This window comes from Pragia fontium DSM 5563 = ATCC 49100, assembly GCF_900112475.1.
Taxonomy (GTDB): Bacteria; Pseudomonadota; Gammaproteobacteria; order Enterobacterales; family Enterobacteriaceae; genus Pragia; species Pragia fontium.
In genome coordinates, this window is sequence record NZ_FOLW01000001.1 from 692,057 (window position 1) to 749,727 (window position 57,671).

A 57,671-nucleotide genomic window follows, 5' to 3' on the forward strand; every position below is an offset into this window, starting at 1 on the left:
AGAAGAACAAATTGTCGCCCGCGATGAACATTCATGGTTGGTTGATGGTGCAACGCCAATTGATGATGTTATGCGTTCTCTGTCGATTGATGAATTTCCACAGTCAGAAAACTATGAAACCATCGGCGGCTTTATGATGTTCATGCTGCGTAAAATTCCAAAGCGCACTGACTCGGTAAAATTTGCTGGCTACAAATTTGAAGTGGTAGATATTGATAGCTACAAAATAGACCAACTTCTGGTGACTCAATTGCATAATAGCTCAGTCATCGCTGCTGAAGAGCTGGCCAAAGAAATAGCTAAAGAGAAGAAAGAGGAAAAAGAGGGCAAGTCAGAGCAGTAATCCCACCTCGCCAAACCTAACGCTAAGCAACAAAATGGCCATCTTATTAGATGGCCACAGGTTCAATACTTCAATGATTAATTATTCACTTTTAAGCAAATTGTGCGCGTAACTCCTGAACTTCGCGGTTTACTTCTGACATTACATTAAAGTGAATCTTATCGCCTACCTTTGGAAGCAGAATTTTCCCCATGTCAAACTCGAAAGCACCAATACCTTTGATGTAAAGTCTGCCACGAAAGAGCGTCTTCACGTATAGCGCAATCCTTTGTGGATTGTAGCTAGGGAAGATTTTCATTTCACGTCCTCCATTCTTATTTCAGACTAACGCCACGATAGCCCGGCCACTCAAAAAGCGTCTTAGTGGCGCTAGCTATTACATACAGTTAACACTATTTTTGGGCTGTACACATAGCCTCTTTAATCTTATTTACATAACTTAATGAAATATTAGGAAAGCTATGTCTGCCACTAACTATAGGTTACAACCTTAAATTATTCGAATAAAAAACCTGTAAATTTTATCATGACAATATTTGTTGCTAATTTAGCTCATTTTATTCCTTGGGTTTGCCGAAACGTAGAATCCTGGATTAATAAACGATGGCGCAGGTGCATAACTAAGCGGAATATCCTGCCAATTATTCACCTGTAGCCCAGCAGCTAAAACAATTGCGTGTCCTGCTCCGGTGTCCCAAATACAGGTTGGCCCAAAACGCGGATAAATCTGGGCACGGCCTTCAGCAATCAAACAGAATTTAAGTGATGAACCTACCGCGGTCGTTTCATAATCGCCGAGGGAGGCTAAAAACTGTTCCAGTTGATGATCGCGATGTGACCGGCTACACACTACTTTTGGCGGGTAGCCGCCATGAGGAGCAATCGCCTGACGTTTCCCTGCAAACTGTTTCCAGACGCTACGACCTTCTGCCGCATAAAGCACATCCAATACCGGGGCATAAATCCCCCCCATGACCGGAATCCCCTGCTCAACCAAGGCAATATTGACCGTAAATTCACCATTACGATTCAGGAACTCTTTAGTACCATCCAGCGGATCAACCAACCAGTAACGCTGCCAATGACGCCTGATCTCCCATTCCTGAGGGGATTCTTCGGACAATATCGGAATATCCGGGGTGAGTGCAGATAGCCCTGAGACAATAATCTGATGGGCGGCCAAATCAGCCGCCGTTACCGGTGAGCTATCAGACTTGATATTAGCTTCTACCGGTTTATCTCCCTGATAAACCGCCATAATCGCCTCACCGGCCTGAAGAGATAGCTGGCAGATTGCCTCTAACGTTTCTGATACCTGCACCATAATTCACACCTGTTTCTGAGATAAAACACGAATAATTTAGATTAGCGGCTTTTACCATAATAACCAACCAATCAATAAACTAGCCTCCCTTTAAACGACCTTACGCCAAAGAATACCAGCAAAAATAGATTGAATTTATTAAACATGTATTTAAAATACATTTTATTAAATCAATTAAATAAGGTGCTTTATGGACTACTCAGCTCAATCTCTTGGCGCACTGGCTATTGCTATTCCCGGCGCTACTCGGTTATTCCGTCAATACGATCTCGATTTCTGTTGTGGTGGTAAACAAACCCTGACCCGAGCCGCCACCAGAAAGATGCTCAACATTGATGTATTAAATGAGCAACTGACACAACTTGCCGCCAAGCCTACTGATGACAAGAATTGGCTCACTGCCTCTTACTCAGAGATGATTCCCCATATTTTACAACGCTACCACCAACGCCATCGCGAACAGTTACCTGAACTGATTTTACTGGCGCAAAAAGTTGAACGGGTACATGGCAATAAACCCAGCTGTCCGCACGGACTGGCTGACAGATTAGATATCGTTTATCAGGATCTGGTTCAGCATATGATGAAAGAAGAACAAATTCTGTTCCCAATGATTCAGCAAGGAATGGGGGCTCAGGCTAGCGGTCCGGTCAGCGTCATGGAAAGAGAACATAATCAGGCCGGTGATGATGTAGAAATCATTAAGCAGCTCACCAATAACCTGACAGCACCTGAAGAGGCCTGTAACACCTGGCGAGCCCTTTATTCTTCCATTGATGAATTTATTACTGACCTGATGGACCACATCCATCTGGAAAATAATATTCTGTTCCCACGGGCTCTGCGCGGGGAATAAGACAAATGGCGTAAAAAAGCCGGGCTGTATTACCCGGCTGTTTTATTGATGAATCGCCTCATCAGAGAGCGGCAATCATTACAGAATGTCTAACAGCTCGACTTCAAAGACCAGCGTGCTAAATGGTGGGATAGAAGCACCCGCACCACGCTCGCCGTAAGCCAAGTTATGAGGAATGGTTAATTTCCATTTTGAACCTACTGGCATTAACGTCAACGCTTCAATCCAGCCAGGAATCACACCACTTACCGGGAATTCAGCCGGTTCGCCACGTTTAACTGAGCTATCAAATACCGTGCCGTCAATCAGACTACCGGTATAGTGAACACGTACGCGATCCTGACGAGCCGGGATAGAACCTTCTCCCTGAGTCAAGACTTCAAATTGTAATCCAGACTCGGTACTGTTCACTTCGCTACGTTTAGCATTCTCTTCCAAGTAGCGTACACCTTCCTCGGCCATTTTCTCCTGCTTTTCACGACGAACGTTATCAGCGCGTTCATGAATTTCACGCAGCGCACGGTGAACAACGTCAACCGGCACAGATGGATGATTACCATTCAGAGCATCAGTTAAACCGGCTAATAGCGCCTCAGGTACCAGGCCTTCCAGACCAGACTCTTGTAATTGCTGCCCAACCTGTAAGCCTATGCCATAGCTGGCCTGTGATTCTATGCTGTCAAAAGATGGCTGTGTCATCGTTTTTCCTTAGAAAATAAACTTGGAAAGATAAATTAAGGCCAAAGCATAGCACAGGTAATTCAACGGGAAAAAGGTCAACTGCAAAAAGCTGATGACCAGCTATATCGCAGAATCCATATATAGCACAGCTTCCTGCTCAATTTTTCGTTTAGTCAGGCACCAAATAACAATCCCTATCAGGCTTAATATTGCTCCAGCAATGCAGACGCCCAACCATTGCCCATATTGATACGCCACCGCAGAAATTAGTGAGCCCAGCGCACCACCAATAAAGTAACTGGTCATATAACCTGCGGTCAGACGGCTTCGAGCCTCCGGCATCATACGATAAATCATTGACTGATTAGTGACGTGTACACCTTGCACCGTCAGATCGAGCAACACGATGCCAATGACTAATGCCCAAATAGAGTACTGACCAAAAGCAATCGGCAACCATGAAACAAACAACAGCACTAACCCCAGCGTCGTTACCAAGCTGGATTTCCCTTTGTCTGTCAACTGACCCGCCCCACTGGCGGCTAAAGCACCGGCGGCACCAACTAAACCAAATAGACCAATTACCGCTTCAGAATAGTTATAGGGTGGGGAAGCCAGCAGAAAAGCCATGGATGTCCACAGCATACTAAAATTGGCAAATGACAGAGCGCCAAGAAAAGCGCGAGTACGTAAGGTGGTGTTACGGGAAAACAGCACGATAATAGAAATCAGCAATTGCGGGTAATTAAGGCCATTACTTTGTTTATAGCGCGGCAAAACTATCCACAGCACCAGCGCCATCACCACCATCAAGCCAGCCGCTACCCAATAAACGGTACGCCAGCCGCCCAAAGAAGCCAATAGTCCAGCCGCGGTTCTTGCCAACAAAATACCCAGCAGCAGGCCACTCATAATCATGCCGACGACTTTTCCACGTTTCGCGGGCTCAGCTAGAGTTGCTGCCAGAGGTAACAGAATCTGTGCCACCACAGAGAACAGTCCGGTGAGAGCAGTGCCAATAATCACGCCGATTACGGTAGAAGACATAGCGGTTATCAGCATACCGAGGGCGGAAAGTAACGTCATCAACACAATAAGCCGACGCCGTTCAAACAGATCGCCAAGGGGAACAATAAACATTAATCCGGCGGCATAGCCCAATTGGGCTGCGGTTACGATAAACCCGGCTTGACTGACGGATAACGAGAACGCTTTTGCTATCGTTTCCAATAAAGGCTGCGCGTAATAGTTACTGGCAACGGCTAAACCGGTAGCGATTGACATCACGACAATCAGCGCTGGCGTTAATACTTTATTCTCTGTACTTTGATTCATTATGGAGATTCTTAAAATGATGATACCGCGATTATCAGGTAGTTTTATCCATAGGCCTAATTTATAATTTTCATTTTATTCATCTCATAAAGAGATAGATATGAATTTAAAGCAGCTCACTTATGTTCTGGCGGTCGCTGAAGAGCAAAGCTTCACCCGCGCCGCCCAACGCTGTCATATTGTCCAGTCAGCTTTAAGTCATCAAATCGCTAAGTTGGAAGAGGAACTGGGCTGCGAATTATTTAACCGCACCTCTCGACAGGTCAAACTCACACCTGCCGGTCAGGCGATTATCGCTCCCACTCGAAAAGTACTGGATTCACTACAGCATCTGATTGATGAAGTGGCTGCCAGCAATAATCAAATTTCTGGCAAGTTAACTATCGGCACCATATCTACGCTTAATGCTATCGATCTGGCGGCTCTTCTGTATCAATTTCACCAACGCTACCCTCAGGTCAATATCCGACTATACGTTGGTATGAGTGAAAATTTGATGACGGATATTCAACAGCAGAAAACCGATATTGCCTTTACCGGCATTTGGCCCGGTGAAAAACGCATACTTTCATTGCCCCACCAGCAAATAGCAGATGAACCACTGGTTGCTCTACTGTCACCTAGCCATGCACTGGCAAAAATGAAACAGGTTACTCTACAGACGCTGGCCGGAGAATCTCTGGTTGACTACTGCGCTGGCTGTGGCGCACGTCAACAAACTGACCGTGCCTTTCAGGCCGCCGGGATTAAACGTCATGTCAGCTTCGAAATAGATCATATTGAGTGGCTGGAAAATCTGGTTCGTCAGGGATTGGCTATCGGTATCGTACCCATATCAACCGCTCAGCGCCTTCATTCACTGATATCTATTCCCATCAAGGAAGAGCCAAGGCGAAAAGTGCATTGCGTTTGGGGACCATCACCATCAAAAGCCGCCGAATGCTTTTTACAATTGATGCAAGAGGCCATTGCCGAGCAAAACACGGCTGCCAGCGATGACACCCCATCCAATGCGATGAATGAATAGAACAGGATATATTTATATTGTTTACATAACCTATGTTATTCGGTCTATTATGGGTAAAATTGTACTATCGCAAATCAGATGACAGATTGCTCAAATTAATCAGTGCAAACCTGACCGAGTTATAGATGGGGTACAGCAATGCAGGCAAACAAAGGCAGAGAGCGGCTGAATACCGGTAATAATCCGCTTAACACCGTATTATTAAAGATATGGCATCTGCCCGATAGCTTTAACTGGATGGAGCCATTACCTTATGCTCATCGACGAGGCGTGCTAATGGCAGCGCTGCTGATTCTCTGTGCTTTTCTTTGGCCAAATGAAAAAAATGGTGACATAGAAATCGGTCATAGCTCCACGCCCGTTGATTTATCAACCCCCAGTACCGCCCAGACCAGCTCTCCTCCTCAGGATAATGCAGAAATGGAGCGGGCCAATCGTATTTTGAATCAGCAACCAGAAACACCCGCCCCCATTGAGGAACCTGCTCCGCAAATAGCACAAACTCAAGCTACACCTCAGATAGCCCCCCAACCAGAACCATCGCCAATTGAGCAACCTGCTGCTCCCCAAGCCGATAATGAGCAATGGCAAGAGTTCACCATTCAAAAAGGCCATACGCTAACGCAGTTATTCAGAGATAATCATTTTATTGTAAGTGATGCATTTTTGCTGGCTCAGGTCGAAGGCTCAGGAAAACCGGTTAACGCATTAAGAATTGGGCAAAAAATCAGGGTGAAGCTCACCAGTGATAAACAGGTGACCGCATTAGAAGTGGAACTTTCGGCAAATAAATCGGCGCTATTTACTCGCCAGAGTAATGGACGCTTTCGTCGAGACCATTAAACTTTTCCAGTAAGAAATCACGCAATACTACGCCTTGGTTATGTTCAATGTTCTTACTACCAAACATTAGCGTAATATTTTTCCCCTGGCGCAATAATGCCAGTAACGGTAACCATGCGTTTCCCGCGTTCAATTCCGCATAGTAATCGCGGCGAAAATCATCCCAGCGAGTGGTATCAGCGTGAAATCGCTTACGCAAATCATTACTTGGCGCAACGTCTTTCAACCAAGTGACGTCGACTAACTTGGCTTTACTTATTCCTCGAGGCCAAAGTCGATCCGTTAGAAAGCTGTTTTCAGCCACTGGCGTGGTCATATCATAAACTCTGACTAATTGAATATTCGCCATAGCGACTCCGGTTAAGCAGTGAACATCATATTGTTTAACAATATATCCTATCCAAACCGATCCCCCGCTAATCCAGACAAGAAATCGATGAAGTCCAACCGACAAATAGCAAAACGCCGGCATAAGCCGGCGTTTTAAACATGGTAAGAAAACTAATAATTAGTCTTCAGCAACCACGATAACGTTCAGTTTAGCAAATACTTCGCTGTGAACCTGGAAGCTCACTTCGTACTCACCAACAGCGCGTAAAACGCCTTCTGGCAGACGAACTTCGCTCTTAGCCACTTCAACGCCTGCTGCAGTAACTGCATCAGAGATGTCGCGAGTACCGATAGAACCAAACAATTTACCTTCATCGCCTGCTTTAGAAGCGATAGTCACGTTGCCCAGACCAGTGATCTTAGCAGCACGAGCTTCAGCAGCAGCCAGAGTCTCAGCCAATTTAGCTTCTAACTCTGCACGACGAGCTTCGAAAAACTCAACGTTTTTCTTGGTTGCTGGAACCGCTTTACCTTGCGGTACCAAATAGTTACGAGCATAGCCCGATTTAACATTAACCTGATCACCTAAGCTGCCCAGGTTAGCTACTTTATCAAGTAGAATAACTTGCATTACCGTATCCTCTTTAAGTTCGTGGATCGTTGCCGATTACTGATGACGATCAGTATACGGTAACAAAGACAGGTAACGTGCGCGCTTAATAGCACGAGCCAGCTGACGCTGGTATTTAGCACGAGTACCGGTAATACGGCTCGGGACAATTTTCCCGCTCTCGGTGATATAGTTTTTCAGCGTTGCGATATCTTTATAGTCGATCTCTTGAACGCCTTCCGCTGTGAAACGGCAGAACTTGCGACGACGGAAATAACGTGCCATATGGCTAGTCTCCAGAATCTATCAATTCAATCTGCTCGGCATGTAACACTAATTTATTCAGCCCATTGCGGCCTTGATGGCTGCTAATAAAACCGGTTACTTTCAGGCTACTGCCGACCGTTATACTGTGAGTTAACGCTTGAGACTGCTGTCCACTAACAATCACGGGCATTCTGCACCATGCTTGTCGGTTAAAACCGGCTTCCTGCTGTTGTGAGCGGTGCTCTAGCACAAACTGACAATGCGGGACCCCAGATGGACTTACTTTTCGAATGGGGGTCTTGATAATGATACCAGACAATACCAAACGGTTTGCAGTCAACACAGACAATTACTCTTCAGAATCCTCAGCATCATCTGATTCATCCATTAGTTCTTCAGCAAAATCTTCGCGACGCTCGCGACGTTCATCTTTCGCTTTAACCATTGGAGAAGCTTCAGTGACGGCATGCTTAGTACGCATTACCATGCTACGGATAACGGCATCGTTGAAACGGAAGTTAGTTTCCAGTTCATCGATCGCTTCCTGCGGTGCTTCAACGTTCAGAAGAACGTAGTGAGCTTTATGCAGTTTGTTAATTGGGTAAGCCAGTTGACGACGACCCCAATCTTCTAAACGGTGAATTTCACCACCTGCAGCTTTGATCGCACCGGTGTAACGTTCGATCATGCCTGGAACTTGTTCGCTTTGGTCTGGATGGACCATAAAAACGATTTCGTAATGACGCATCAATTGCTCCTTACGGATTATTCAGCCTCCTGTCAGGGTCAGCCGTGGCCCATGGAAGCAAGGAACGTGTTAAGTGTACGGCTGAAAAAAATGACGCTGAATTGTACGTTTATGGCGTAGGAACTTCAAGGAGATTCAGTCTTTGTTTATCAATCAACGGAATCTCTTTGAATTAATGAGGGATTCAACTTGGTCAATAGCTTCTATTTCAAGCTCCGAGCCTAAATACCGGCAAGGAAGGTGTAACCAACGACGCCTTTATTCACTATTCAGTGATATTCGCCTCAGAAAATGCAATCAGCGATGGTTGAACAATCCGCTGGTAATCCTCAACGTTTAACAAAATAGAGCGTTCCAACGAACCGGCATTAAATACCATCTCTTCCTCTTGCTGGAACACCATCGGGTCAACCACTAATTGAAGATCAGCATGAAAGCTAAAGGGAGGAATCGCGCCAAAAATGCACTGGGTTAATTCCATCACCTCTTTCGGACTAGCCAATGAAGCCCGAGTGCCACCGACCTGTTGCGCCAACACCGACAAGTTGGCTTTACGGTGGGCAGGTAATACTGCCAACACATGTTGTTTAATACCGTTGCCTTTTACGTGGCAAACCAGCGCCTTGGCGCCCTGTTCGATATTGGTTCCTCTGGCCTTCGCCGCGTCTTCCGATCGTCCGGCGCTCGCATGTTCCATCACTCGGAATCGAGCATTCCCCTGTTCCAGCACGGAAACAAGTTGATTAAAAATAATTGATGACACAGTGTTCTCTCTTAATCGTAATCTAGTTAGCCATAGTCCGGCTATCATAATGAAGGGTATCCCTGATAAATCAAGGGATACCACCGCAATACTTAACCAACAACTCTTTCTATAAAAGTCGGTATGACAGGGTTATTTCGCGATTGAACAACCAAATGAAGCACTTATTTCTGAATCACCGTGGGCGTATTGACCTTTATCCGACGCAACGTATAGTCGTAAGAGAATTAATAGAATGATAAACACTCATCTTCTGCATATTGGTGATGCCCATGAAATAGCCAATATGATAACCCATTATTCTTTATATTAAGCGGGAACCCATGCAAAGCTTTCTTCTTCCCTTATGGCATCAGATTGTGCTCTCTGCACCTCTGTTTATTTTAGCCATCTTAGGGTATGGCTTAATCCGCTGGGCTAAATGGAATAAAAATGTCGCTGATGGTTTAACCAAATTTGTGTTCTCGGTCGCTCTCCCCGCCATGCTATTTCGCATGATGTGTAATTTCTCAAAACAGCCACCAGTCGATGCCCGCCTGTTAATCGCCTTTTTTGGCAGTTGCCTGATTGTATTCGTGATTGGCCGGATTTTGGCAGCAAAAGTATTAAAGCTTGATGGCACCTCCGGTTCGGTATTTGCCTTGGGCGGCATATTCTCGAATAACGTGATGCTGGGGATCCCGGTTGCCACGGTGGCCCTCGGTGAAGCCTCTCTACCTTCCGTGGCACTGGTTTTGGTGTTTAATGGCCTGATACTCTGGACTCTGGTCACCATCTCCGTGGAGTGGTCAAGAAACGGCTCTCTGTCAATTAAAGGCTTTACCCATACCGCACTAAACGTACTAAAAAACCCACTGATTATCGGCATTGTCTCAGGTACCTTATTTAGCCTGACCGGTTATGATTTACCCGGCTTTATCGATCAGCCCGTCAGTATGCTGGGGCAAATAGCCGCACCAATGTCATTAATTGCTCTGGGAATGGGGCTAGCTGAATACCGGATTCGCGACGACTGGCAGATAAGTTCGATGATCTGTACCTTAAAACTGATCGTACAGCCGCTCATTGTCTGGTTATTAGCCATCATTCTTGGACTGCCGCCGATGGAGACACAGGTGGTGGTACTACTGGGTTCGATGGCCGTTGGCGTTAACGTTTATCTTATGTCGCGCCAGTTTAACGTGATTGTGGGCCCTGCGGCGTCGAGTCTGGTGATTTCTACCGTACTCTCGGCTATCACCACCCCGCTGATTCTCACCCTGATTGGCGTGCGTGTTTAAAGGTCTAAATGGATTTTGTCCTACACTGAAATAGCAAACTACCGACTCACCGATAAACTATCAGGAGAAGCCCTTTATGTACCAGTTATATATTGCCAATAAAAATTACTCTTCATGGTCGCTTCGCCCCTGGATTTTACTCAGCCAGCTAGGTTTGCCTTTTGAGGAAATTATCGTTCCTTTTACCGACACCAACTGGGACAGCTTTCGCAGTTTCTCACCATCGGGAAAAGTACCTTGTCTGACCGACGGAGAGATTACCGTCTGGGATTCCCTCGCGATTGCCGAGTATCTGGCTGAAGATCACCCGGAAATTTGGCCTGAGTCACGAGAAGCCCGCACCTGGGCACGCTGCGCCAGTGCGGAGATGCATTCCGGTTTTAACGCTTTGCGCAATACCTGCCCAATGAACGTGGGGATACGCGTACGACCACATCAACATTCTGAGGCCCTGCTCAAAGACTTGGCTCGTTTGAGTGAATTGTGGGAGCAGGGTCTGAACCTGTTTGGCGGTCATTTCCTGGCGGGGAAAAAATTTACTGCGGTTGATGCATTCTTCGCGCCAGTAGCATTTCGTATTCAAAGTTACGATCTCCCGGTTTCCCCAGCGGCTAAGGCTTATACGGAAAGATTACTAAACCTGCAATCGATGATGGAATGGGAAGAGGAAGCCCTGAAAGAAGTTTGGCGTGAGGAAGAGCACGAACGAGAAACGCAGGAGGTCGGTATCATCCTTCAGGATCTGCGAGCTTAAAGACTAATAAATATCGGGCGGTTACGTTAACCGCCCGATGTATGCCAAAACAACGCAACCTTACTCGCCGCGCTGTCTGACGATCTCAAATAAACATACCCCGGTTGCTACCGACACGTTTAACGATGACACGCTTCCCGCCATCGGAATGCTAATCAGTTCATCACAGTGTTCACGGGTCAGGCGACGCATGCCTTCACCTTCAGCTCCCATCACTAAAGCTACCGGTCCGGTACACTTGGTTTGATACAGCGTATGATCTGCTTCACCGGCGGTTCCGACAATCCAAATATTCTGCTCTTGCAGATAACGCAGAGTGCGAGCCAGATTGGTAACGCGAATTAATGGGATGGTCTCCGCCGCCCCACTGGCGACCTTCTTCGCGGTAGCATTCAACTGAGCGGAACGGTCACGCGGAACAATCACCGCATGAACTCCGGCAGCATCAGCACTGCGCAAACAAGCCCCCAAGTTATGAGGGTCGGTCACGCCATCCAGCACCAGCAGGAAGGGTTTATCCAAACCCTCCAGCAAATCTGGCAAATCGTTTTCCTGATACTGTCGCCCTTCTTTCACTCTGGCGATAATGCCCTGATGCACCGCACCTTCAGCTTTATTATCCAACCATTGACGGTTAGCCACCTGAACAGAGATACCATGCTGTTCAATTTCCTGCACCAGCGGCAGTAAACGACGATCTTCACGACCTTTAAGAATAAATACTTCAATAAAGCGCTGTGGATCGCGCTCCAGTAATGACTTAACGGCGTGAATACCGTAAATAATTTCGCTCATAACATTAGTTCTTCTAAAATCTATTATAAAAAATCAGGGCGACACGCTAGGCCGCCCTGTCATCACATTTCGAGCGTATTAAAGCTCAGCGGCTTTTTTCGCCTTTTTGCTTTTTAATGCCGACGTTATCTTTTTGGTTTTGGCCGAAGGCTTTTTCGCCTTCGGTTTAGCCGCTTTAGCTGCCGGTTTACTGCTTCCTTTCTCTTCAGGCTTTGGCTTGCTTCTTCTCGGCTTTTTCACCTGCACCTTAGCATCGGCAGCATACCCATCGGCTTTCAATCTATCGCCTTTTTTGCCCCGATCTTTAGCGGTTTTACCTTCACCACGCGGACGGCGTTCACTGGACACCAACGCAAAGTCAATTTTACGTTCATCCAGATGAACCGCTTCAACCCGAATTTCAACTTTATCACCCAAACGGAAAGTCTGACCAGAGGACTCCCCGGTTAGCCGCTGCCCGACGTTATCAAAGCGATAGTAGTCGTTTTCCAGTGTGGAAACATGCACCAGACCATCAATATACAAATCATCTAAACGCACAAAGAAACCAAAGCCGGTGACGCTGGAAATGGTGCCGGTAAAGGCTTCTCCAACGTGATCCTGCATAAAGTCACACTTCAGCCAATCCGCAACGTCGCGAGTAGCTTCATCAGCCCGACGCTCAGTCATTGAACAGTGCTCACCCAGCTGTAACATTTCTTCGGTTGAATAGTGCCAGCCGCCGCTAGATGTTGAACCACCTTTTTTACCCGCCAGCAAAAACTTGATTGCCCGATGCAGAGAAAGGTCAGGATAGCGACGAATCGGTGAAGTAAAGTGAGCATAGGCATCTAATGCCAAACCAAAGTGACCGTGGTTTTCCGGGTCATATACCGCCTGCTTCATTGAGCGTAGCAGCATGGTTTGCAACATTTCACGATCCGGGCGATCCGCTACCGCATCCATCAACTTAGCGTAATCTTTCGGTGCCGGTTCTAATCCCCCCCCCAAGCTTAATCCCAGTTCAGCAAGAACACTGCGCAACGAGGCCAGGTTATCGCCTTTCGGACGATCGTGGATACGGAACAACGCAGGCTCTTCCGCTTTTTCCACAAATCGAGCCGCCGAAATATTCGCCAGAATCATACATTCTTCAATGATCTTATGAGCATCATTACGTACCAGCGATTCAATACGCTCAATGCGGCGCTCGGCATTAAAGATAAACTTCGGCTCATCGGTCTCAAAAGAGATGCCGCCACGTTGCTCACGAGATTTATCCAACGCGCCATATAAGGCGTGTAGCTCTTCAAGCATCGGCACCAATGGCTGATAGTGCTCGCGTAGCTCTGCATCCCCGTCCAGAATATGCGCAACTTTGGTGTAAGTCAGACGAGCATGGGAATTCATAACCGCTTCGTAGAATTCAAAAGACGTTAGTTTGCCGGTTTTAGACACCGTCATTTCGCAAACCATACACAAGCGATCGACCTGAGGATTCAACGAACACAGACCGTTGGATAACACCTCCGGTAGCATTGGAATAACCTGAGAAGGGAAATAAACCGAGTTACCCCGACTACGCGCTTCGGCATCCAGAGACGTTCCCGGACGGACATAGTAGCTAACGTCAGCAATGGCTACCCATAAACGCCAGCCGCCTCCGCTCTTCTTCTCACAACAAACTGCATCGTCAAAGTCGCGAGCATCTTCACCATCAATGGTGACCAAAGGTAAATCTCGCAGGTCTACACGACCCTTTTTCGCTTTTTCCGGCACTTCTTCTTTCAGACCGTTGACTTCATTCAGTACGGCATCAGGCCAAACATAAGGGATTTCATGAGTACGCAAGGCGATATCCACCGCCATTGACGTTCCCATATTATCGCCCAACACTTCGATGATTTTACCGATAGCCTTAGTACGACGGGTAGGACGCTGAGTTAACTCAACCACCACCACATACCCCATACGGGCACCCATAATACTTTCTGGTGGAATCAAAATATCAAAGTTCAGACGACTATCGTCCGGCACCACAAAGCCAATACCGGCATCGGTAAAGTAACGGCCAACAATATGGCTATTTTTAGGCACTAAAACTCGGACGATACGCGCCTCACGGCGACCTTTACGATCTTCTTCCATCGGTTGGGCTAAGACCACATCGCCATGAATCGCTAACTTCATCTGCTCAGGAGAAAGATATAAATCATCTTTTTTACCTTCAACCCGCAGGAATCCATAACCATCACGGTGCCCAATCACCGTACCTTTAACCATATCCAGGCGTTCAGGTAGGGCATAGCATTGACGGCGGGTAAACACCAACTGACCGTCACGCTCCATCGCTCTCAAACGGCGACGTAGCGCCTCTTGTTGTTCTTCGCTTTCCAGTTCCAGCGCGGTTACCAGCTCATCACGGCTAGCAGGAGTTTGTCGTTTAGACAATAAATCCAAAATATATTCACGGCTGGGAATGGGGTCCCCGTATTTTTCAGCCTCACGGGCCAAGAAAGGATCTTTTGACATTAGTTATCCTTATTTTTATTTGTCGATATCGCAGGATGCGCCATAAATAGCAGTTCCTGGAGATCACTGTTATCAACGATCATATCGGCAAGAGTGTAATTATCTAATTCTTTTAAAAAAACGTTAATTGCGCTATCCAGCACTAATTTTAGTCGACAAGCGGGAGTAATGTGACAAAATTCAGAATTACAGTTCACTAAAGCCAGCGGTTCAATAGCTCGAACAACATCACCAATTTTAATGTCTACCGCAGGCTTACCTAAGCGAATACCACCATTCTTACCGCGAACAGCATCCACAAAACCAATCCGGCTGAGTTGATTAATTATTTTCACCATATGATTACGGGAAACGCCATAAACGTTGGTGACTTCAGAGATGCTAGTCAGCTCACCCTTAGGCAGTGAGGCCATATAGATTAAAGCCCGTAGACCATAATCGGTAAAACTGGTTAATTGCACAAATACCCCTTTGCTAAAATCCTATTCAGAGCCGCGTTAACTTGACAATAATTACATTTTTGAAAATAAAATCCATTATTAACAATAAATTATAACGTTACGGCCGTTCGAGCTCACGCACCCCACCACATATTCTGCGGTCAGAATAACAAACCTACCCACTGCACGCTCGAAAATTATCCGGATAGCGACCTTTTTAGCGAAATAACTGAATAAAACTGATGTGTTAATTATAAACGATTGGCGCCAAAAGCTAATAATTTTCAGAGCGCTAAAACAGAAAAACGCTCAACAAAATCGAGGAAGGTCAATGACAAACACCAGCGGTCAGAAATAGGAACAACATTGATATTCTGGGAAGCTGAATGGGGATTTAGGGGAAGTGTGCTTTCAGCACAACATTCCCCTCTAACACTTTACAATACCAAATTAACGATAAGGTGCAGTTAATGGCACTTCAGCATCTGGCTCATGCGTTATTCTGTTACGTAAATCCCGGCGAATAATTTCTATCGACCAGAACCAAACGATATGGCCAAAAATTTCAGAAATATATTCATCAAGAGGTAACATTGTTAGCGGAGGTGTTAATCCAAGCAGTGGGAAGCTGATTCCGTGAACAACAACCGTGGCAATAATACCGGCCATAACGCCTTGCCATAATTTAACTTTTGGAAAGCGCTCAGCCACAACACAGTAACCAATAGCAAAAACCACAGAAAATATGACATGAGTCACCATCACTGGGTTAATAATATGTTCTGAGAATGTATATACTGTCGCAGTTGGATCTATACCTAAATAATCACGTAAAAATAGATAAGGGGGATTAAATTCTGCGCGACCATCCAAAATAGTACGTGGTGGTAATGGTACTTCCGCCCCCCATTTTACAAAGCCGGATACAACACCAGAAATAATGCCAATCAAAAACGCCAATCCATATCGACGACGGGATGGTTCCGTTTGAACGAACAATCCTTTAAATATCATTTTATTACCTTAAAGAATAGTTACATTATAAAATGTAATATCCAATGATAAAGATTAAAATTGCAAAATAACTCAATAAAAACTGAGCAACTATTGCACCCCCCATAATACATATTAAAAATTCAGAACTGATAAATCTGTAATTATGGGTAACGTATTAATAAATTATAATCTGGTTAAGTGTCAAATAATAAATCTAGCATCCTAATTAAATCTACATTGCTAATTCAATCTCAATATTAGTCAAAAACGTTAATAAAACAAACTCTGTATACATTGCTAAATATATTGCCAACTTGTTAATAGAGATAAAAATCAAACTCAGATAACGTAATAACCAATAAAGAGGAATAATCCTGAGGAGTAAAAGAAGGGTAAAAAAACAAACATAACACTAAAAAAATACCAGTCAGACTAAACTGACTGGTATTCGATTATCTAACGTCTTTTATAACGATAAATAACAATCGTTATTATGCGTCAAACGGATCGCGTAAAATCATTGTTTCAGAACGATCTGGACCAGTAGAAACGATATCTACAGGAACGTCGGTTAACTCTTCAACACGTTTGATATAGTCGCGCGCTGCCTGAGGTAGCTTACTGAACTCTTTCACGCCAAAAGTACTTTCAGACCAGCCCGGTAAACTCTCATAAATCGGCTCAATACCTTCCCAGGCATCAGCATCCAGTGGTGTAGTCTCAACCACTGTGCCGTCCGGCATACGATAACCAACGCAAATCTTCACTTCTTTCAAGCCATCCAATACATCCAGCTTGGTCAGACAAAAGCCTGACAGCGAGTTCAGCTGTACTGCACGACGCACGGCAATCGCATCTAACCAGCCAGTACGGCGGCGACGACCGGTTGTTGCCCCGAATTCATTGCCTTTCTGACAAAGAAACTCACCAACATCATCAAACAATTCGGTCGGGAACGGACCTGCACCTACACGAGTTGAATAAGCTTTAACAATACCTAAAACATAATCAACATAGCGCGGACCTAAACCCGAACCCGTTGCAACACCACCTGCGGTGGTATTTGAAGACGTCACATAAGGGAAAGAACCGTGGTCGATATCCAGCAGCGTACCTTGTGCGCCTTCGAACATCATTAACTCGCCTTTTTTACGGGCGTTGTCCAACAGCTCAGATACATCCACCACCATAGCGGTCAATATATCAGCAACCGCCATGACATCATCCAGAACGGTTTGATAATCTACCGCGTCAACTTTGTAGTAATTGACTAACTGGAAGTTATGGTACTCCATCACTTCTTTCAGTTTTGTTGCGAAGGTCTCTTTATTAAAGAGATCGCTAACGCGTAAAGCACGACGTGCGACTTTATCTTCATAAGCCGGTCCAATACCACGACCAGTTGTACCAATCGCTTTAGAGCCACGCGCTTTCTCACGGGCTGCATCAAGCGCCACATGATAAGGTAGGATCAGCGGGCAAGCACCTGACAGGAGCAGACGCTCACGCACAGGAATGCCGCGCTCTTCCAAGCCACGCATCTCTTTCATCAAAGCTTCTGGAGATAACACCACACCGTTACCAATTACGCTGGTAACGTTTTCGCGAAGAATACCTGAAGGAATCAAATGAAGAACGGTTTTCTCACCGTTAATGACCAGAGTATGGCCTGCATTGTGTCCGCCCTGATAGCGTACAACATATTTAGCCCGTTCAGTCAGCAGGTCGACGACCTTACCTTTACCTTCGTCACCCCATTGAGTGCCCAGTACGACGACGTTTTTGCCCATCTCACTATTCACCAAGTCAGTTAAAAAAGAATTCTACCATTACATTTTTTTACTTTCAGTACTTTTTAACACAGTTTTCTCAAATCAGACCAGTGCCTCCTTTTTTATTGCTTAAAAAAGTTAGGTTTTCTTGTTTTTGCTCAAGGAATTGTTCAGCCTACTGCTACGATTTATCAATATTTTTGATGTCAATAAATACGGGCATCCTAAGATGCCCGTATTGACTTCATCTTATTGTTCTCAGTTTAGAAGCGATATTTTACCCCTAACACAACTGAGGTATCACTATAGCTATCATCACCTAGCTGATGCCCAACGTTAGCCCAGAGATTCAGTCTGTCATTCAAACGACCTTCAGCCCCTAGCTTCACCTCATACAGATTACGACTACCTGACTGTTGCACCGAAGTACCGTCCATAACGACACTGGTAAGCTCACTGTTGTGTAGCCAGTTCACCTCCGCGTAAGTGGTAAACAGTTTTCGGTTTCGATCTTGGTCGCTAAAGCCATCACGTGAAACTTTCAGTCCAAGGCGGGTTTGGATATTATCATCGCCATTAACCCGTACGCGAATACCATTGGCTTCCGTATGATCGTCCGCTTTCAAACCACTCCAGATTATCTGAGCCTGAGGCGTGATAAATACATCCCCACTAACCCCTTGATAAGCGGGATAACGATAGCCGGTTTCTACCGAGGCGCTAAAGCCATCGATATCATAACGTTCTGTCGATAACTGCTCACCATTCACTTTACCATTCAGCCAGTTGTACTGAGCCCAGCTATCAAGGTATGCCCCATTAAGGGTTTGAGCATCCTGATACCACGTAGCATAAAGACCGGTGCTGTATCCATCGATCTCACCTTTAGACGAATAACCACTGCGTGCATCCGTATGGTTGCTGGCTCTACCATAGCCCAGCATAACGCCCACGCCCAAACGATCGGTCTCTGCTAGTCGAGTAGCAAATATTTCACCACCGCCCTGTACCACATAACGATTGCTGGTAGTCTTCAATTGACCAGAAGCATCATGGAACTGAGTATGTGCCCCAACCTGGCGTAGCCACATACTCGAGTTTTCAGCTCGACCTTCGCGATCCGCCAGTCGCAGATTAAACAATGTACTGGCAATGGCCATATTTGAAATATAGCTACCGGCCTCAGGACGATATACCGGTGTGTTATCTTCTGGCTTAGGTTTATTGCCACCTTCCTCTTCGCCGGGAAGCGGTGAAGTAGGATGTGATACTGATCGCAGATACCAACTGCTCTCTGAGCCACTCGCATCCCCTTTAAACAGGAAATATTCATAAGCACCGGCAACGACCCTATTCATCAGACGAAATGTTCCACCTGAAACGCCGCCAATGCGGATAACTTCAATGCCCTTGGTGGTTTGCTGGCCCTGACCACCGGTATTGTTCACCACCACCCCAGTATGACCAGCAGTATCACCAGTCACCACCAGCTTATCGGTCACGGAGGCATCATCATTTAATCGAGTATTTAAAATTAATGTGCCATCACCTACGTAGTTGCCGTTAACTGTCAGCGTATTACCAATACGGTACCCCGCTAACTGAACAACCCCTTGGTTATTTAATGAACCAACACTCAAATTACTCGCATCAACGTCGTACCCTGCCAAAGCATTTAACGATGTCAAAATCCCCTGATTATCAACGGGCCCGTTAATCGTCCCAGTTCCCGCCAATGCCGCATTGCTCAGCACATTGACCTGTGAACTTGCGGATAATGCACCGGATGAACTGAGGCTATCGCCAATAATTAGGGTGCCAGATTCTACCGTTGTATTTCCGGTATACTGTAAATCATGATTGATAACCAGATTCCCCTGCCCCGACTTAATCAATCCTCCCTGTCCGGTCATAGGATTAATGAATTCCCAGTGGGTATTTGCGGTTAAGTGCGTCACTCCATCATTAACAATTTCAGCAGAGCCTAACGCTGATGCTTTGGCGGCTCTTAATACCGCGTTAGATTCAACATTAAACTGGCCGCTGAAACCATTGCTATCTCCTGATAGCTGTAAGTCCGTATTATTACGTAATATCACCTGTCCGAGACCAGAAAGCGATTTAGTCAGGTCAGATGCCGACACCAGATTAATATCCAGAATATCCGATGCACCATTTAAGGTAATCAGGCCAATACGCCCTAATCCAGCAACATCATTAATCAATAAAGAGGAACTATCGGTTAAGGAGACGTTCCCGCTATAACCATTATTTGCTCCGTTAACCGTCAGCGCGCTGCCCTTTAACGCTAAGCCACCGCCACCGAATAAGGTATCAGCTTCAATCAAACCTCCATCCGTGATACCGAGGGTGCGCTGACTATCACTAATTGTCAGTAGACCACCGTCGGCGATAGTTAACCGTGAACCAATAGCAGCATTCAACGCACCTATAGTTTGGCTATATTCACCGGTATTAACGCTGGCCGCATTTTCAATGCTCAGGATATCGGTCTTACCCAATGCGTTATTGTTCGCCAGCAGCAGAGTTCCCGAACGTACCGTGGTACTTCCGGTATAATCATTCCCCCCATTAGATAACGAAACGGTCTGATTACCGGCCTCAATCGCCAGATCGCCATCACCGGTCAGCTTGGCTCGTAAATCTGCTGCCAATCCTGTTGCCCCAGCGTTAGGTGTAAGTATTAAAGCATCACTGCCTGTACCAAGGAGCGCTAACTCTTTTAGGCCATAACCAATATATAAACCATCGCTGTCTACGCCATTAGAACTGGTTAATAATTGATAATCGTAAGTGCCTTCAGCAACCACCACGCCATTCTGATTAATATCAAACAGTTGCGCGTCACTGATCACGTTGCCGTTTTCATCCTGCAAAACCAACTGTCCGCCGGTACCAATTACGCTACCCGCTGCCGTGACCAGATTAACTAAAGCCATCTCATCATCTTGTTCCATCAGATTGTTATGAGTATTCACTGAGGGAACATGATTAATCACGCTGGTTGGCATCGTTACCTGTACCACTCCAGCCCTGCGAACATCCAAGGTTCCGGAGGTTTCTATACGGTTATCGCTAACCTTATCGCCCGGCGCAATGGTGCCGAAAACCAACTTGCCGCCGTTAAACGTGAACCCACCGATATTCTGAATACCACTACCTACCGTCGTTATATTGCCAAGGTCTGACTGTAGCGTGGCTTGGGTTAGCCCCAAGGTATTAAGTGATGACAGGTCAAAACTGCTGGTACCAAGCCGTAAAATTCCGCTAAAGCCTGAACCCACAGTTCCATCCAGAGAAAATGCGGATGTTGTTGAATCCAATTCGGCAGACAGCATGCCACCACCGGTTAATGTTGGCTTAAAAATGAAATCTCCCGCCAACGAGGGATGAATAGCCAGTTCACTGTCAGTTTCAATATCAACGGTGCCAACATCGTCTCCATTATCAGTCAACACTAACGCTTCGCTAATGGTTACCCGTGACTGATTCTTTAACTTCATCGCCTCAATATTTTTTATTGCGGCGGTTGATGCGACAGTATGCGCCGCACCATCAAAGATCAATTCATCACGACCTGCACCAATCCCCCCATCCAGCAGATCAAATAGTGCCCCGCCTTCTTTGATAATAAAGGTGTTATTCCCACTACCGGCTTCTACATGCTTAACCTGAGCACTGCCTTCCAACATAATGAAGTTATTACCATCGCCCAGTGATACTTTCCCATCCAGGGAACTACCATTACGGAGCAATAATTGATTATCACCGCCGTTCAACGCCACGGCACCACGAATTTCAGCCCCGGTGTCATTGGTGACAATGGTATTCACCGCATCTTGAAACGCCATAACCAATGCCGTATTAGAACTGGCAAAGATTTTTCCTTGATTAGTAAAAGCACTAACCTTGCCAGCATCCACCACTGGCTGATTCAGAGAGTTTGATATCAAATTTCCACTCTGAATCACTTCTTTCGCGGCATTCTTAACCACCAATGCCACGCCACCATCGGCCTGTACCACATTTACGCTGGCACCGGTTTTAACCGTAAAGTTATCTTCGGCATTAACCAGAACCCCCGTTCCACCAGTACCCTTAAGATTAATCACTAAGTTGGCCGAGTCGGATAAATCTAAATCGCCAGTAATATTACCTCCGGCAGCATCATGAAATGCCAATCCGGTTCCACTACCGCTGATATTGATCGTTCCACTGTTGGTTTGGGCTAAAGAAGCCGCTGTTCTGACCGCGATACCATCCGCAACGTTGATAGTGGTGTCTTTTAGCTGAATACCGCTAATCTCTGCTTGGTTTTCAATGCCATAACCGGTAGCTCCAGCCGCATTAACGTTGATAACTGCACCGTCAACGATTAGCCCTTTTGCGCCGCTGGCTAATAGCACGCCGTGGGCAGTACCCCGGCCTTCGATATTTCCTAAACCGTTACCCGTCAGGTTTAGCGATGCTCCGTTACCGACTTTGATTGCCGCTTCCCCGCCTAAAGCAACAATATTCCCCCCCACGTTGCTGACTCTTGAGTCCTGACCCTCAACGTGAATAGCAACACCATCAACGGAAATATTGCCGGAGTTCTCCGCAACAGATCCGGTTTCAACACGAATACCGGTGGTCTTTTCACCGGTAAAATTGATATTGCCGGAATTATGTAACAAGGCAGTATTTCTGCTGATATAGCCAGTCACGTTATTGAGTGAGGAGTTTAAGTCAGCACCTGCAACTAAAATTGTGCCGCTGCCAAAAGCAGAATCACCCGCACTGAGTGCAGAATTTGCCAATAAACCGGCAACCTTATCACCGACCATCGCGCCAGACAGATCATACTTCTGACCATCGGCAACCCCGGCAATAGCGCCAACGCCAGTAAGATTGATAATAGTACCTGGCTCAATTTTACCCTGAGCCCCACCGGCAACCAGAATGCCAGTAGCCCCCAAACCTGATAGGTTTAGCGTCATTTTACCGGAGTTGAAGGCTGAAACATCAATACCTGAGCTGGTGTTGGTAAAACCAGATACGTGTACTGCAGTAGAATTTTTGCCTGAAGCAGTAAGTATCGAGTGAGCTTCAATATCTCGGATAAAGTCAGCGCCATCCTCCATACGGAACAGGGTTGAATTCTCGGTAGAGACATTCATTGCGCCTGTACCGTTATTATTCAGGCTGGCATCAGCACCATAAATCAGGAAGCCAATATGACCTTTACCGGAGCTAAATCTAATTTGCCCATTCCCCTCAATGGCAATGCTGCCACCAGAACGCGCATGGGCAGCAATACCACCATTACCCGATAAATTTATGGTGCCACTTAACGTTACCTTGCTACCCGCATCCTGAGACCAAATACCGTAATTACGTAATCCGGATGGGCTCATTTCCCCGGAAACATAAATCATACCGCTGGACGAAGCTAGCCCCCCGCTCATAGTCTGAATACCCACGCCATTAATGCCCAGCACACGTATAATACCTTCATTATTGACGACAGAATTAGCATCCGAACTGAGACTCAATATTCCATAATTAACGTCTGGTGACTGACTGTAATGACCATTAATATCAATAGTGCCTTCGTTAACGACATTCATGTATCCAGCATGACCAGCAAATATCGCCACTCCGTTTTGCACCAGATCGCCAATAATCAGCGAACCTTCATTTCTAACCGTAGCGCCGGCGCCAGCAGAGATTAATCGACCACCATTGGGCTGTTCAACATCAGCGCCACCACGGTTGATGGGTGCTGATGTTAAATCGGCACTTTGTCCACGGCCGAGATACATCACACCTCGAAGCTCATTAGTAAAAGCACTGCCGACACCATTGACCACCACGCCAATTGGAATACCGGCGTTAATTTGGGTCGTCGTACCTACGTTATATGCGCCATTATTCGTCGCTGATGCCCCGGCATAAACAAAGAGCCCATGGGAATTACCACCGCCTAATTTGTTATAGTTCCAGCCAGTTATATTGACTATCCCCGTATTTTCATAGGTTGAGCCTAAACCGGTTACCATATCGGTTCCCACTTCGGCCGCACTCCCCCCACTCGGCCGCCCCGCATAACGAACACCGTTATTTATCCCCGAACTGCCGCTCTCTATCCACATTCCAGCAGTGCTTTGATTGCCGTAAGTGGTCAATATCCCCTGATTAACAACAGTACCGCCATTCGTGGCATATAAACCATAACCTGCCAATGAAGTAATCGCGCCGGTAGCACCAATTGTTGCAGTAGATCCACTACCATCAGCCTGCATGGCCGCGCGAGTACCGGGAAGAATATATAGTGGATCGTCCGGTGATGATGTTTCCGGAGTACGATTAATGGTGTAAGTGCGATTGGTAAAGCTATAAGCCGCTTCATAAGCGTTATTATAGTTCTCTTGAGCAACTGGTCCCTCACCCAACTTACCGTCACGTAATTGCTGTATCAGCCAATTATTATAATCTTTTAGTTCGCTAATATTATTGACATGCTTTGTTTGTATTCCGTCGCTAGTTTTCACTGTGAAAGTGCCAGCATAATTAGCGGAGGTAATGGTTTGGGTATTTATGGTTCCCCCACCAGCTGCGATACCTGAATTATTTGGTGCCGCCGTAACGGTATTGACTGAATTCCAGTTAGCCTCACCGTTAGTGACTTTAATATATACGGTATCTTTAACTGAAGAATCGCCAATATCACCACTGACATCAAAATTAAATTGTCCCCCGGTGACATTAGCGATTTGCGATTGAATAAACGGCGTAGTCCCTTCAGCTGATGGTTTATAAAACGCAATCTGCCAATTTCCATTAGTATAAGTTTGCTCAATATTATCGCTATTATAAGTATTGATTGTTGTCATTCCGCCGGTAACTGAATCGACAATCACAATAATATTATTTTTGGCTCCATTTGCCAGGCTAAATAACTCACTAGGATCATCACCTTTAATCAAGTTATCGCGGTAGCCTTTCACTAAAGACATATAGTAAACCGACGATCCTACCGAGCTACTAAATACTGTGGAGCCTGACATATTAGTGATGCCATCACTCACTAAAACACTACCCATCCCATAATTAAAATCATCAGGTTTAATCATTGATTCGATAGTAATATCTACTGCATTTACAGCCAGACTACCCAGAGTAAACATACCGATAGCAGCACCCGTAAGCACTGCTCGTCCATACAAACCTACTTTTTCTGCTAATGAGTCCATTTTAACCGTACTTTTTGTTTTCCCCCGACATAATTCGGAAGCAACAACCCATTGGCATAAATGGCTATTCCATATAACTCGATATATTTTATTCATTTCCATTACTCTACGCACAACAATAAATAATGATGAAATTAATAAACTCCACCACACATGGATACAAATTAGAGTGATATCCATATTAAAAAGTAGTTGCCGCACAGACCCTTCATCAAATTGATATTCTCGATAGAAATCCATTATTTGATAGATAAAAAAGTAAATTTTCTTACTTCCTCTAAAAAAACAAAAATAAAAAAACATAACCACATGAATTTAATGAACAATATAATTTTAACAACAACGGAAAATAGTTTATAAAAAGATAATAAAATTAAAGTTTAATTAAAAACAAGTTTTTGTTTATATAAAATAAATTTAATAAAAATATAAAATAAAAATATAAATAAAATATTAAATTAAAAAGGAATTATATTAATGAAATCCACCTTATAGAATAAGGAGTTAAAATAAAAAATAATAATTTACTTATGTAATATAAATTAATTAAATCATCAAGAAAAATAGATAATACCAGTTACAGCACCTATACATATCCACGATACAGAATGGATATAACCGTTTCATTTAAGGTTTAGATAAAAACAACAACTTGTATACACCACAAGCACTTAGCCTGCTAAGTAATAGACAGTTTGGGCAAATAACAGCTCAATAATATTGATAAATCAGCTCAATATAAACAATGTATTAACAATATAGCATTCAAGATCTCTGTTATTTTAGAAAAACCGCTGAAAATCGACACCAAAAGAGAAATATTTAGTTACAAATGCTTTTCAATAAAAGGCTATCAAATGAAAAACCATAGGGAAATACAATATAAAACCCACTAGTAAATTATAAAGTGTGTTAAATATAATAGGCTTAAATTATACAGTTGTATCAATCCTATTATTAAAATAACATTCCTCCTTAAATTAATATAATTTATTAAAAATATAATCCATTTAAAGTTAGCCGAAGACGATAAATAATCAATCTAAATAGCATATTAATAGATAGTAATGATATCCATTCAGCTTCCATAAAAAGTAAATACCCTATTCCCTCCCATGAAACACTAAAGCAGTACCATTTATCGCTCTTCTCCTATTCCTTTTCCGACAATAAGTCTTATTGATAATATATCTATAAGAGCAATAAATGATTCGCTAATATCACCCCAAAAGAATGTTATCTAATAAAAAAACGGCCTCCTATTAAGGAGACCGTTTTATAAAATAGACCAGATTAACTCATCCTGACCTATTACATTCGTTTGAGAACTTACTGCTTCAGCCCAACAGATGGCGACTTCATATAACGGAAGAATTCACTATCCGGACGAAGTACCATCACATCGTTGCCGCCACTAAAGCTGGTTTCATATGCCCGTAAACTACGAATGAAGGCATAAAAATCAGGATTCTGGCTGAATGCATCGGCAAACAGCTTAGCCGCTGTCGCATCACCGGTACCTCGGGTCATACGCGCTTCACGCTCTGCTTCTGCGATAGTCTTAGTAACACGATAGTCAGCCAAGGCACGAATTTTTTCAGCTTCTTCCTGACCCTGTGAACGATGACGACGAGCTACCGCTTCACGTTCTGCACGCATACGCTGATAAATCGCATCAGAAACCTCAGTTGGCAGGTTAATCTGCTTAATCCGCACGTCGATAACTTGAATGCCCAGCTCAGCCATGCTGTTAGCGTTAACTAAAGGCAGTTTGTTATCAACCGGCAACGTATCTGCCGCTGGAGCTGTATCAGTATTCGCTGCTTCAACCGCTGGAGTTTCAGATGGCTTATCCTGATAACCATTGTTCAATGCATTACGAACGTCCTGCATTAACTGACCACGGGAGTCAGTCACTAAATCTTTAATATCACGCTGACCAATCTCAGAACGCAGGCGGTCACTCAGTTTACTATTTAAAATACGTTCCGCATTGGCACGATTACCATCACCCGTTGCCAGGTAATAACGACTAAAGTCAGTAATCTTCCACTTCACGTAAGAGTCAACAATCAGGTCTTTAGTCTCTTTGGTAACAAAGCGGTCAGCCTGATTATTCATAGTTTGAATACGTGCATCCAACAGTTTTACCGAATCAATTAATGGCATTTTGAAATGCAGACCCGGTTCATAAACTTTCGGATTATCTTGTGAATCACGTAACACTTTACCGAAACGTAATACAATCCCGCGGCTTCCTTCTTCCACAACAAACAGGGAAGTAAAAATACCTACGACGACAATAACAATAATAGGAATAAGTAATTTACGCATCAGTGATTATCCTCTTCCTAAGCCGATAGAACTAAGGCGGTCATTGTAAGCATCAGTACGCTCTTTCGTAACTTTATTACTGCTTTGTGATGCCGTTGAGCGTCTTGTGGTATCAGGCTTACTATTCGTCACCATAGGAGACGGAGATGAAGACTGAGACGTCGCTGTCGGGATTTCAGTACTAGCCTGAGGTGCCGCAGCAGGTAATACGGTTGATGACTTACCACGCATCAATTGATCCAGTGGCAGAACCATCAGGTTATTACTCTTATCGTCCACCAGAACTTTATTGGTTTTACCCAATACTTTTTCCATGGTTTCAATATAAAGACGTTCACGGGTAATATCCGGTGCCGCTTTATATTCAGGTAATAACTTGGCAAAACGTGAAACCTCACCCTCTGCTTCTAACACAGTACGGGCTTCATACGCTTTAGCATCTTCAATCAGACGTTGAGCTTTACCATTAGCAATCGGCTGAGCAGCGTTCGCATAAGCTTCCGCTTCACGGATATAGCGCTGCTCATCTTCCCGCGCGTTAATCACGTCATCAAATGCCGCCTTAACTTCTTCAGGCGGTCGAGCTGCCTGGAAGTTAACGTCTAATACTTTCAGTCCCATATCATAAATCTGAATGGTTTTTTCAAGCTCTTGCTTGGTATCGTCACGAACGATAGTACGACCCTGAGTCAAAATACGATCCATGGTGTACTTACCAATCACCGAGCGCAAAGCGCTATCCGTAGCCTGACTTAAGCTGTCATCCGCGTTAGTTACGCGATACAGATATTTAATCGGATCGGAAACCTGATACTGCACGTTCATTTCAGCACGTACCACGTTTTCATCGGACGTTAGCATAATGCCTGATGCAGCCAGACCGCGTACCGCTTTGGTATTAACCGGTCTAACCGAATCAATAAAGGTTGGTTTCCAGTTCAAACCAGGCCCAACCATCTGAGGTTGAACCTGCCCAAAGCGTGTAATAACGCCCAGTTCACCTTCTTTAATAGTATAGAAACCACTGGCAGCCCAAATCACCACCAGTGCAACAGCAATGATACCAAACACGCGGCCACCCATCGCTGGGGCACCACTACTATTACCACCGTTGCCACCGCTACCAGCTTTACCCAATAGTCCGGTTAATTTACTAAAGATATTATCCAGATTCAGCGACTGCTGGCCGCGACCTTTATTAGGTCCACCGCTGTTATTACCCCCGGGGTTGTTATTGTTGCCACTCCCCCACGGATCGCGGTCTTGGCCATTATTACCGGGCTGATTCCACGCCATGTTTTAGCTCCACTCATATTTACGATCGTTTTATCGGGCACAATCTAACAGGTCTTATTTAAACGATGAAGTTTTCCAAAGCCTGCTCTTGTTTACAGAGGCGACGCCAATCAACGATTGGCATCCTAATTACCAAACCGATGCTTCCATCCTCTTCAATCCACTCTCTGGTAATGGCCTGAAGCTGATAAAATCGACTGCGCAACCGCCCTTCAGCTACGGGTAACTTCAGTTCATATTGTGCAATTTCACCGGAAAGACGTTCCGTTAACGCACGGAACAACAAATCAACACCATCCCCAGACTCAGCCGATAGCCAAACCCTGAACGGTAAATTATTTTCATCGCGATCGATACGCGGAGCAAAATCCTCCAGCATATCAATCTTATTCATGACTAACAGAACAGGTATTTCATCGGCTTCAATTTCAGCTAAAACATCGTTAACCGCTGCAATATTTTCATCAATTCGACCATCAGCCGCGTCAACAATGTGCAATAGTAAAGATGCCTGCCGAGTTTCCTGTAATGTTGCTTTAAACGCTGCCACTAAATCATGAGGCAAATGGCGAATAAAGCCCACGGTATCTGCCAACACGGTTACGCCAACATCTTCTACATCAATACGGCGCAGCGTTGGATCAAGCGTAGCAAATAGCTGATCTGCAGCATAAACACCGGCGGTAGTGATGCAATTGAATAGGGTTGATTTCCCTGCGTTGGTATACCCTACCAGCGAAACAGTAGGAATATCGGCCCGCATACGGGCGCGTCTTCCTTGTTCACGCTGCTTTTCAACTTTTTCCAGCCGCCCCAGAATCTGACGAATTCGATCCCGTAGCAGGCGTCGGTCAGTTTCCAGCTGAGTTTCACCAGGGCCACGCAAACCTATCCCGCCTTTTTGACGCTCAAGGTGAGTCCATCCCCGCACTAAACGGGTAGCCAGATGGCGAAGCTGAGCCAGCTCAACCTGTAATTTACCTTCATGAGTTCTTGCTCGTTGAGCAAAAATATCGAGGATTAACCCGGTTCTATCGATCACTCGACACTCACAAAGTCGCTCAAGATTACGCTCTTGAGCAGGAGAGAGTGAATGGTTAAACAACACCACCGTCGCACCCGTGGCGTGTACGGCATCAGCAATTTCCTGAGCCTTACCTTCACCAACAAAGTACTTGGCATGTGGTGCCTTACGACTGCCGGTTACAACCAGCAGCGTTTCCACTCCCGCAGAAGAAACCAGAGACTCAAACTCTCTGAGATCTTCTGTATCTTTTTCTTGAGAGAAGTAAACATGCACCAGTACCGCCTGCTCTCCGGCATCATATCGGTCAAACAAGTGCATGGCTCCTCAAAAGCAAATAACGCAATAATCTATTCAGATACATCATCTTCCTGTTGTGACTGCGTACCGCCCTGATAATTACCAACGTTACCAGCACCAGCAGGCGCATTGCTGTGATGAGATACAGGACGAGAAGGTACTACGGTAGAGATCGCGTGTTTATACACCATTTGACTCACCGTATTTTTCAACAGAATAACGAACTGGTCAAAAGACTCAATTTGGCCTTGTAACTTAATACCGTTCACCAGATAAATAGAAACCGGTACTCTTTCACGCCGCAGTGCGTTTAAAAACGGGTCTTGTAAAGATTGCCCCTTAGCCATTTTTCTTTTCCTTATATATTGTTGTCTGTTACCAAGAGCCAGTGGCCCTAAAAGAAACTGCGCAAAATCGATATATTACGTACCCAACAAAGCCATTAAGTACATTAAAGTATAGAACGTATTAATTGTACACAATCATAAGTCTATACACTAATGGCATCTGTAACTCTTTCCAGCCCTTGCTGCAGTTGTTCGCTATCCAACCAATTTACTTCTGACCAACTACGTAACCAAGTCATTTGACGCTTAGAAAGCTGACGAGTTGCGCAAATTCCCCGATAAACCATTTCACTATGGTCTATCTCTCCCTGCAGGTACATCCACATTTGCCGATAACCCACGCAACGAATTGACGGCAAATCCGTATGTAAATCACCACGAGCCATCAAAGCCTTAACTTCATCTTCAAAACCCGCAGCTATCATTTGATGAAAACGCGCTTCAATCCGTTGATGTAGCAACTCACGAGAAGAAGGCGCTATCGCAAACTGATGTACACGATATGGTAACGCTTCACCAGCTATTTGTGTTAGTTCTGTTAAAGTTTTACCTGAAATGTAAAAAACTTCCAGTGCTCTGCTCAATCGTTGTGGATCATTTTGATGAATTCTGGCCGCCGCAACGGGATCTATCTGCAATAATTGTTGATGCAACGCTCCCCACCCTAATCGGGCAGCGTCTTGCTCAATGCGCTCACGCACCGCAGGATCGGCAGAAGGTAGCGGAGACAAGCCTTCTAATAACGCCTTAAAGTAAAGCATGGTTCCACCAACTAAAAGAGGAATACGCCCGGCAGCAACAATGTCAGCCATCTCTTTTAAAGCATCATGACGAAATTCAGCGGCAGAGTACGCCTCCAACGGATCGCGTATATCAATTAACCGATGCGGCGTTGCCAATAATTCTTCCGCCGTCGGTTTAGCCGTACCAATATCCATACCTCGATATATCAAGGCGGAGTCAACACTCACCACCTCAACGGGTAAATGTTGGTACAGCTCTGCTGCCAATGCCGTTTTGCCGGACGCCGTTGGCCCCATTAAAAAAATCGCGGTCGGTAATTTATTCATGTGTTAATGCGGCCTGTGCCGGCTGTAAATCAATAAGTTGCAACATATCTGACGGTGGATTCATAATCAAGTTAGGGCACAACCGTTCAAGGTCTGCCAACAACTGAATGGCCTGAGCCTGAGTCCACTGAGTATTCTCGCTAGCCAACCGTCCGGCCAGCCAACCCGCAATCATCGCGCTATCCATCACGTCATTCTCACCCAAATATCTCAGCAGAGCCGGTAGCAACTGCTGCAGATTTTGCTGACGTAACGGTAAGGGCACGCCGTGAACTTGAATTCGGTTGCGATCGACGGAAATATTAATGCCAAAATGACTCAACAAATCTTTATGGTTAGCCATTCCCTTTTTCTCTTTCTCCCCCAGCGTTAACACCAGCGGAATAAGTAAAGGTTGAGGCTTAAGAGGTTCTGCAACCGGTAACAGCTGAACCTGACGCAAGTAGTGCTCCGCTATCGGTAAAGCCAGCAGCATTAGCGAAGATCCCCGTTCCATAATGGCGTAGCTTGCCTGCCAGATAGACAATACCCGCCCCAAACTCTGCGCCGCTGACTTATCCAGTAATGAGGCTGGGGCCGGTGAAACAGAGGCTGGGCGATGGGGAAAAATAGCCGCTTTAACCGGCGCATCTCCCTCTGACGGCGATACTGTCTTTTCTGGAAAAAGCGTCGGTTTGCTGGATGTTACATGCGCTGACGAAGACGCCTCTTCGGTTGGTATATCCGTTTCCAGCAAGCGGCGATATACATCGTTCTCTCGGGCAATCAAGGTAGGAGAACGTGATGCAGGAGGTGCATACGCTTCGGCACCACGACTTCCCATGCCCGGTTTTTTATCGGTTACGTTATGAGTTTCACTGCGGGCTGGCTGGTTATAACGGTTTTCACCTGCTGCCGGGCGATTTTCAGGACGCCAGCTCGACTCTATTGCCGTATCTGAGGATGTTTTTTCATCCAGCGGCAACGCAGGGGCACCAGCCTGCTGTAATACTGTCACCACCGCCTGATAAATAAAATCGTGAACCAGTCGAGATTGATGAAACCTGACCTCATGTTTGGCCGGATGCACATTAACATCCACCTGATGAGGGTCTACTTCCAGATACAGTACATAGGCTGGCGTCTGATCTTCCGCCAACTGAGTCTGATAAGCCTGACGAATGGCATGATTAAGCAGGCGGTCGCGCATCATACGTCCATTCACATAGCAATACTGCATATCGGTCAACGTGCGTGCTCCAACCGGATCGGCAACCCAACCTTCAATTTTAAGATCGCCGTGCTGCCAAGAAATGGATAACGCATGCTGTAAAAATGCGGTGCCGCAGATACTACCCAACCGGCGTTCACGCGGTTCATTTTCTTTAATCGCTCGATATTGGCGCACCAATTTACCGTTATGTTGCAAATTAATGCTGACATCAAAGCGAGCAAGAGCAATACGGCGGATAATTTCGTCAATATGGGCGAATTCGGTTTTCTCAGTGCGTAAAAATTTACGGCGAGCCGGAGTATTGTAAAACAGATCCAGCACTTCCAGCGTAGTACCCACTGGATGAGCGGCAGGTTTAATGCTAACGTCCATATCCCGGCCTTCAGCATACGCCTGCCAGGCTTCATTTTGCTGCGCCGTGCGCGAAGTTAACGTCAGACGAGAGACCGAGCTAATACTGGCTAACGCCTCACCACGGAAACCAAGGCTAATAATCGCCTCTAGATCGTCAAGCGTTGCTATTTTGCTGGTAGCATGACGGGCTAATGCCAGAGAAAGTTCATCTTTATTGATACCGCAGCCATTGTCGCGAATACGGATTAACTTGGCTCCGCCTTTTTCGATATCAATATCAATACGAGTTGCGCCTGCATCCAGACTATTCTCCACCAGCTCCTTTACCACGGATGCGGGCCGTTCGACCACTTCTCCGGCGGCAATTTGGTTGGCTAGCTGTGGTGGCAATACCTGAATCGGCATGAAAACTCCTGGTATAATCCCATACCTATGAACGGGAAATCGTCAAAACCTGTCCTAAACGAACTTCATCTGACGACATATTATTCTGCTGTTTCAGTTCAGCGATACTCATTCCGTACTTACGGCTGATATTCGATAGCGTATCACCCCGAACAACTTTATGTTTTACCTTAGCTAAAGCTGCATTTTTACCGGAGTTGGCTCTCTTATTACTCACAGAGGCAGTGACTTGATTAGTTATGGGGGCTGTTGCTGGTACTTTCAAGCGTTGCCCGGCCCAAACTCCCTCTTTTTTCAGCGAATTTAAGTCACCCAATGCTTTGGTCGTTGAACCATAGCTTACCGCGATATGCGATAAAGTCTCACCGCGTTTCACCACATGAATCTGCGTTTTCCCCTGAGAGGTCGAAGCAACGGCTGATGTTGCCTGAGTTTTTTGTTGCTGGGGAGTAGAAATCGCGCTGGTTTTCTTTGCTGGTGTAACTGAATCTAACGGGTGAGCCATAAAGTAGCTACGAATGCCCTTGTAGATAGCCTGAGCCAGTTTATTCTGGAAATCGGCACTACCCAGTAAACGTTCTTCCCCGGTATTCGAGATAAAGCCAGTCTCTACCAGCAATGACGGAATATCCGGTGAACGTAATACACCCAAACTCGCATGCTCAGGATTGCGTTTATGCAAAGAACCAATACGCCTCATTTCCGACAATACTTTCACCGCCACGTCATATCCCACACGCTGCGAGTGGCCAAACTGCAAATCCAATACTGCCTGACTTAAGTAAGGATTAGCTTCACTATTGGCTAACACGTCACCCGCGCCACCAAGCAGTTCTGATTGCTTTTCATGCTGCTCCAGCCAGCGCCCCATTTCCGTATTGGCACGGCGGTTCGACAATACCCAAACTGAAGCCCCTGTGGCGCTACGGTTAGGTGCGGCATCGGCATGAATAGACACTAACAGATGAGCATTTTTATTACGCGCCACATCTGAACGCCCCATGACAGAAATAAAATAATCGCCATCGCGGGTCAGTACCGCTTTAAAATCCGGATCGTTATCAAATAGCGCTTTTAGTTTACGCGCCACTGCCAGAGTCACCGTTTTCTCCTGCAACCCGTTTAACCCAACAGCACCAGAGTCTTTACCGCCATGACCGGCATCAATCGCGATAACCACCCGCTCACTGCGGCTGTTTTTACTGCGTACTGGGCGTTGCTCCGTTTTCACCACCACATCATCCTGCGACACCGCCTCGCGGCCGGAGAATGGGTTATTACCTGAAGCTGAAGAGGTTTTAGGCTGCTGATTGCGCGCAGGCGTTACTTTATTAGTATTCGTTTTGGTATTGGCAGCTTGCTCTGACTTAATCGTAAACACCACCCGATGCTGGTTTCCCTGTTTACCAGAACTGGCTTTCACCGTCGCACTCTGTTTCAGTTCAAAAATCAGTTGAATACTGTTGGCATCACGCGGAGCGCCAGAAGTAATTCGGTTAACGATATTCTGCCCGCTAAATTTAAGCGGTAGCCCTTGAACCGCCCGCCCACTTTGCCGAACATCAATAACGACCCGAGCCGGGTTTTTCTGACTCGAATAGGCATAGACTGGCTGGCTGTCAAATGCCAGCGTAACCTTAGCTTCCGTTGCACTATTATTTACCTGAATATCAATCAGTGATGCTGCTCCGGCGTTACCCACCATCGCTAGCCACACCAGAGATAATAACCAAATTCCGATTTTTTTCATGGTCCTACTTTCCCTGTAGCCAAGTATGAGGAGCGTTATTCAAACGAGTGAGCATCAGTTCTCCCTGAACCGTACCGGCAGATAACTCCACGCGCCGCCCATCACCGTCATAACTAAACTGCAATTCCAGATCCGCAGCAGGGAACATACCTTCGCCACGCTGTGGCCACTCCACCAGACACAGGCTATCCGGCTGAAAATAGTCACGGATTCCCATAAACTCAAGCTCTTCCGGATCCGCTAAGCGATAAAGGTCAAAATGATAGACGGTAAATTTTTCCAATGCATAGGGCTCAACCAACGTATAAGTTGGACTTTTAACGTTTCCGGTATGGCCTAAAGCACGTAAAAAACCGCGGCTGAACGTTGTTTTTCCTGCGCCAAGATCGCCCAAAAGATAAAGCACACAAGCTTTATCACAGGTTGTCGCTAACGCTGATCCAAATGCGACAGTAGCCGCTTCATCAGCTAATGTTAAAACCAATTGTTTCATGTCTTCCCGAACGTTCTTTAATTAATCAAGGATTGACCAGCTTTGGAATTTCCGACAGCAAATCTGTCGCCATCATTCCCCGTTCACCCTGACGCTGTGCCACAAGATCACCGGCGGCACCGTGGACAACACATCCGGCACAAGCCGCATCAAACGGGGTTATTCTTTGACCAGCAAGGCTGGCAATAATACCGGATAGCACATCGCCCATGCCGCCGGATGCCATTCCGGCATTGCCTACATCGGCAATAGCTATTTGGCCGCCATCATCAGCAATAACGGTTCCGGCACCTTTTAGCACCACAACGCCACCATAGCGACTGGCTAACTCTTTTGCTGAATGTAAGCGGTCACTTTCAATCTGTTCTATATTACACCGCAATAATCTTGCCGCTTCACCGGGATGAGGCGTAATGATACGATTTTGCCGCTTATCCGGGACGATTGCCAGCAGGTTAAGCGCATCCGCATCCCAAAGCATTATTTTTTCGCTCTCGGCTACCAGCTTTATGGCATCCTTAGCCCAATCAGACAGACCTAAACCTGGTCCAATAGCAATCACATCGGCCCAAGCAATGCCTTGCGCTAAACTTTCTCGATCTAATGCCTGAACCATCAGCTCCGGTCTGGCGGCCAAAATAGGGCCGATATGTTCATGGCGAGTAAGTACTCGCACTAAACCAGAACCCGTGCGCAGAGCCGCTTCTCCGGCCATGCGTATTGCGCCACCGGTGCCAATATCACCACCAATCACTAACAGCTTTCCATGCTCTCCTTTATGGGAGCTGGAACGACGAGGTTTAATCCACTGATTCAAGCTCGCTATAGTAAGACGTTGAATCGGTGTTTTTTGTTCCGCTAGCCAACGAGATAATCCCAAAGCATTATAGTATAGCTCGCCAATAACATCCCTTGCCTGCCCGGTCAGTAACCCCGGTTTTAACGCTACAAATGTCAGCGTTTGCGCAGCTTGGATCACTTCACCGCAGGCAATACCGGTATTTGCATTCAAACCAGAAGGAATATCCAGCGCCACAATTGGCGCACCATAATGGTTAGCCATCTTAATCAGATCGCTATAAGGCTGTTTTGGTGCAGACTGAATACCGGTTCCCAACAGACCATCAACGATCAAATCACAATTTTCTGGCCAACGGACGTCATGCGAAAGCACGGTGCCATAGTTATTGATCCAATTCTCTCTGGCCTGACGAGCCTCTGCTGGTAACGTATTTTCATCACCACAACCGATAATAGTGACTTCTATCCCATATTGCCGAGCATAGCGTGCGATCACATAGCCATCACCGCCGTTATTGCCATGACCACATAGAATCAGCCAACGCCGGGCATCCGGATACTGTTTTCTACAGAGTAAAAATGCCGCTTCGCCAGCCCTCTCCATCAATTGATATAGGGAAACGCCTAAATGACGTGCACCAATCTTCTCATTTTCACGCACCCAGTCGGCACTAAATACAGAATGTGGTAAACTTAAAGCGTTATGATTCTGCTGATGGTCTGCCATGTCACTCCCTCTCGATTTCAATCAATTAGCCCAACATATCAAGCAATGGGGGCAAGCATTAGGTTTTCAGCAGGTTGGTATCTGTGATACTGATCTGACGTCGGAAGAACCTAAACTACAAGCGTGGCTTGATAACCAATACCATGGCGATATGTCGTGGATGGCTCGCTATGGCATGCTGCGAGCCCGACCTCACGAGCTTCAACCCGGCACATTACGGGTGATCAGCGTTCGCATGAACTATCTCCCGCCCGATGCAGCATTCGCCAGAACCTTGGGTAATCCTCAGTTAGGCTATATTAGTCGTTATGCTCTGGGTCGAGATTATCATAAGGTATTACGCCAACGATTAAAAAAACTGGGTGAAAAAATTCAGTCTCACTGTCATCAATTAAGCTTCCGTCCGTTCGTTGATTCAGCACCGATTATGGAGCGGCCTCTAGCAGCGAAAGCGGGTCTTGGTTGGACAGGTAAACACTCACTCACTATTAACCGCGAAGCCGGTTCCTGGTTTTTTCTTGGCGAGTTGCTGGTTGATATTCCTCTCCCGGTAGACACGCCCGTTGAAGAAGGCTGTGGACGCTGCGTGGCTTGTATGACTATCTGTCCAACCAATGCCATTGTTGAACCCTATGTGGTGGATGCCCGTCGCTGTATCTCCTACCTGACCATTGAGCTGGAAGGGGCGATTCCCGAAGAGCTTCGTCCACTTATGGGTAACCGAATATACGGATGTGATGACTGCCAGATGACCTGCCCATGGAATCGGCTGGCTCCCCTGACAGAAGAAAGCGATTTTCACCCGCGTCAGTATCTGTATCAGCCCCCGCTTCTGGAACTCTATGCTTGGGATGAGGCGGAGTTTCTTGCTAAAACCGAAGGCTCGCCTATTCGTAGAATTGGTCATTTTCGCTGGCTAAGAAATATTAGTGTCGCTTTGGGTAACGCGCCTTATCAGCCCGAAATCATGAGCGCACTTCAACAGCGTAAAGGTATTAATATTGTACTGGATGAACATATTGACTGGGCCATTGCCCGTCAATTAGAAAGGAGACAACAGCAGGAAATAACCGTTCAGCAGCCTAAGCTACAGAGGCTGATTCGCTCGATAGAAAAAGGACTCACCAGAGATGCCTGAAATGTCTCAAAAATAGGAACCGAGCGAATAATATACATAATATAATTAACTGTGCATAAAAAATTCAAAAGGTCTTACTAATCAACCCTAAAAAAAACATCAAGGGTTAGATGCGACATAATTAAAATTAAAAAACCCTTTAATTTCAAATTATAATAATTCGACATTTTTAGAGCGAAACGTATTTTGGTTATACACCGCCATAGCAATCTTGTGGATAACTCTGTTGACAGTAATGATCAGGATCAAATTACAGCAGGTCGAATTAACGCCCTCTGTTAAAAACATTAAGTATTGGACAGGATGAATGAAAACTCAAGTTGGAGTGAATAAATAATAAACAATTATGCTTCCATTGTATGAACAACCTCATCATGGCGTGATGTTTGCTTGACTCTCGTCAAACACCGATTCTATTAAGACCAGTTTTTCCGGCAGTTCCGCCAGTAATTTATCAACGGCCACTCTGACTTTTAATGGCAGACGCTGGGTATAAGGCCATACCACACTAATCGGAAAGTTAACCCCAGAGGTGTTCTTCATAACCTGCTTGAGTTTGCCCTGAGCAATTTGTTCACGAACCAGCCAGTAAGGAAGCCAGGCAATTCCAGCGCCTCGCATTGCGGCATCAGCCACAGCCTGCATATCGTCCATCATAATTTTTGCTTTGGGTCTTATCTCCTGCAAAAGACCGGCTTCATCAATAAACTGCCATTTCTGCAATATACCCGAGTGGATATAAGCCACCGCATGATGCTCGCTCAAGTCATCTTTGGTATTGGGTTCACCATGGCATCTCAGGTAATCAGCAGAAGCGCAAAAAACCATGGTGTGCTCCCCCAGTTGACGGGCAATCAATGAACTTCGTTCAGGTAAGGCGCCAATACGAATAGCAAAATCAAAACCGTCCTCGATCAAATCAACCGCCCGATCGTTAAAAGAGATTTCGAGCTGTAGATTTGGATGAGACTGCACCAATTCAGTTAATAACGGAGCAATACATAAATGACCGAACAATACCGGTACTGATACTCTCAAACAACCACTGACCTGAATCTTTCCTTCATTAAGAATGTCCTGAGCCCGTTGAATTTCATTTAACGCACGATGGCAGTGTTCATAAAATAACTGCCCTTCATCAGTCAAACTTTGCTTACGCGTCGTCCGCTGAAACAGCGTTACGCCTATTTTACTTTCCAAACGCGCAATGGTTTTACTGACCGCAGAGCGGGTTAAATGGAGTTTCTCTGCGGCACCGGCAAAACTTCCAGAATTGGCAACGGCAATAAACATTGAAATACCACGGAGGTCTGAACTATCCACATTGGTGCCCTTAAGTAAACAATCTAAGGAATAATTATAAATAATGGTGCCAAATCATCAATGGTAGAATCATTTTCATTTTGAAAATCACACTGACACACGCTTGCCCCAACTTACCGGCTGATCTCACTCCGAATTCAACAGCGTGTTTTATCAAGGTACCTACTATGTCAAAAATTCTTGTCCTTAAATCCAGCATCATGAGAGAGCAATCTCATACCTCCGGTCTGATTGATGCTTTTCTTTCCGACCGAAAATCCAAAGGATATGATGATGAAATCATTCAGCATGATTTAACCACGATGGATCTACCGGTATTAGATAGCGAATTATTCAGCGCCCTGCGTGGGGGGAAAAATCCTAGTGAGCGAGCCCGTCATGTGGTGGCACTGTCAGATCGACTGATCGCCGAACTAAAATCAAGCGATCTGCTGGTTATCGGCGCACCAATGTACAACCTGAGTATTCCAACCCAGCTGAAAAACTGGCTTGATTTGGTTGTTCGTGCTGGTCTCACATTCAAATACACTGAAACATATCCGGCAGGACTGGTAGAGAATGTTCGTGCTGTAGTTATTAGTTCCCGTGGCGGCGTTCACCTCAACCAGCCAACTGATACTGTAACCCCTCATATGCAAAGCGTGTTGGGGCTTATCGGTATCAATGATGTGCAGTTTATCTACGCAGAAGGGTTGGATATCCGACCTCATGGATTGGAAGCTGGACTAGCTGATGCCAGAAACCAGATCGTAGAGCTCATTTAAGGTAAGCTCTGACCCATTGATTTATTTGGAGCTCTTGTACCAACGGATTATTTTGTATAGTTTTCCTCTCGTCATGTATTCGGATAATGTATAAATGAGATCCGTAAGTTAAAGAAGAAGCTACCGCGCTCCTGATGTTGAATATTGGGCTCCTTGAACAATTCTCGTTAATTGAAAAACTCAGGACGCGGTTTCCGGTTGCTGTTATCTGCCTGATTTTGCTAAGCTAGCCATGTATTGGTATTTGATTATGTATTATAAAGACAAAGAAATAGTGAGGATCACTTCAGGTGCGTCTTAAAGCATCATTAATAATATAGCCATTTAGGTATCTCGAAATAAACCCAAATAAAAAAGCTCCATTCTTCTCTAAGATAAATTAGCCCAAAGAAGATTGAAGCCTTATTAAGTCAACACTCTCTCCTAACTTAATGTCCGAGGAAAATGCATCTATTCAAAAGATAGCAGGTAAACTAAAACTGTTCATTATCTGCATGAACATGGACTCAAGCCTGTGTTGAACAAGATAAAAATCGATTCATGGCAGAGATTAGCGCAATCAGCGGTGCTACTGCTATATTACTACTTATCCCAACACCATAAAATGTGTCGCCAGCGATCTTAATTGACAAATAAGCAATCGCTTCTGCCTGACTGGATTGAGTTAACGCACTTTCAGTATAATCAACGACTGACAGACTGATATTAAAGCGAGCTTCCAGCGCTTTAATCGCAGAATCTAAAACACCATTTCCTGAGCCTTGAACAACAATATCTTCTGAGTTATAGCATAGCGCAATTGCAATTGTTGTGGCCGCATCATTAATATCTAAAGCATTAATATTAATGAAACGCAATGGACCATCTTCTTTAATAAATTGATCAGAAAAAGCCTGATAAATAGACTCCTTATTAACTTCTTTATTTTCCTCATCAGCAATCTTTTGCACCGTCTGCTGCAACGTAATCAACATTCCTCTTGGTAAACGGATGCCAAAATGGTGTTCTAACAAATAGGCAATCCCACCCTTACCCGACTGCCCGTTAATTCTAATAACTTCTTCATAGCTTCGACCAATATCATTAGGATCAATCGGCAAATAAGGTACATCCCAATAATTCTTATTAGACTGCAATACAAGAGATTTCTTTATTGCATCCTGATGTGAACCCGAGAAAGCAGTAAACACAAGGCTCCCTGCATAAGGGTGGCGCGGTGGCACCCTTAACTGATTACAGTCTTCAACACAATTGACAATGTCAGGCAAGTTGGAGAGCTCCAGCGTTGAATCTATCCCCTGAACTGTACAATTTAACGCTAAATTAATCAGATCAACATTACCGGTTCTTTCACCATTACCAAATAAGGTTCCTTCGACTCTATCCGCACCGGCTAGTATACCTAACTCAGCCGACGCAATAGCAGTTCCCCTGTCGTTATGAGGATGAATACTTAAGCAAATTTTATCCCGATAGGCTAAATGAGCTGACATCCACTCAATCTGATCAGCATAAATATTGGGGGTACTGAGCTCTACCGTTGACGGTAAATTAATAATCAAACCATTACCTGTGGCATTGATCCATTTTTCACTAACAGCATTACAAATCGTTAGAGCAAAATCGAGTTCAGTACCGGTAAAACTCTCTGGAGAGTATTCTAACTGCCAATCAGTTTCAGGATGAGACTTAATCTCCTCGACAATCCACGCCACGCCAGACAATGCAAGTTCAACAATTTGCTCACGACTTTTACAAAAAACCTGCTCACGTTGCTGTTTTGAGGTTGAATTATAAAGGTGGATCACCACTTTTGATGCACCAACAAGAGCACTAATTGTTTTGGCAATCAATTCTTCACGAGCTGGGACCAACACTTGAATAAGCACATCGTCCGGAATCAATTGATTATCAATTAAATGACGAATAAAAGCATAATCTGTTTCAGACGCAGAGGGAAAACCCACCTCAATTTCCTTAAACCCGATGCCAAGTAGACAGTGATAAAGCTTTAGCTTTCTTTCAAGATCCATAGGATCAGCTAAAGCCTGATTTCCATCACGGAGATCAACGCTACATAGCCTTGGCATGGTAGTAATACGTTTCTCTGGCCATTGCCTAGTTTGTTGAGTTACAGGGATTATTGGATAAGACTTGTATTTTCTAAAATCAATTGGCATAGTTCCCTCTCGTGTTCGCTTTTTGAACAATTGCACAGTAAAGCATCAATATAACATAATCTGTCTTGAAAATAATATCGAAAAACCAGGGGGGGGAGATAGGTCAAATATCCGGTTGTCAAAGCTCAATTAGTCACGTAAATAGATATCCCTTGAATAGACCTTATCGATAACATCTGATAAATCTGGTGATACTCTATTAGTCATAATAATATCGGCACGTTGTTTAAATTCAGCCACATCACGGATGAGTTCTACTTCAATAAATCTATCACTCTCTAATAGTGGCTCATAGACAATAACACGAATATTTTTTGCTATAAGGTGCTTTATTATGCTAATTGTTGAAGATTCTCTAAAATTATCGGATTGACTCTCCATTGTTAAACGGTAAATCCCCACTACTTCCGGTTTACGTTTAGCTATCGAATTACTGATAAAATTCTTTCGGATGGTATTAGCATCAACGATAGCATTAATTATTGAATTGGGAATATCATGATAGCAACTTCTTAGCTGCCTTATATCTTTAGGTAGGCAATATCCCCCATAACCAAATGAAGGATTGTTATAATGATTACCGATTCTGGGATCAAGACACATGCCATCAATAATATCCTTGCTATTCAACTCATTAATTTCAGAAAAAGTATCGACTTCATTAAAAAAAGCGATCCTCATGGCCAAATATGAATTAGATAAAAGTTTAATAGCTTCTTCCTCTGTCGATTCTGTAAGAATTACTTTAATTTCTTTTTTTATTGCACCCTGTTGAAGTAATTCAGCGAAATGTCTGGCCCTATCACTTCTCTCACCTACAACAATACGAGATGGATGCAAATTATCATACAAAGCTCGACCTTCACGTAAAAAACTCAGGAGAGAAGATAATATTATTAGTCTGATGGGATGAGCTAATCCTTTTTGTATAGTCAATCGGCACCGTTGATTTAATAATAATGATAGTATCGGGATTAATAAGTAATACATCGCGAATTACAGCATCCACCGTTTGAGTATTAAAGCTATTACATTGTGTATCATAATCAGTTGGTGTCGCGAAAATAACGTAGTCTGCATTCTGATAGGCCATTTCTTTATTTAACGTCGCCATCAAAGCTTATTTGTCTTTGCTAAATAAGCTTTGACGCCTTCGTCATCAATGGGTGATATTTTTTGATTTAATAATGCTACCTTCTGCACAGATATATCCAATACCACAACTTCATTATACTGTGACAATAACAGAGCATTAGATAGTCCAACATACCCCATTCCCACAATTGTTATTTTCATATAGATACCACACTAATAGAGTATCTTATTACCATAGATTTCTTGGCAGTCTTTTCGGTCGAATGAATCTAAAGGCCAATTATTCTTTGCTAGTTCTATCCATTGTGGCGTTAATAATAGCGATTTACCCACCATAGCAATATCAGCATAATTAAGAATACGATTAGCTGTATCTTGGTTATGTATCCCTCCGGCGGCAAAGAGATATCTAGACCAGTATTTTCTTACTAATGAAGCAAAGTGGAGCGTATAGCCAATCGGATCGTCTAGCATTTCAGGACAGCTTAATGAAATAATGTCAATGTCTGATTTTGCCAAAATAGCCATAGCTTGTGCGAGCTGGGACTCTTTGTTAAATAGCTTATCTGCCGCTGATGCAGAATTTTGATATGACAATCGAATAGAAAGTAAGACTTTCCCCTCTGTCGCAACTCTTAGTGCACAAAATAGGTCTGTCACGATTTTGAACCGATTCGCAATATTTCCGCCATAACAATCCTGACGATTATTAATAGACTCGGCAATAAATTGATTCAGTAAATAGCCATGAGCACAGTTAATTTCTATCCCGGCAAACCCCGCTTTAACCGCCTGTTTGGCCGAGCACACGAAACTCTCAATTAACTGATTAATTTCCTGCTGCATCATCGCCTTTGGTCTAACATAAGGCCGTTTAGTCATACGATCTAACCCACAATGGGGAATATCACCGGAGGAAATGCAAGATCCTTCGTTCCAAGCCCGCCTATCATTAGCTAAACGTCCTGAATGATTTAACTGTATGATAGGCACCGCCCCATAACGTCTAATTTGTTGATTAATGCTACGCCACTCCTGAACGTGCTTGTCACTATAAAATAGTGATTGCCCCATTAACGACGAAGGGGCTGTTGTTTTTATTGCTAATGCTTCAGTGGTAATAATAGCGCAACCAGACTCTGCTCTGTTCACCAAAAGCTCGCGGCAACGAGCAGGAAACGTATCATCTAGAGCCGCCAACCGGCTCATTGGAGCGAAGCCAATTCTATTATTCAAATTGAACTGACCAATTCTAATTGGAGAAAAGAGTGTATTCATGATCAAGAATCCAAAACTTGTGGTAATTGTCCCGATTTTACCTTACCTGACTGAATATCTTTTTCATTTATCTGAATCATTTCCTCAACGGCCGACAGCCAATCATCTGTAATATGATGCTTTTTAGCTTCATTCACGATTTGTCTCATCGGATTTAAATGAGCTTCGGATAAGCCACGTAAGGCCAGAATATGGTTGTACGTGATATCTAATGGAAACGACTTGGGAACGCCAGCCCCGATGGATTTAAAGTTTAAGATAGTACGAATACATTTTTCACACCGACAGCAATTATGCCGTATATCATTTCCCTGCCAGCAAACGCGTAAATTATCAATACCATTTTGCCAGTCTTTAACCATTGCTACTTTTTCCCCCCTAGTGTACTCAGCCGCATCGTGCTCAACATGAAATAAATCGGACGATAATAAGGGATCGGTAATAGGATTTGATCCCCAAGGCAGCAATAAACTGTTATAAGGCTCCGAACTAGCGATTAAACCATAACTGTGATTTTTAGAAAAAAACATCATACTGGCCACCATACCAGTAGCAAATGCATCTTCCCAATGTTTAAGATCCTTATGCCATAACTCTCTAAAATTGGTTTTCAAAGGAAAAAGCGTGACATGAACTTCGGCCAAAATAGGAATACTGCGTCGAAAGATCGCATCATAAACATCGCCACTATCTAAAGGAATATCAAAACCATGTACCATAACAGCGCTAGTAAGGGTTTGTTGAGATTTACCGCCCATGTGTTGAAATGTTGTAAAAGTACTATCCAATCCCCCAGAAAAGGTTTGTATGGCGTCGCCTTTTACATTAAAAACACCTTCCTCAATTTTTTTTGCACTAATGCTTACTTTACGATAACGATCAGGTCGCCAGCAAAGCCAAGCTGCTTGAAAACGTTCGATATTTCGTATTAACGTATCACTTATCGTTCCATCGATATAAATATCCAACCCTTCACGCATTGCATAAAATAATGTGGCAATAAGAAACGTGTCAGCACGTTCGCTGATTTCATTTTTATATTTTATATTTGTCGTAAAATATAATCGATCAATTGAATCGTCCGGATTAATAATATCTGCACCAACGGTAATATTATTATCCGTTATCGAAGTACCGAAATTGTTGATGATTAAATTCTTCATGCTTGACTCCAATTAATAATTATAAGTCGCAATATTCTTCAGGTAACCAATGCTCATCTTTACCTGCCCATTTAACAGTACAGCCTTTAGGTTCAGTTATAGGGGCTGATATAACTTCACCCAAAGTTAATGAATTCAGTGCATCCTCTAATTCATGAGTTGTAGCCAGTGATTCATCACGAGGGAAATCATCTAACCGACCTCGATAAACTAGTTGTCGACTCTCATTAAAAACAAAAAAATGTGGAGTTCTTATCGCTCCATAAGCTTGTACAACTTCTTGCTTTTTATCGTAAAGATAAGGAAATTTCATACCCCAAGCATCTGCAAAACTAGACATATAGTGAAAAGCATCACTGCTATAATGACTATCATCATTTGAGTTAATAGCAACAAATGAAATCTGCTCATATTTATTGGCTAGTTTTACTATACGCGTCATTGTTCCTTTAACCATCGGACAATGATTACAAATAAATGCAATTACAATATTTGGCGCAGTAAAATCTCGTAATGAATAAACAATTCCATTTGCGCCTGCAAGCGTAAAGTTAGGGGCTTGTTGTCCAATGTCCAGTGTAAATCCCATGTTATAACTCCTTATAACTGATTAATTCAATAATGTTATTTTCCAGATCGCGCATATAAATAAACTCGATAATGTTATGTACAGTTTTAATTCTTACTGGGAATTTCGTGACTAAAGTGAATTTTAGCTTTTGCTGTTCAAGAGCCTCAATAACAGAATTAATATCATCAACTTCAAAAGCAAGATGACGAATTCCACTAGTATTTACCCGTTTTTCGTCAACAGTATCATGATGATCATCAAACTGGGTTAACTCTAAAGTGAACGCTAATGATGAACTATATAAATGAATAGTCCGAGCTGTCATTCCGGGCAAACCAATACCGGTTTGAAACTCATAACTATCTAGAGTAATATCTTTGATCACATCTGCATTCAGTAATATCTGATAAAACAAACTAAGATAGTCAATATCCTTAGTAATAATAGCCGTATGTAAATGACGTTTAAGCAACCCCATTATTGGTACTCTCACTATTTGATTTAGCAAACATTGACGGTAATATTTCATTGAACTTATTAATATTGACTTGTTCTATGAAATTATTCATGGCGTTTTTCGCATCTCCATTTAACACATAATTATTAATCATTAGTTTATAAACCAAACTTAGATCAATATTATGTATTTCTTCCTGAAGTCTATCCTCCTGTTTTCTTGACTTATCAATGATATTTAATAAGCGCTCACTAGTGTAGATCAAATCATTAATCGTAGAAAGACGGTCTTTACGATGATTAATTAAAGCATCAATAGCGAAAGAAAACATATTATACATATTATCATCTCGCTCTATGCATAAATACTTTTTAACAATTCTGTTACCCCTTAATAATACAACGCTAGCTTTAATATCATTTAACTCCTCACAAATTGGTGAGTAAATCGAATGAATGGTGTAATCATTACTACAAAATATATCAAGTGTTCTTGTTATCTCAGAATGTTGCAAATTAGAATAATGAATTGCCACTTTATTTTTACCAAAATAATCAATAACAACACCAAGTCCGTGAGAATTAATACACTCATCATTTTTAACCATATCTTCAGCCATAGAGTAAATAGTCCTACCACTTTGACCAAAAATATCATCAGCAATATATAATTGATGAGGGATCTCAATTTCAAAAGCTGTTGGGGCATGCTCTCTTGTAAACGCCCTGCCTGAAAAAGATTCCTGTACTCTATTCTTAGAAAAATTTGTTAACAACATTTCAGGTAAAATCTCAAACTCTTGGAGCAGCTCTTTAATCTTATATTGTACAAATGAATATAAATAATTCCTCACCATAAAAACATCAGCATTTTTAATAAGTGAAACTATTTCACTATTTATTCCCTCCCGAATAAGAATCGGTTTTTCAATAATTATTTTCTTAAATCCTAATTTTAAAGCATGGCAGAACTCATCAAATAAAATTGCTGATGGTAAGCACAGATCAATAATGTCATTTTCTCTGTCGTAAATGTGATTATCATGGATTAAGGCCTCTAAGGTTGGCCATATTTTCAATCGTTGTTTTTTTTCCTCACATAACTTTAATAAATCTTTACCAGGAGTCATTCCAGGATCAACAAAAAGAAATTCTACATCTGGCAACGTTTGACTGTCTATCATCTTCAAGTACGAATTGAGATGTAAGTAGCCCGCTTTACCCGCCCCGAGCAGAATTATCCTCATTCTTTAACCTCGCGATGCACAACTGCACCATTAAAGGTTAATTCTGCAACGTGAAGCGCCAGATATTTGATAGGCTTATCGCCAACGGCACGAATTCTATGTTTGGTATTTTTGGGTATTTGAATACAACCCATAGGATTAAGCACGATACTATGTCCATCGATCTCAACCACTGCTTGCCCATCTATCAGCAAATAGATTTCAGAGGTGTCAGGGTGGTAATGTTCTTTACCTCCTTTACCTGGTTCAGCACTCGCTAATGCAGAACGAATAATATGTGAGCCAGCTTCATATTCTGAAGCAAAAATAAGTGCACGGCTAACATCACCACCATACACAGATTTAACATCCAGTTTTCTTGAATAATCATTCATATAAATCACCATAATTCCGTTTTTTTAATGAGCATATTGAGTGTCTCAAACTTATCTATTTCTAATGCTGTCAACGGTAGCCGAGTTGGACCACAGTCAAAATGACAACGCTTAAAAATTTCTTTGACCGCAATAGGATTAGTCGATAAATACATAGCCCTAAATAATGGGTGGTATTTTTTATAGAGTTCTCTGGCTGTGACAAAATCATTATTATTGATGGCTGCAGTGGCAATCGATGCCATTATTCTCGGTATAATATTAGCCGCGACAGAAATATGTCCATGAGCACCTAATAACATCGCAGGTAAAGCAGAGAAGTCATTACCAGATAGCACAACAAAATCCTGATTCTTAGTTACCTCTAACAACTCTCCAAATCTCCGAATACTTTGATTACCTTCCTTCATACCTGCAATATGTGGGTGTTTTGCTAAGACACTGATACTGTCAATAGATATATCTACAGTTGTTCTGTCTGGTAAATTGTGAATAAGAAGAGGAATGTTAGAATCTTCTGCAATATTCAAAAAATAGGCCTCAATCCCAGCTTTAGTTGGTGGATCAAGATAAGGTGTAAAGGCAAGTACAGCTGAAACACCAATTTTTTCAGCCTCGGAAATCAGTGATTTAGTCCTAGCCAAACATTCCGTTCCCATATCAGGTATAATCATAGCCCGACCATCGGCATACCTGTGTGTAATATCGACAATTTTAATTTTTTCTTCGTCAGTTAACGCAGCTGTTTCACCAGTAACACCATTTGGGCATAATTTAGTAATACCATGATTAATTTGAAAATCGACTAATTTTTTTAGGGTCTTTTCACATATATCTCCTTTTGCATTAAATGGAGTTATGAGTGTGGTAAATATTCCCGATAGCATTTTCTTATTCATATTAAATCCTTTTTAATAACTTAATTTTTTATATATTCATTCCATGCCGCAATTAAACCAATGGCTTCATATTTCCGTGACTGAAGCAGGCAAAGCGTTATTTCAAGAGCTGTGAGCAAATGAAGAATATCTTCAGGCGTAACAGCACCAATATGACCAATTCTGATAACTTTGCCTTTCAGATGATCTTGACCATTGGCAATCATGATATGAAATCGTTCTTTCAAATTGTTGATAATATCTTGAGCACAAAGTGAATCAGGCAGCTTGGCAACCGTAACAGCATTACCCATTTCGTCCTCACGACAATAAAGCTCAAGCCCCATTGCTTGTATGCCTTTACGACACAGATTGGCACAAAATTTATGCCGCTCCCATATTGGCTCAATGCCTTCTGCAACCATAGCGTTCGTAGCTGCATGAACACCAAGAATTAAACTTGTAGCTGTTGAGTTAGGCGTCGTCTGGTTATCACCATTGATTAAATGAGAGTAGTAATCAAAATAGACTGTTTGACTTATTTCGGTTGATTTTTCAATTAACTCGCGGCTTGCACAAATAAAAGCCAACCCCGGCGGGTTCATAAAACCTTTATGAGAAGCACTAATGACAACATCAATTTTCCATTCATCTTTTAGTAATGGCTGCACACCAATCGTTGCCATAGCATCAACAACAAGCTTAGCTTTAGCCTCCTTACATTTTTCACTTAGTTGCTTAACATCAACAACCAATCCCGTTGACGTCTCACAATGGCTGACAAAAACGAAATCAGGACATACATTCCTCATTGCAGTTTCAATATTTATCAACGGAATTGATTCCCCTGAGGGACAAGTCAAGATAGAAATATTTTTAACGTTATGCTTTTTTAAAATATCGATCCAGCGGTGACTATATTTACCTGAATCAATGATAAGAGCCGTATCATTTTGTGATACTAGATTTGCGACAACCGACTCCATCATTCCGGTCCCAGAACTTGGCATTAATAAAATGGGGTCTTGGGTTTGAAAAATATATTGGAGATTACTTTGTAATTCAGAATATATATTTTTAAAACGCTCATCTCTATGATGCAAGATATCAGATATTGAAGCCAACCTTACTGGTAATGGGATATTTCCCGGTCCTGGGGTATGTATTTTTAGTTCATTAAAATGAGCCATTATATCTCCCTGTCCAATTAATTTAATCTTACTTGTTTATTTGCTTATTAATTGCACAAAAGAGTATGACCTTACTGTGACAAACATCACATACTTTCAAATAAAACCAAAATTTCCTGATCTAAATCATTTAGTTATGAAATTGCAACACGTTTAATGGGAACTATTAGGTTTATAAAAAATTTTAATCACCTATAAAATGAACAGTTTATAAATAAAATTACTTTATATAACAGTTGGACAAGTTGTGGGCGTTGTACATCAAGTTTATGACTAATAAATTGAATTAAGATTTTTTACATATGTTTTTTAAAACAAAACGAGCATTGTTAGCCAACAACTCAATAGGAATTTTGATATCAGATTTAAAATCAAAGAAAAATCATTAATAGTTCAACCACTATAAAATGAGTTTAGGATAATAATCCTTTAATAATTGCTTACTAACTTTACGGCACAGATAAGACAGCGTTAAAGCCTATTGATGGTGTCCACTTCCCTACAGTAGGAACAGTGAATCATTTGAGAAACAAACTTAGAATATCATAGAGTTGATTATTTTTTCTTGGTTTTCCATTACGAACTATTGATTGCATCAGTAGGCGGCCCCCTGAGATTAGAATCAATAAAGTTGGATTCTCAAGATTAAGAAGTCGAAAACGCTAAAGATACAAAAATTGAGTTTATTAGAACCCTAAGAAGAAAACTTGGAGCGGGAAACGAGACTCGAACTCGCGACCCCGACCTTGGCAAGGTCGTGCTCTACCAACTGAGCTATTCCCGCATTAAGCGAAGCCTAACTTTCTGATACTGCTAACAACTATCTAAATTTTGGAGCGGGAAACGAGACTCGAACTCGCGACCCCGACCTTGGCAAGGTCGTGCTCTACCAACTGAGCTATTCCCGCATTCCAAATGCCGAACGTTTTATTACGTTACGGGGAGCGCATTATACGAAAATTAACTTAAGCCGCAAGCCCCTCAACCGAAAAAAAACGTAATTTCGTACCGCTTGTCTATTAAAACAGCATTATGATTCAATAAACAACAGTTTTAAAACGCTTGTTGCTACAGCACTCTCCGTGATTACAGCTTAATAAAATTCTCACGGTAATAGGCCAACTCGGCAATAGAATCACGAATATCGTCCAACGCCTGATGCGTGCTCTGCTTTTTGATGCCGTCCAAAATTTCCGGCTTCCAACGACGAGCCAGCTCTTTCAAGGTACTAACATCCAGATAACGATAGTGGAAGTAACGCTCTAGTTCCGGCATATAGCGATACAGAAAGCGACGATCCTGACCAATACTGTTGCCACAGATAGGTGAACAGCCTTCAGGAACCCACTGACGTAAAAACTCAATGGTCTTTAGCTCCGCCGCCTGCTCGTCCAGCGTACTCTCTTTTACTCGCTTCACCAGACCACTTGCGGTATGCGTGGTAGTATTCCACTCATCCATGATCGCCATATGCTCATCGGTTTGATGAATGGCAAAAACCGGTCCTTCCGCCAGAATATTCAAGTTGGCATCGGTAACGATAGTGGCAATTTCGATGATGCGATTACTCTGTGGATCTAAACCTGTCATTTCCAGATCGATCCAAATCAGGTTATTCTCATTCTCAGACATGATGTTTCCTGCGTGATTAACTATACATCAGTGTATCATAGTCGCTTGATATGTATCCGGCGACTGTCGCTGTACCTGAAAGGTGTTTTTGTGAGTAAAAATAAACTGTCCAAAGGCCAACAACGGCGCGTTGCAGCTAATCATCAGCGGCGTTTACAAACAACAAACCAAAAACCTGAGCCAGACGACTCTCTATTTGGCGAACCTCAGGAAGGGATAGTAATCAGCCGCTTCGGCAAACATGCCGATGTAGAGGCCGCTGACGGTAGCCAACATCGCTGTAATATTCGCCGCACGGTTGCTTCACTGGTTACGGGTGACCGTGTGGTATGGCGCGCGCCAGTTAATGCCCATACTAAAGGCATTATTGAAGCCGTACATGAACGGGAATCCGTGCTCACTCGTCCAGATTTTTATGACGGTATCAAACCCATTGCCGCCAATATTAACCAAATCATTATCGTCTCTGCCATTCTGCCAGAACTTTCATTGAATATTATCGACCGCTATCTGGTCGCCTGTGAAACGCTGTCGATTGCTCCGATCATCGTTCTCAATAAAGTTGATTTACTGGATGAAGAAGGACGCGACTTTATCGATCAAACCATGCAAATTTACCAGCGTATCGGCTATACCGTGCTTCAGGTTTCCAGCTACAGCGGAGAAGGCATGGTTGAATTAAAAGCCATGCTGGACGATCACATTAGTATTTTTGCCGGCCAGTCAGGGGTGGGTAAATCCAGTTTACTGAATGCGCTATTACCTGAAAGTGAAGCTAAAATTAACGTAGGTGAAGTCTCTGACAATTCGGGACTCGGCCAACATACCACCACCGCGTCCCGTTTATATCATCTGCCGGACGGCGGCGATATTATCGATTCTCCCGGCGTACGTGAATTTGGTTTATGGCATTTAGAGCCAGAGCAAGTGACCCAAGGCTATATCGAATTTCGTGATTATCTTGGCCACTGTAAATTCCGCGACTGCAAACATATTGACGATCCCGGCTGTGCCATCCGTGAAGCGGTAGAGCAAGATAAGATTACAGAAGAACGTTATGATAACTATTTGAGAATTCTTGATAGTATGGCTGACGTCAAAGTACGTAAAAATACTATCGAGGCCAAGAACTAATCAGCTTTCGGTCTATAATCCAACCACAATGCAACATTGCCCGCGCATTGTGGTCATAATAGGCTGAATAAGAATTAATATGATTTACTCAAGGTTGAATGACTTTGCATTTCAGCCCCGCTACAATGCGCGACTTTCGTTTACAAGTCGAACAGAACAACGTTAAGAGGTTACCCGTGCTGGATCGCATAAAAGTACAATTACAATATTTACTCCCTAAACAGGGACTGACCCAACTGGCCGGCTGGGCCGCCAGTAAACAGGCTGGATGGTTTACCCATCTGGTGGTGAAAGGGTTTGCCAAATATTATCGTGTCAATATGCAGGAAGCCGAACAGCCTAACCTTGAAACCTACGCGACCTTTAACGATTTCTTTGTTCGTCCATTACGTGAAGGTGCTCGCCCGGTAGTCGACGGTGAACATCAAATCGCATTACCGGCTGACGGCGCTATCAGTCAACTGGGTCAAATCACCGAAGGTAAGCTACTTCAGGCCAAAGGCCATGACTTTACTCTGGAAGCCTTATTGGCCTGTAATATGCCGATGGTTGAAAAATTCCGTAATGGACTCTTTGCTACCACCTATCTTTCACCACGCGACTACCATCGCGTTCATATGCCTTGTGATGGCGTATTACGTGAAATGCTGTATGTGCCTGGCGATCTGTTTTCAGTTAATCCATTAACTGCGGAAAACGTTCCTAACCTGTTCGCCCGCAATGAGCGAGTCATTTGCCTGTTTGACAGCGCATTTGGTCCGATGGTGCAAATTCTGGTGGGCGCAACCATCGTTGGCAGTATTGAAACCGTTTGGGCTGGCACCATTACCCCACCGCGCAGTGGCGTACTCCAGCGTTGGACCTACCCAACTGAAGGTGAAGGTGCCGTTCATCTGAAAAAAGGTGAAGAAATGGGACGCTTCAAGCTAGGCTCCACCGTGATCAACCTGTTTCCGGAAAACAGCATCACTTTCTCACCGGCCTTACAATGTAAAACGCCAACCCGAATGGGTGAACTATTTGCCGAGATACGCTAAATAAATTTAATTGATAAAAGAGCGGGTTAATAAAGGATGAAGCGGACACGTTTATTATTGGCATTACTCAGCCTGCTGTTTATTATCCCGTTACAGGCAGCAATCCTGCCTAATACTGGACAAATTAAGCAGGAAATTAAGCTGGCCGAAGCCAATAAGGACGTACCCAGCCAGAAAGAGATTATTGAAATTTATCAAAGTGCGCTGAGCTGGTTAGAGGATCGCACTGAGTCTCTTTCTCGCAGTCAGCAATATCGCAAAGCGATTGATGAGTTTCCTAAATTAACCAAAATGCTGCGTACCCAGTTGGAATCAAGCAGCAATGAACTACCGGCTCCCTCCGACACCCTCGCCATTGCGGAACTTGAACAACTATCTATTCAAATCAATAGCCAACTGCTGGAGTTAAGTCGTCAACTACAGCAGGAACAGGATCGAGCCAGAGAAATCAGTAATTCACTGACGCAACTTCCGCTCCAGTTAGCTTCAACCCGCAAAGCGCTCAATGAACTGGAACTTCGCCAATCCGCAACAGGGACTCAAACTTCCTCGCTTAACCAAGCTAAAAACATTCAATTACAGGCTGAACTGGCTTTCTATAAGGCCAAAGTTGATGAGCTTGAGCTAGAACAGCTTTCAGCCAGTAATCGGCAAGAAATTTCGCGCTTACAGATAGAGATCTTGAAAAATAAGCAGGCTAAAACCGATAACCTGCTTCAAGTCACCAACAGCCAGTTAAATTTCAAACGTCAGGCCGAAACGAAACAAACCCTGGAACACACCACTCAACTGGCTGAACAAAATGGCGATCTTCCGACGTCAATCCGTAAGCTGTTGCAGGAAAATCAGGAACTGTCGGAACAACTCAGCCAACAAGCAGTGCGCATGGATGAGATTTCTACCGAGCAGCGCGCCGCCATCACAAAGATTTTGCAGGTTCATCAGGCCATGACCTCCCTGACGGAGCAAGCACAGTGGTTAGGTATGTCTACTGCACTGGGGGAAACCCTCAGAATGCAAGTATCGCGCCTGCCGGAAGTGCCAAAACCTCAGCCGCTGGACAGTGAAATGGCGGAAATGCGCGTACAGCGCCTAAGCCTTGATGAGCAGAGAGATAAGCTGTCACAGATGAAACCGTTAACCCAGGATGACGGTCAGCCGCTGACGACTCAACAGCAAGAACTAGTCAAACAACAGATCAAAATGCAGCAAGATTTGCTGTCATCATTGCTGTCCGGGTACGACACCCTAATTTTGGAATTAACCAAACTTAAAGTCTCTAATAACCAATTAATTGATGCGTTGGCAGAAATTAAAGATGCCTCCCACCGTTATCTATTTTGGGTGGCTGACGTAAACCCACTCACTTTCAGTTATCCCATTCAAGTAGTACAGGATCTAAATCAACTGCTGTCGCTGGATACCCTTTCGGAACTCAGTAGTGCATTTAGCATGATGTTAACCACCAAGGAATCGGTGGGTTTAATTATCGCAGCGATAGTGCTGGTCGGCTTCAATATCAGCTCCCGACGTCATTATCAGGCGTTTTTAGAACGGGTCGCGTCGCGTATCGGTAAAGTGACGCAGGACCAGTTCTACGCCACTATCCGTACCGTTTTCTGGTCAATTATCGTGGCTGTCCCGCTACCGGTACTGTGGTGGGCATTAGCCTATGGGCTGCAACATGCCTGGCAATACCCCATCGCAGTGGCTATCGGTGAAGGCGTCAATGCCACCGTTCCACTGATGTGGGTGTTTATGATCAGCGCCAGCTTTGCTCATCCACAAGGGTTGTTTATTGCACATTTCCGCTGGTCTCAATCCAGAGTTGCCAGAGCGATGCGTTATTATGGTCTGTCACTCTGGATCGTTATTCCTCTGATTATTGCCTCTATCAGCTTCGATAACTTTAACGATCGAGAATTCTCCGGTACTCTCGGCCGCCTGTGCTTTATTCTGCTGTGCGGTGCGCTGATCATGATGACCACTAATCTGAGGCGGGCGGGTATTCCGCTCTACCTTGATCGTAAAGGCTCAGGCGAGAATATGGTGAATCAGGCGCTCTGGACCTTCCTGATCTGTGCGCCCATTGCCGCCGCACTGGCTGCCTGTTTTGGTTATCTCGCTACAGCACAGGCGCTGCTGTTAAGGCTTGAAGCCTCGGTAGCAATATGGTTTGGCCTGCTGGTGATTTATCATATTATCCGCCGTTGGATGTTAATTCAGCGGCGAAGAATCGAATTTGACCGGGCCAAGCAGCGCCGGGCAGAACGCTTAGCACAACGGGCCAAAGGAGAGGAAGACAATACCCCCTCCAACTCGGATAACCTCTCTGACTCGGATGATTCGGTGGTGGTCGATCTGGATGCCATCAGTGCCCAATCGCTACAGCTAGTGCGTTCAATTTTGACCATGATCGCCTTAGTCTCCCTGATTATTCTCTGGTCTGAAATTCACTCGGCCTTCGCCTTCCTGGAAAATATTCGCCTGTGGGATGTAACCTCTTCTGCGCAGGGTGCCGAAAGTATTCAGGCTATAACCTTAGGCTCGGTGCTAATTTCAGCGTTGGTATTTATTGTTACCACCCAACTGGTACGTAACCTACCTGCTTTGCTAGAACTGGCTCTACTTCAACACTTGGATCTGACGCCGGGTACCGGCTATGCCATTACCACCATCACTAAGTATATCCTGATGCTTATCGGTGGCATGGTCGCTTTCTCGATGATTGGTGTGGACTGGTCTAAACTCCAGTGGCTCGTCGCCGCTCTTGGTGTGGGTTTGGGATTTGGTTTGCAGGAGATTTTCGCCAACTTTGTCTCCGGCCTGATTATTCTGTTTGAAAAACCGATTCGTATCGGCGATACGGTAACCATTCGTGATTTAACCGGTTCGATTACCAAAATCAATACCCGAGCCACCACCATCGTTGATTGGGATCGCAAAGAAATAATCGTGCCTAATAAGGCCTTTATCACTGAACAATTTGTTAACTGGTCACTGTCCGATGCCATTACGCGTATTGTACTCACCGTACCTGCAACCGCCGATACCGATCCGAACCTGATAAAACAACTGCTGGAATCCGCAGCCCATCGGTGCCAGTACGTGTTGGATACCCCTCAACCCGATGCCTTCTTAGTTGATATTCAACAAGGCATCCAGA

The 57,671-nt window shown here is 44.1% G+C and carries 47 protein-coding genes, 2 tRNA genes and 2 pseudogenes (2 of these 51 running past the window's edge); 11 read left to right on the forward strand and 40 right to left on the reverse strand.

Annotated elements, in window-relative coordinates; all coding sequences use genetic code 11:
* Positions 1 to 343 carry the final stretch of a polyamine export protein PaeA gene (paeA, locus tag BMZ28_RS02815; protein ID WP_047779791.1) on the forward strand. It extends 1,022 nt beyond the left edge of the window, so the window shows 343 of its 1,365 coding nt (coding positions 1,023–1,365); its start codon lies off the left edge, out of view; the stop codon is at positions 341 to 343.
* Between the two features lie 91 nt (positions 344 to 434).
* Here paeA and BMZ28_RS02820 read toward each other — a convergent pair whose 3' ends face one another.
* Both BMZ28_RS02820 and cysQ read right to left on the reverse strand, forming a co-directional pair.
* On the reverse strand, positions 435 to 641 hold the full coding sequence (locus BMZ28_RS02820) for a DUF1107 domain-containing protein (protein WP_047779790.1): 207 nt from the start codon (positions 639 to 641) through the stop codon (positions 435 to 437).
* Positions 642 to 890: 249 nt separating this feature from the next.
* Positions 891 to 1,667 (reverse strand): 3'(2'),5'-bisphosphate nucleotidase CysQ, encoded by a 777-nt coding sequence (gene cysQ / locus BMZ28_RS02825; protein WP_074820519.1) that lies wholly within the window; start codon positions 1,665 to 1,667, stop codon positions 891 to 893.
* Between the two features lie 190 nt (positions 1,668 to 1,857).
* Here cysQ and ytfE point away from each other — a divergent pair, with 190 nt between their 5' ends.
* On the forward strand, positions 1,858 to 2,523 hold the full coding sequence (gene ytfE / locus BMZ28_RS02830; RefSeq protein ID WP_074820521.1) for an iron-sulfur cluster repair protein YtfE: 666 nt from the start codon (positions 1,858 to 1,860) through the stop codon (positions 2,521 to 2,523).
* 78 nt (positions 2,524 to 2,601) lie between these two features.
* On the opposite strand, the gene bamJ is transcribed toward ytfE, so the two are convergent.
* A complete protein-coding gene (gene bamJ, locus BMZ28_RS02835; protein ID WP_047779788.1) occupies positions 2,602 to 3,222 on the reverse strand; it encodes a BamJ family beta-barrel-assembly machinery protein in 621 nt (206 codons plus the stop codon).
* Positions 3,223 to 3,324: 102 nt separating this feature from the next.
* Positions 3,325 to 4,539: an MFS transporter gene (locus BMZ28_RS02840; protein ID WP_074820523.1), complete on the reverse strand. Its 1,215-nt coding sequence runs from the start codon at positions 4,537 to 4,539 to the stop codon at positions 3,325 to 3,327.
* Between the two features lie 100 nt (positions 4,540 to 4,639).
* On the opposite strand from BMZ28_RS02840, the gene BMZ28_RS02845 reads away from it, so the two are divergent.
* A complete protein-coding gene (locus BMZ28_RS02845) occupies positions 4,640 to 5,566 on the forward strand; it encodes a LysR family transcriptional regulator (protein ID WP_074820525.1) in 927 nt (308 codons plus the stop codon).
* Between the two features lie 138 nt (positions 5,567 to 5,704).
* Positions 5,705 to 6,409 carry a LysM-like peptidoglycan-binding domain-containing protein gene (locus BMZ28_RS17445; RefSeq protein WP_074820527.1) on the forward strand — a complete coding sequence of 235 codons (705 nt, stop codon included), beginning with the start codon at positions 5,705 to 5,707 and terminating at the stop codon, positions 6,407 to 6,409.
* On the opposite strand, the gene BMZ28_RS02855 is transcribed toward BMZ28_RS17445, so the two are convergent.
* From BMZ28_RS02855 to BMZ28_RS02880, 6 genes are all read right to left on the reverse strand, one after another.
* On the reverse strand, positions 6,369 to 6,758 hold the full coding sequence (locus BMZ28_RS02855) for a DUF488 domain-containing protein (RefSeq protein WP_074820529.1): 390 nt from the start codon (positions 6,756 to 6,758) through the stop codon (positions 6,369 to 6,371). The genes BMZ28_RS17445 and BMZ28_RS02855 overlap by 41 nt on opposite strands.
* Positions 6,759 to 6,917: 159 nt before the next feature.
* Entirely contained in the window at positions 6,918 to 7,370 is a 453-nt protein-coding gene (gene rplI / locus BMZ28_RS02860) for a 50S ribosomal protein L9 (protein ID WP_074820531.1), read from the reverse strand.
* Positions 7,371 to 7,406: 36 nt separating this feature from the next.
* Positions 7,407 to 7,634: a 30S ribosomal protein S18 gene (gene rpsR / locus BMZ28_RS02865; RefSeq protein WP_000135199.1), complete on the reverse strand. Its 228-nt coding sequence runs from the start codon at positions 7,632 to 7,634 to the stop codon at positions 7,407 to 7,409.
* 4 nt (positions 7,635 to 7,638) lie between these two features.
* Entirely contained in the window at positions 7,639 to 7,956 is a 318-nt protein-coding gene (gene priB, locus BMZ28_RS02870) for a primosomal replication protein N (protein WP_047782450.1), read from the reverse strand.
* A gap of 9 nt (positions 7,957 to 7,965) precedes the next feature.
* Positions 7,966 to 8,364, reverse strand: coding sequence for a 30S ribosomal protein S6 (gene rpsF, locus BMZ28_RS02875; RefSeq protein WP_047779782.1), 399 nt, complete (start codon positions 8,362 to 8,364; stop codon positions 7,966 to 7,968).
* 265 nt (positions 8,365 to 8,629) lie between these two features.
* Positions 8,630 to 9,175: a YbaK/EbsC family protein gene (locus tag BMZ28_RS02880; protein WP_074820533.1), complete on the reverse strand. Its 546-nt coding sequence runs from the start codon at positions 9,173 to 9,175 to the stop codon at positions 8,630 to 8,632.
* 275 nt (positions 9,176 to 9,450) lie between these two features.
* Between BMZ28_RS02880 and BMZ28_RS02885 the strand changes: the two genes are divergently transcribed.
* Both BMZ28_RS02885 and BMZ28_RS02890 read left to right on the forward strand, forming a co-directional pair.
* A complete protein-coding gene (locus BMZ28_RS02885) occupies positions 9,451 to 10,407 on the forward strand; it encodes an AEC family transporter (RefSeq protein WP_074820534.1) in 957 nt (318 codons plus the stop codon).
* Between the two features lie 76 nt (positions 10,408 to 10,483).
* Positions 10,484 to 11,161: a glutathione S-transferase family protein gene (locus BMZ28_RS02890; RefSeq protein WP_047779779.1), complete on the forward strand. Its 678-nt coding sequence runs from the start codon at positions 10,484 to 10,486 to the stop codon at positions 11,159 to 11,161.
* 60 nt (positions 11,162 to 11,221) lie between these two features.
* Here the strand turns inward: BMZ28_RS02890 and rlmB are convergent, their stop codons facing one another.
* The 16 genes and pseudogenes from rlmB to nnr all read right to left on the reverse strand — a co-directional run bounded on the left by rlmB (position 11,222) and on the right by nnr (position 37,045).
* Positions 11,222 to 11,956: a 23S rRNA (guanosine(2251)-2'-O)-methyltransferase RlmB gene (gene rlmB / locus BMZ28_RS02895; RefSeq protein WP_047779778.1), complete on the reverse strand. Its 735-nt coding sequence runs from the start codon at positions 11,954 to 11,956 to the stop codon at positions 11,222 to 11,224.
* Between the two features lie 78 nt (positions 11,957 to 12,034).
* Positions 12,035 to 14,467 (reverse strand): ribonuclease R, encoded by a 2,433-nt coding sequence (gene rnr / locus BMZ28_RS02900; RefSeq protein WP_047779777.1) that lies wholly within the window; start codon positions 14,465 to 14,467, stop codon positions 12,035 to 12,037.
* Positions 14,467 to 14,928, reverse strand: a complete 462-nt coding sequence (nsrR, locus tag BMZ28_RS02905; RefSeq protein WP_047779776.1) for a nitric oxide-sensing transcriptional repressor NsrR — start codon at positions 14,926 to 14,928, stop codon at positions 14,467 to 14,469. Before nsrR ends, rnr begins: the two co-directional genes overlap by 1 nt.
* Positions 14,929 to 15,357: 429 nt before the next feature.
* Positions 15,358 to 15,921 carry a YagU family protein gene (locus tag BMZ28_RS02910; protein ID WP_047779775.1) on the reverse strand — a complete coding sequence of 188 codons (564 nt, stop codon included), beginning with the start codon at positions 15,919 to 15,921 and terminating at the stop codon, positions 15,358 to 15,360.
* Between the two features lie 473 nt (positions 15,922 to 16,394).
* Positions 16,395 to 17,693 carry an adenylosuccinate synthase gene (locus BMZ28_RS02915; protein WP_047779774.1) on the reverse strand — a complete coding sequence of 433 codons (1,299 nt, stop codon included), beginning with the start codon at positions 17,691 to 17,693 and terminating at the stop codon, positions 16,395 to 16,397.
* Positions 17,694 to 17,938: 245 nt separating this feature from the next.
* On the reverse strand, positions 17,939 to 24,931 hold the full coding sequence (locus BMZ28_RS02920) for an autotransporter outer membrane beta-barrel domain-containing protein (RefSeq protein ID WP_248296083.1): 6,993 nt from the start codon (positions 24,929 to 24,931) through the stop codon (positions 17,939 to 17,941).
* A 45-nt stretch (positions 24,932 to 24,976) separates the two neighbouring features.
* Positions 24,977 to 25,234, reverse strand: a pseudogene (locus BMZ28_RS17655) (ESPR-type extended signal peptide-containing protein); the annotation flags it as partial.
* A 1,026-nt stretch (positions 25,235 to 26,260) separates the two neighbouring features.
* The gene (hflC, locus tag BMZ28_RS02925) at positions 26,261 to 27,265 is read right to left on the reverse strand and encodes a protease modulator HflC (RefSeq protein WP_047779773.1); all 1,005 of its coding nucleotides are present in this window, start codon (positions 27,263 to 27,265) and stop codon (positions 26,261 to 26,263) included.
* Between the two features lie 6 nt (positions 27,266 to 27,271).
* Complete coding sequence (gene hflK / locus BMZ28_RS02930) at positions 27,272 to 28,561, reverse strand: FtsH protease activity modulator HflK (RefSeq protein ID WP_047779772.1); 1,290 nt, start codon at positions 28,559 to 28,561, stop codon at positions 27,272 to 27,274.
* A gap of 58 nt (positions 28,562 to 28,619) precedes the next feature.
* Positions 28,620 to 29,900, reverse strand: a complete 1,281-nt coding sequence (gene hflX / locus BMZ28_RS02935) for a ribosome rescue GTPase HflX (protein ID WP_074820645.1) — start codon at positions 29,898 to 29,900, stop codon at positions 28,620 to 28,622.
* A gap of 35 nt (positions 29,901 to 29,935) precedes the next feature.
* Positions 29,936 to 30,232 carry an RNA chaperone Hfq gene (hfq, locus tag BMZ28_RS02940; RefSeq protein ID WP_047779771.1) on the reverse strand — a complete coding sequence of 99 codons (297 nt, stop codon included), beginning with the start codon at positions 30,230 to 30,232 and terminating at the stop codon, positions 29,936 to 29,938.
* 143 nt (positions 30,233 to 30,375) lie between these two features.
* On the reverse strand, positions 30,376 to 31,302 hold the full coding sequence (gene miaA / locus BMZ28_RS02945; protein WP_047779770.1) for a tRNA (adenosine(37)-N6)-dimethylallyltransferase MiaA: 927 nt from the start codon (positions 31,300 to 31,302) through the stop codon (positions 30,376 to 30,378).
* A complete protein-coding gene (mutL, locus tag BMZ28_RS02950) occupies positions 31,295 to 33,274 on the reverse strand; it encodes a DNA mismatch repair endonuclease MutL (protein ID WP_074820535.1) in 1,980 nt (659 codons plus the stop codon). Before mutL ends, miaA begins: the two co-directional genes overlap by 8 nt.
* A gap of 25 nt (positions 33,275 to 33,299) precedes the next feature.
* Positions 33,300 to 35,024: an N-acetylmuramoyl-L-alanine amidase AmiB gene (gene amiB, locus BMZ28_RS02955; protein WP_074820537.1), complete on the reverse strand. Its 1,725-nt coding sequence runs from the start codon at positions 35,022 to 35,024 to the stop codon at positions 33,300 to 33,302.
* Between the two features lie 4 nt (positions 35,025 to 35,028).
* Positions 35,029 to 35,517 carry a tRNA (adenosine(37)-N6)-threonylcarbamoyltransferase complex ATPase subunit type 1 TsaE gene (tsaE, locus tag BMZ28_RS02960; RefSeq protein WP_047779767.1) on the reverse strand — a complete coding sequence of 163 codons (489 nt, stop codon included), beginning with the start codon at positions 35,515 to 35,517 and terminating at the stop codon, positions 35,029 to 35,031.
* 25 nt (positions 35,518 to 35,542) lie between these two features.
* Entirely contained in the window at positions 35,543 to 37,045 is a 1,503-nt protein-coding gene (gene nnr / locus BMZ28_RS02965; RefSeq protein ID WP_074820540.1) for a bifunctional ADP-dependent NAD(P)H-hydrate dehydratase/NAD(P)H-hydrate epimerase, read from the reverse strand.
* Between nnr and queG the strand changes: the two genes are divergently transcribed.
* Entirely contained in the window at positions 37,044 to 38,183 is a 1,140-nt protein-coding gene (gene queG, locus BMZ28_RS02970) for a tRNA epoxyqueuosine(34) reductase QueG (protein WP_074820541.1), read from the forward strand. The two genes, nnr and queG, sit on opposite strands and share 2 nt — an antisense overlap.
* Positions 38,184 to 38,555: 372 nt before the next feature.
* Here the strand turns inward: queG and BMZ28_RS02975 are convergent, their stop codons facing one another.
* A complete protein-coding gene (locus BMZ28_RS02975) occupies positions 38,556 to 39,476 on the reverse strand; it encodes a LysR family transcriptional regulator (RefSeq protein ID WP_074820543.1) in 921 nt (306 codons plus the stop codon).
* Positions 39,477 to 39,673: 197 nt separating this feature from the next.
* Here BMZ28_RS02975 and BMZ28_RS02980 point away from each other — a divergent pair, with 197 nt between their 5' ends.
* Positions 39,674 to 40,270, forward strand: a complete 597-nt coding sequence (locus tag BMZ28_RS02980; protein ID WP_074820545.1) for an FMN-dependent NADH-azoreductase — start codon at positions 39,674 to 39,676, stop codon at positions 40,268 to 40,270.
* A gap of 506 nt (positions 40,271 to 40,776) precedes the next feature.
* On the opposite strand, the gene BMZ28_RS02985 is transcribed toward BMZ28_RS02980, so the two are convergent.
* The 13 genes and pseudogenes from BMZ28_RS02985 to orn form a co-directional block, all read right to left on the reverse strand.
* Complete coding sequence (locus BMZ28_RS02985) at positions 40,777 to 42,450, reverse strand: 2-isopropylmalate synthase (RefSeq protein ID WP_074820548.1); 1,674 nt, start codon at positions 42,448 to 42,450, stop codon at positions 40,777 to 40,779.
* 129 nt (positions 42,451 to 42,579) lie between these two features.
* Positions 42,580 to 43,746: pseudogene (locus BMZ28_RS02990) on the reverse strand (nucleotide sugar dehydrogenase).
* Positions 43,747 to 43,758: 12 nt separating this feature from the next.
* Entirely contained in the window at positions 43,759 to 44,823 is a 1,065-nt protein-coding gene (locus BMZ28_RS03000) for an oxidoreductase (RefSeq protein ID WP_074820552.1), read from the reverse strand.
* 2 nt (positions 44,824 to 44,825) lie between these two features.
* Positions 44,826 to 45,986, reverse strand: a complete 1,161-nt coding sequence (locus BMZ28_RS03005; RefSeq protein ID WP_074820554.1) for a hypothetical protein — start codon at positions 45,984 to 45,986, stop codon at positions 44,826 to 44,828.
* A 19-nt stretch (positions 45,987 to 46,005) separates the two neighbouring features.
* Entirely contained in the window at positions 46,006 to 46,575 is a 570-nt protein-coding gene (locus BMZ28_RS03010) for a thioredoxin family protein (protein ID WP_074820556.1), read from the reverse strand.
* Position 46,576: 1 nt separating this feature from the next.
* A complete protein-coding gene (locus BMZ28_RS03015; RefSeq protein ID WP_074820558.1) occupies positions 46,577 to 47,035 on the reverse strand; it encodes a VOC family protein in 459 nt (152 codons plus the stop codon).
* The gene (locus BMZ28_RS03020) at positions 47,022 to 48,260 is read right to left on the reverse strand and encodes a Gfo/Idh/MocA family oxidoreductase (protein ID WP_074820560.1); all 1,239 of its coding nucleotides are present in this window, start codon (positions 48,258 to 48,260) and stop codon (positions 47,022 to 47,024) included. The genes BMZ28_RS03015 and BMZ28_RS03020 overlap by 14 nt, the downstream gene beginning before the upstream one ends.
* Positions 48,257 to 48,634, reverse strand: a complete 378-nt coding sequence (locus BMZ28_RS03025; protein WP_164720425.1) for a cupin domain-containing protein — start codon at positions 48,632 to 48,634, stop codon at positions 48,257 to 48,259. The genes BMZ28_RS03020 and BMZ28_RS03025 overlap by 4 nt, the downstream gene beginning before the upstream one ends.
* A 5-nt stretch (positions 48,635 to 48,639) precedes the next feature.
* On the reverse strand, positions 48,640 to 49,533 hold the full coding sequence (dapA, locus tag BMZ28_RS03030) for a 4-hydroxy-tetrahydrodipicolinate synthase (protein ID WP_074820563.1): 894 nt from the start codon (positions 49,531 to 49,533) through the stop codon (positions 48,640 to 48,642).
* A gap of 20 nt (positions 49,534 to 49,553) precedes the next feature.
* Positions 49,554 to 50,702, reverse strand: coding sequence for a pyridoxal-phosphate-dependent aminotransferase family protein (locus BMZ28_RS03035; protein WP_074820564.1), 1,149 nt, complete (start codon positions 50,700 to 50,702; stop codon positions 49,554 to 49,556).
* 708 nt (positions 50,703 to 51,410) lie between these two features.
* A tRNA-Gly gene (locus BMZ28_RS03040) sits at positions 51,411 to 51,486 on the reverse strand.
* A gap of 48 nt (positions 51,487 to 51,534) precedes the next feature.
* Positions 51,535 to 51,610 (reverse strand) — tRNA-Gly (locus BMZ28_RS03045).
* Positions 51,611 to 51,788: 178 nt separating this feature from the next.
* Positions 51,789 to 52,334 carry an oligoribonuclease gene (orn, locus tag BMZ28_RS03050; protein WP_047779756.1) on the reverse strand — a complete coding sequence of 182 codons (546 nt, stop codon included), beginning with the start codon at positions 52,332 to 52,334 and terminating at the stop codon, positions 51,789 to 51,791.
* A 90-nt stretch (positions 52,335 to 52,424) separates the two neighbouring features.
* Here orn and rsgA point away from each other — a divergent pair, with 90 nt between their 5' ends.
* From rsgA to mscM, 3 genes are all read left to right on the forward strand, one after another.
* Positions 52,425 to 53,468 (forward strand): small ribosomal subunit biogenesis GTPase RsgA, encoded by a 1,044-nt coding sequence (gene rsgA / locus BMZ28_RS03055; RefSeq protein WP_074820565.1) that lies wholly within the window; start codon positions 52,425 to 52,427, stop codon positions 53,466 to 53,468.
* Positions 53,469 to 53,644: 176 nt separating this feature from the next.
* Positions 53,645 to 54,505 (forward strand): archaetidylserine decarboxylase, encoded by an 861-nt coding sequence (asd, locus tag BMZ28_RS03060; protein ID WP_074820647.1) that lies wholly within the window; start codon positions 53,645 to 53,647, stop codon positions 54,503 to 54,505.
* Positions 54,506 to 54,541: 36 nt separating this feature from the next.
* On the forward strand, positions 54,542 to 57,671 hold the 5' portion of the coding sequence (gene mscM / locus BMZ28_RS03065) for a miniconductance mechanosensitive channel MscM (protein WP_074820567.1). Its footprint extends 188 nt past the window's final position; the window shows 3,130 of its 3,318 coding nt (coding positions 1–3,130); its start codon is at positions 54,542 to 54,544; its stop codon lies off the right edge, out of view.

Coding starts and splice junctions, on each gene's coding strand:
- BMZ28_RS02820 (WP_047779790.1), bottom strand. CDS start 641: ATGAAAATCTTCCCTAGCTACAATCCACAAAGGATTGCGCTATACGTG.
- cysQ (WP_074820519.1), bottom strand. CDS start 1,667: ATGGTGCAGGTATCAGAAACGTTAGAGGCAATCTGCCAGCTATCTCTT.
- ytfE (WP_074820521.1), top strand. CDS start 1,858: ATGGACTACTCAGCTCAATCTCTTGGCGCACTGGCTATTGCTATTCCC.
- bamJ (WP_047779788.1), bottom strand. CDS start 3,222: ATGACACAGCCATCTTTTGACAGCATAGAATCACAGGCCAGCTATGGC.
- BMZ28_RS02840 (WP_074820523.1), bottom strand. CDS start 4,539: ATGAATCAAAGTACAGAGAATAAAGTATTAACGCCAGCGCTGATTGTC.
- BMZ28_RS02845 (WP_074820525.1), top strand. CDS start 4,640: ATGAATTTAAAGCAGCTCACTTATGTTCTGGCGGTCGCTGAAGAGCAA.
- BMZ28_RS17445 (WP_074820527.1), top strand. CDS start 5,705: ATGCAGGCAAACAAAGGCAGAGAGCGGCTGAATACCGGTAATAATCCG.
- BMZ28_RS02855 (WP_074820529.1), bottom strand. CDS start 6,758: ATGGCGAATATTCAATTAGTCAGAGTTTATGATATGACCACGCCAGTG.
- rplI (WP_074820531.1), bottom strand. CDS start 7,370: ATGCAAGTTATTCTACTTGATAAAGTAGCTAACCTGGGCAGCTTAGGT.
- rpsR (WP_000135199.1), bottom strand. CDS start 7,634: ATGGCACGTTATTTCCGTCGTCGCAAGTTCTGCCGTTTCACAGCGGAA.
- rpsF (WP_047779782.1), bottom strand. CDS start 8,364: ATGCGTCATTACGAAATCGTTTTTATGGTCCATCCAGACCAAAGCGAA.
- BMZ28_RS02880 (WP_074820533.1), bottom strand. CDS start 9,175: ATGATAGCCGGACTATGGCTAACTAGATTACGATTAAGAGAGAACACT.
- BMZ28_RS02885 (WP_074820534.1), top strand. CDS start 9,451: ATGCAAAGCTTTCTTCTTCCCTTATGGCATCAGATTGTGCTCTCTGCA.
- BMZ28_RS02890 (WP_047779779.1), top strand. CDS start 10,484: ATGTACCAGTTATATATTGCCAATAAAAATTACTCTTCATGGTCGCTT.
- rlmB (WP_047779778.1), bottom strand. CDS start 11,956: ATGAGCGAAATTATTTACGGTATTCACGCCGTTAAGTCATTACTGGAG.
- rnr (WP_047779777.1), bottom strand. CDS start 14,467: ATGTCAAAAGATCCTTTCTTGGCCCGTGAGGCTGAAAAATACGGGGAC.
- BMZ28_RS02910 (WP_047779775.1), bottom strand. CDS start 15,921: ATGATATTTAAAGGATTGTTCGTTCAAACGGAACCATCCCGTCGTCGA.
- BMZ28_RS02915 (WP_047779774.1), bottom strand. CDS start 17,693: ATGGGCAAAAACGTCGTCGTACTGGGCACTCAATGGGGTGACGAAGGT.
- BMZ28_RS02920 (WP_248296083.1), bottom strand. CDS start 24,931: ATGGACTCATTAGCAGAAAAAGTAGGTTTGTATGGACGAGCAGTGCTT.
- hflC (WP_047779773.1), bottom strand. CDS start 27,265: ATGCGTAAATTACTTATTCCTATTATTGTTATTGTCGTCGTAGGTATT.
- hflK (WP_047779772.1), bottom strand. CDS start 28,561: ATGGCGTGGAATCAGCCCGGTAATAATGGCCAAGACCGCGATCCGTGG.
- hfq (WP_047779771.1), bottom strand. CDS start 30,232: ATGGCTAAGGGGCAATCTTTACAAGACCCGTTTTTAAACGCACTGCGG.
- miaA (WP_047779770.1), bottom strand. CDS start 31,302: ATGAATAAATTACCGACCGCGATTTTTTTAATGGGGCCAACGGCGTCC.
- mutL (WP_074820535.1), bottom strand. CDS start 33,274: ATGCCGATTCAGGTATTGCCACCACAGCTAGCCAACCAAATTGCCGCC.
- amiB (WP_074820537.1), bottom strand. CDS start 35,024: ATGAAAAAAATCGGAATTTGGTTATTATCTCTGGTGTGGCTAGCGATG.
- tsaE (WP_047779767.1), bottom strand. CDS start 35,517: ATGAAACAATTGGTTTTAACATTAGCTGATGAAGCGGCTACTGTCGCA.
- queG (WP_074820541.1), top strand. CDS start 37,044: ATGTCACTCCCTCTCGATTTCAATCAATTAGCCCAACATATCAAGCAA.
- nnr (WP_074820540.1), bottom strand. CDS start 37,045: ATGGCAGACCATCAGCAGAATCATAACGCTTTAAGTTTACCACATTCT.
- BMZ28_RS02975 (WP_074820543.1), bottom strand. CDS start 39,476: ATGTTTATTGCCGTTGCCAATTCTGGAAGTTTTGCCGGTGCCGCAGAG.
- BMZ28_RS02980 (WP_074820545.1), top strand. CDS start 39,674: ATGTCAAAAATTCTTGTCCTTAAATCCAGCATCATGAGAGAGCAATCT.
- BMZ28_RS02985 (WP_074820548.1), bottom strand. CDS start 42,450: ATGCCAATTGATTTTAGAAAATACAAGTCTTATCCAATAATCCCTGTA.
- BMZ28_RS03000 (WP_074820552.1), bottom strand. CDS start 44,823: ATGAATACACTCTTTTCTCCAATTAGAATTGGTCAGTTCAATTTGAAT.
- BMZ28_RS03005 (WP_074820554.1), bottom strand. CDS start 45,986: ATGAAGAATTTAATCATCAACAATTTCGGTACTTCGATAACGGATAAT.
- BMZ28_RS03010 (WP_074820556.1), bottom strand. CDS start 46,575: ATGGGATTTACACTGGACATTGGACAACAAGCCCCTAACTTTACGCTT.
- BMZ28_RS03015 (WP_074820558.1), bottom strand. CDS start 47,035: ATGGGGTTGCTTAAACGTCATTTACATACGGCTATTATTACTAAGGAT.
- BMZ28_RS03020 (WP_074820560.1), bottom strand. CDS start 48,260: ATGAGGATAATTCTGCTCGGGGCGGGTAAAGCGGGCTACTTACATCTC.
- BMZ28_RS03025 (WP_164720425.1), bottom strand. CDS start 48,634: ATGAATGATTATTCAAGAAAACTGGATGTTAAATCTGTGTATGGTGGT.
- dapA (WP_074820563.1), bottom strand. CDS start 49,533: ATGAATAAGAAAATGCTATCGGGAATATTTACCACACTCATAACTCCA.
- BMZ28_RS03035 (WP_074820564.1), bottom strand. CDS start 50,702: ATGGCTCATTTTAATGAACTAAAAATACATACCCCAGGACCGGGAAAT.
- orn (WP_047779756.1), bottom strand. CDS start 52,334: ATGTCTGAGAATGAGAATAACCTGATTTGGATCGATCTGGAAATGACA.